This is a genomic window from Arsenophonus nasoniae (assembly GCF_004768525.1).
Lineage (GTDB): Bacteria > Pseudomonadota > Gammaproteobacteria > Enterobacterales > Enterobacteriaceae > Arsenophonus > Arsenophonus nasoniae.
In genome coordinates this window covers 2,704,332-2,762,002 of record NZ_CP038613.1, presented here as the reverse complement: position 1 = coordinate 2,762,002, position 57,671 = coordinate 2,704,332, and the positions used below count along the sequence as shown (strand labels likewise).

General features: G+C 38.3%; 59 protein-coding genes, 1 tRNA gene and 1 other RNA gene (1 of these 61 only partly in view). 44 read left to right on the top strand and 17 right to left on the bottom strand.

Going from position 1 to position 57,671, the window contains the following annotated elements:
• Positions 1 to 822, bottom strand: partial view of an IS21 family transposase gene (istA, locus tag ArsFIN_RS14055; protein ID WP_135677651.1) — the 5' portion only. It extends 219 nt beyond the left edge of the window; the window shows 822 of its 1,041 coding nt (coding positions 1-822); the start codon lies at positions 820 to 822; its stop codon lies off the left edge, out of view.
• A gap of 199 nt (positions 823 to 1,021) precedes the next feature.
• Between istA and ArsFIN_RS14050 the strand changes: the two genes are divergently transcribed.
• The 26 genes from ArsFIN_RS14050 (at position 1,022) to ArsFIN_RS27560 (ending at position 21,937) form a co-directional block, all read left to right on the top strand.
• Positions 1,022 to 1,273, top strand: coding sequence for a hypothetical protein (locus ArsFIN_RS14050; protein ID WP_135677892.1), 252 nt, complete (start codon positions 1,022 to 1,024; stop codon positions 1,271 to 1,273).
• Complete coding sequence (locus tag ArsFIN_RS14045; protein WP_135677890.1) at positions 1,273 to 1,716, top strand: recombination protein NinB; 444 nt, start codon at positions 1,273 to 1,275, stop codon at positions 1,714 to 1,716. Before ArsFIN_RS14050 ends, ArsFIN_RS14045 begins: the two co-directional genes overlap by 1 nt.
• Complete coding sequence (locus tag ArsFIN_RS14040; RefSeq protein ID WP_135677888.1) at positions 1,717 to 2,190, top strand: hypothetical protein; 474 nt, start codon at positions 1,717 to 1,719, stop codon at positions 2,188 to 2,190.
• A gap of 67 nt (positions 2,191 to 2,257) precedes the next feature.
• Complete coding sequence (locus ArsFIN_RS14035; RefSeq protein WP_135677886.1) at positions 2,258 to 2,749, top strand: antiterminator Q family protein; 492 nt, start codon at positions 2,258 to 2,260, stop codon at positions 2,747 to 2,749.
• 141 nt (positions 2,750 to 2,890) lie between these two features.
• Positions 2,891 to 3,157 carry a hypothetical protein gene (locus tag ArsFIN_RS14030; RefSeq protein WP_135677884.1) on the top strand — a complete coding sequence of 89 codons (267 nt, stop codon included), beginning with the start codon at positions 2,891 to 2,893 and terminating at the stop codon, positions 3,155 to 3,157.
• Between the two features lie 265 nt (positions 3,158 to 3,422).
• On the top strand, positions 3,423 to 3,665 hold the full coding sequence (locus tag ArsFIN_RS14025) for a phage holin family protein (protein ID WP_135677882.1): 243 nt from the start codon (positions 3,423 to 3,425) through the stop codon (positions 3,663 to 3,665).
• Entirely contained in the window at positions 3,625 to 4,107 is a 483-nt protein-coding gene (locus ArsFIN_RS14020; RefSeq protein WP_135677879.1) for a lysozyme, read from the top strand. The genes ArsFIN_RS14025 and ArsFIN_RS14020 overlap by 41 nt, the downstream gene beginning before the upstream one ends.
• Entirely contained in the window at positions 4,077 to 4,526 is a 450-nt protein-coding gene (locus ArsFIN_RS14015; RefSeq protein ID WP_135677877.1) for a lysis protein, read from the top strand. Before ArsFIN_RS14020 ends, ArsFIN_RS14015 begins: the two co-directional genes overlap by 31 nt.
• Before the next feature lie 316 nt (positions 4,527 to 4,842).
• Positions 4,843 to 5,376, top strand: a complete 534-nt coding sequence (locus ArsFIN_RS14010; protein WP_135677875.1) for a KilA-N domain-containing protein — start codon at positions 4,843 to 4,845, stop codon at positions 5,374 to 5,376.
• 4 nt (positions 5,377 to 5,380) lie between these two features.
• Positions 5,381 to 5,773, top strand: a complete 393-nt coding sequence (locus tag ArsFIN_RS14005; protein WP_135677872.1) for a hypothetical protein — start codon at positions 5,381 to 5,383, stop codon at positions 5,771 to 5,773.
• Between the two features lie 32 nt (positions 5,774 to 5,805).
• Positions 5,806 to 6,009, top strand: a complete 204-nt coding sequence (locus tag ArsFIN_RS14000; RefSeq protein ID WP_135677870.1) for a hypothetical protein — start codon at positions 5,806 to 5,808, stop codon at positions 6,007 to 6,009.
• A gap of 18 nt (positions 6,010 to 6,027) precedes the next feature.
• Positions 6,028 to 6,252: a DUF2560 family protein gene (locus ArsFIN_RS13995; RefSeq protein ID WP_026823765.1), complete on the top strand. Its 225-nt coding sequence runs from the start codon at positions 6,028 to 6,030 to the stop codon at positions 6,250 to 6,252.
• Between the two features lie 16 nt (positions 6,253 to 6,268).
• On the top strand, positions 6,269 to 6,679 hold the full coding sequence (locus tag ArsFIN_RS13990; RefSeq protein WP_026823764.1) for a DNA-packaging protein: 411 nt from the start codon (positions 6,269 to 6,271) through the stop codon (positions 6,677 to 6,679).
• Positions 6,663 to 8,102 (top strand): PBSX family phage terminase large subunit, encoded by a 1,440-nt coding sequence (locus ArsFIN_RS13985; RefSeq protein ID WP_246067241.1) that lies wholly within the window; start codon positions 6,663 to 6,665, stop codon positions 8,100 to 8,102. Before ArsFIN_RS13990 ends, ArsFIN_RS13985 begins: the two co-directional genes overlap by 17 nt.
• 2 nt (positions 8,103 to 8,104) lie before the next feature.
• Complete coding sequence (locus ArsFIN_RS13980) at positions 8,105 to 10,276, top strand: portal protein (protein WP_026823762.1); 2,172 nt, start codon at positions 8,105 to 8,107, stop codon at positions 10,274 to 10,276.
• A gap of 40 nt (positions 10,277 to 10,316) precedes the next feature.
• On the top strand, positions 10,317 to 11,195 hold the full coding sequence (locus ArsFIN_RS13975) for a phage capsid scaffolding protein (RefSeq protein WP_026823761.1): 879 nt from the start codon (positions 10,317 to 10,319) through the stop codon (positions 11,193 to 11,195).
• Between the two features lie 12 nt (positions 11,196 to 11,207).
• Positions 11,208 to 12,479, top strand: coding sequence for a P22 phage major capsid protein family protein (locus ArsFIN_RS13970; RefSeq protein WP_026823760.1), 1,272 nt, complete (start codon positions 11,208 to 11,210; stop codon positions 12,477 to 12,479).
• 54 nt (positions 12,480 to 12,533) lie between these two features.
• On the top strand, positions 12,534 to 12,716 hold the full coding sequence (locus ArsFIN_RS13965) for a hypothetical protein (RefSeq protein ID WP_026823759.1): 183 nt from the start codon (positions 12,534 to 12,536) through the stop codon (positions 12,714 to 12,716).
• The gene (locus ArsFIN_RS13960; RefSeq protein WP_026823758.1) at positions 12,697 to 13,176 is read left to right on the top strand and encodes a packaged DNA stabilization gp4 family protein; all 480 of its coding nucleotides are present in this window, start codon (positions 12,697 to 12,699) and stop codon (positions 13,174 to 13,176) included. The genes ArsFIN_RS13965 and ArsFIN_RS13960 overlap by 20 nt, the downstream gene beginning before the upstream one ends.
• Positions 13,148 to 14,554 (top strand): packaged DNA stabilization protein, encoded by a 1,407-nt coding sequence (locus ArsFIN_RS13955; protein WP_135677868.1) that lies wholly within the window; start codon positions 13,148 to 13,150, stop codon positions 14,552 to 14,554. Before ArsFIN_RS13960 ends, ArsFIN_RS13955 begins: the two co-directional genes overlap by 29 nt.
• Positions 14,554 to 15,204 carry a phage tail protein gene (locus ArsFIN_RS13950; RefSeq protein WP_135677866.1) on the top strand — a complete coding sequence of 217 codons (651 nt, stop codon included), beginning with the start codon at positions 14,554 to 14,556 and terminating at the stop codon, positions 15,202 to 15,204. Before ArsFIN_RS13955 ends, ArsFIN_RS13950 begins: the two co-directional genes overlap by 1 nt.
• Positions 15,204 to 15,671 carry a DUF2824 family protein gene (locus ArsFIN_RS13945; RefSeq protein ID WP_135677864.1) on the top strand — a complete coding sequence of 156 codons (468 nt, stop codon included), beginning with the start codon at positions 15,204 to 15,206 and terminating at the stop codon, positions 15,669 to 15,671. Before ArsFIN_RS13950 ends, ArsFIN_RS13945 begins: the two co-directional genes overlap by 1 nt.
• Entirely contained in the window at positions 15,649 to 16,257 is a 609-nt protein-coding gene (locus tag ArsFIN_RS13940; RefSeq protein ID WP_135677521.1) for a DNA transfer protein, read from the top strand. The genes ArsFIN_RS13945 and ArsFIN_RS13940 overlap by 23 nt, the downstream gene beginning before the upstream one ends.
• Before the next feature lie 44 nt (positions 16,258 to 16,301).
• A complete protein-coding gene (locus ArsFIN_RS13935; RefSeq protein ID WP_246067240.1) occupies positions 16,302 to 17,576 on the top strand; it encodes a phage DNA ejection protein in 1,275 nt (424 codons plus the stop codon).
• 2 nt (positions 17,577 to 17,578) lie between these two features.
• Positions 17,579 to 19,714 carry a hypothetical protein gene (locus tag ArsFIN_RS13930; RefSeq protein WP_135677860.1) on the top strand — a complete coding sequence of 712 codons (2,136 nt, stop codon included), beginning with the start codon at positions 17,579 to 17,581 and terminating at the stop codon, positions 19,712 to 19,714.
• A gap of 57 nt (positions 19,715 to 19,771) precedes the next feature.
• Positions 19,772 to 21,937, top strand: coding sequence for a phage head-binding domain-containing protein (locus ArsFIN_RS27560; RefSeq protein WP_246067239.1), 2,166 nt, complete (start codon positions 19,772 to 19,774; stop codon positions 21,935 to 21,937).
• A 24-nt stretch (positions 21,938 to 21,961) separates the two neighbouring features.
• Here ArsFIN_RS27560 and ArsFIN_RS13920 read toward each other — a convergent pair whose 3' ends face one another.
• From ArsFIN_RS13920 to ArsFIN_RS13905, 4 genes are all read right to left on the bottom strand, one after another.
• Positions 21,962 to 23,404 (bottom strand): glucosyltransferase domain-containing protein, encoded by a 1,443-nt coding sequence (locus tag ArsFIN_RS13920; RefSeq protein ID WP_135677858.1) that lies wholly within the window; start codon positions 23,402 to 23,404, stop codon positions 21,962 to 21,964.
• The gene (locus ArsFIN_RS13915; RefSeq protein ID WP_135678221.1) at positions 23,394 to 24,320 is read right to left on the bottom strand and encodes a glycosyltransferase family 2 protein; all 927 of its coding nucleotides are present in this window, start codon (positions 24,318 to 24,320) and stop codon (positions 23,394 to 23,396) included. Before ArsFIN_RS13915 ends, ArsFIN_RS13920 begins: the two co-directional genes overlap by 11 nt.
• Positions 24,317 to 24,703, bottom strand: coding sequence for a GtrA family protein (locus ArsFIN_RS13910; RefSeq protein ID WP_135678219.1), 387 nt, complete (start codon positions 24,701 to 24,703; stop codon positions 24,317 to 24,319). Before ArsFIN_RS13910 ends, ArsFIN_RS13915 begins: the two co-directional genes overlap by 4 nt.
• A 248-nt stretch (positions 24,704 to 24,951) precedes the next feature.
• Positions 24,952 to 25,710, bottom strand: coding sequence for a BRO-N domain-containing protein (locus ArsFIN_RS13905; protein WP_051296912.1), 759 nt, complete (start codon positions 25,708 to 25,710; stop codon positions 24,952 to 24,954).
• 311 nt (positions 25,711 to 26,021) lie between these two features.
• Between ArsFIN_RS13905 and ArsFIN_RS13900 the strand changes: the two genes are divergently transcribed.
• A tRNA-Lys gene (locus ArsFIN_RS13900) sits at positions 26,022 to 26,097 on the top strand.
• A 287-nt stretch (positions 26,098 to 26,384) separates the two neighbouring features.
• On the opposite strand, the gene ssrA is transcribed toward ArsFIN_RS13900, so the two are convergent.
• Positions 26,385 to 26,748: a transfer-messenger RNA gene (ssrA, locus tag ArsFIN_RS13895) on the bottom strand.
• 56 nt (positions 26,749 to 26,804) lie between these two features.
• The gene (smpB, locus tag ArsFIN_RS13890) at positions 26,805 to 27,287 is read right to left on the bottom strand and encodes an SsrA-binding protein SmpB (protein WP_026821676.1); all 483 of its coding nucleotides are present in this window, start codon (positions 27,285 to 27,287) and stop codon (positions 26,805 to 26,807) included.
• A gap of 157 nt (positions 27,288 to 27,444) precedes the next feature.
• Here smpB and ArsFIN_RS13885 point away from each other — a divergent pair, with 157 nt between their 5' ends.
• Together ArsFIN_RS13885 and ArsFIN_RS13880 are read left to right on the top strand one after the other, a co-directional pair.
• Complete coding sequence (locus ArsFIN_RS13885; protein WP_026821677.1) at positions 27,445 to 27,879, top strand: type II toxin-antitoxin system RatA family toxin; 435 nt, start codon at positions 27,445 to 27,447, stop codon at positions 27,877 to 27,879.
• Positions 27,872 to 28,162, top strand: coding sequence for an RnfH family protein (locus tag ArsFIN_RS13880; protein ID WP_026821678.1), 291 nt, complete (start codon positions 27,872 to 27,874; stop codon positions 28,160 to 28,162). Before ArsFIN_RS13885 ends, ArsFIN_RS13880 begins: the two co-directional genes overlap by 8 nt.
• Positions 28,163 to 28,264: 102 nt before the next feature.
• Here the strand turns inward: ArsFIN_RS13880 and bamE are convergent, their stop codons facing one another.
• The 3 genes from bamE to nadK form a co-directional block, all read right to left on the bottom strand.
• Positions 28,265 to 28,621: an outer membrane protein assembly factor BamE gene (gene bamE / locus ArsFIN_RS13875; protein ID WP_026821679.1), complete on the bottom strand. Its 357-nt coding sequence runs from the start codon at positions 28,619 to 28,621 to the stop codon at positions 28,265 to 28,267.
• 113 nt (positions 28,622 to 28,734) lie between these two features.
• A complete protein-coding gene (gene recN / locus ArsFIN_RS13870; protein ID WP_026821680.1) occupies positions 28,735 to 30,396 on the bottom strand; it encodes a DNA repair protein RecN in 1,662 nt (553 codons plus the stop codon).
• 86 nt (positions 30,397 to 30,482) lie between these two features.
• Positions 30,483 to 31,382, bottom strand: a complete 900-nt coding sequence (nadK, locus tag ArsFIN_RS13865; RefSeq protein ID WP_026821681.1) for an NAD(+) kinase — start codon at positions 31,380 to 31,382, stop codon at positions 30,483 to 30,485.
• 106 nt (positions 31,383 to 31,488) lie between these two features.
• Here nadK and grpE point away from each other — a divergent pair, with 106 nt between their 5' ends.
• Positions 31,489 to 32,097 (top strand): nucleotide exchange factor GrpE, encoded by a 609-nt coding sequence (grpE, locus tag ArsFIN_RS13860; protein WP_026821682.1) that lies wholly within the window; start codon positions 31,489 to 31,491, stop codon positions 32,095 to 32,097.
• A 43-nt stretch (positions 32,098 to 32,140) separates the two neighbouring features.
• On the opposite strand, the gene ung is transcribed toward grpE, so the two are convergent.
• Positions 32,141 to 32,821, bottom strand: coding sequence for a uracil-DNA glycosylase (gene ung, locus ArsFIN_RS13855; RefSeq protein ID WP_026821683.1), 681 nt, complete (start codon positions 32,819 to 32,821; stop codon positions 32,141 to 32,143).
• Positions 32,822 to 33,155: 334 nt separating this feature from the next.
• Here ung and grcA point away from each other — a divergent pair, with 334 nt between their 5' ends.
• Positions 33,156 to 33,539 (top strand): autonomous glycyl radical cofactor GrcA, encoded by a 384-nt coding sequence (grcA, locus tag ArsFIN_RS13850; RefSeq protein WP_026821684.1) that lies wholly within the window; start codon positions 33,156 to 33,158, stop codon positions 33,537 to 33,539.
• Between the two features lie 112 nt (positions 33,540 to 33,651).
• Here grcA and srmB read toward each other — a convergent pair whose 3' ends face one another.
• On the bottom strand, positions 33,652 to 34,980 hold the full coding sequence (srmB, locus tag ArsFIN_RS13845) for an ATP-dependent RNA helicase SrmB (protein WP_026821685.1): 1,329 nt from the start codon (positions 34,978 to 34,980) through the stop codon (positions 33,652 to 33,654).
• A gap of 173 nt (positions 34,981 to 35,153) precedes the next feature.
• Positions 35,154 to 36,746, bottom strand: a complete 1,593-nt coding sequence (gene nadB, locus ArsFIN_RS13840) for an L-aspartate oxidase (RefSeq protein ID WP_026821686.1) — start codon at positions 36,744 to 36,746, stop codon at positions 35,154 to 35,156.
• 252 nt (positions 36,747 to 36,998) lie between these two features.
• Here nadB and rpoE point away from each other — a divergent pair, with 252 nt between their 5' ends.
• The 11 genes from rpoE to acpS all read left to right on the top strand — a co-directional run bounded on the left by rpoE (position 36,999) and on the right by acpS (position 46,417).
• Positions 36,999 to 37,574 carry an RNA polymerase sigma factor RpoE gene (gene rpoE / locus ArsFIN_RS13835; protein ID WP_026821687.1) on the top strand — a complete coding sequence of 192 codons (576 nt, stop codon included), beginning with the start codon at positions 36,999 to 37,001 and terminating at the stop codon, positions 37,572 to 37,574.
• Positions 37,575 to 37,608: 34 nt separating this feature from the next.
• Entirely contained in the window at positions 37,609 to 38,235 is a 627-nt protein-coding gene (gene rseA, locus ArsFIN_RS13830) for an anti-sigma-E factor RseA (RefSeq protein WP_026821688.1), read from the top strand.
• Positions 38,236 to 38,240: 5 nt separating this feature from the next.
• The gene (gene rseB, locus ArsFIN_RS13825; protein ID WP_026821689.1) at positions 38,241 to 39,200 is read left to right on the top strand and encodes a sigma-E factor regulatory protein RseB; all 960 of its coding nucleotides are present in this window, start codon (positions 38,241 to 38,243) and stop codon (positions 39,198 to 39,200) included.
• The gene (gene rseC / locus ArsFIN_RS13820; protein ID WP_026821690.1) at positions 39,200 to 39,658 is read left to right on the top strand and encodes a SoxR-reducing system protein RseC; all 459 of its coding nucleotides are present in this window, start codon (positions 39,200 to 39,202) and stop codon (positions 39,656 to 39,658) included. Before rseB ends, rseC begins: the two co-directional genes overlap by 1 nt.
• Positions 39,659 to 39,902: 244 nt before the next feature.
• Entirely contained in the window at positions 39,903 to 41,699 is a 1,797-nt protein-coding gene (lepA, locus tag ArsFIN_RS13815; protein WP_026821691.1) for a translation elongation factor 4, read from the top strand.
• Between the two features lie 18 nt (positions 41,700 to 41,717).
• Entirely contained in the window at positions 41,718 to 42,686 is a 969-nt protein-coding gene (gene lepB, locus ArsFIN_RS13810; protein WP_026821692.1) for a signal peptidase I, read from the top strand.
• 199 nt (positions 42,687 to 42,885) lie between these two features.
• The gene (rnc, locus tag ArsFIN_RS13805; RefSeq protein WP_051296913.1) at positions 42,886 to 43,590 is read left to right on the top strand and encodes a ribonuclease III; all 705 of its coding nucleotides are present in this window, start codon (positions 42,886 to 42,888) and stop codon (positions 43,588 to 43,590) included.
• Positions 43,587 to 44,495: a GTPase Era gene (era, locus tag ArsFIN_RS13800; protein ID WP_026821694.1), complete on the top strand. Its 909-nt coding sequence runs from the start codon at positions 43,587 to 43,589 to the stop codon at positions 44,493 to 44,495. The genes rnc and era overlap by 4 nt, the downstream gene beginning before the upstream one ends.
• An 11-nt stretch (positions 44,496 to 44,506) precedes the next feature.
• Complete coding sequence (gene recO / locus ArsFIN_RS13795; protein ID WP_026821695.1) at positions 44,507 to 45,220, top strand: DNA repair protein RecO; 714 nt, start codon at positions 44,507 to 44,509, stop codon at positions 45,218 to 45,220.
• Positions 45,221 to 45,305: 85 nt separating this feature from the next.
• The gene (gene pdxJ / locus ArsFIN_RS13790) at positions 45,306 to 46,037 is read left to right on the top strand and encodes a pyridoxine 5'-phosphate synthase (protein WP_026821696.1); all 732 of its coding nucleotides are present in this window, start codon (positions 45,306 to 45,308) and stop codon (positions 46,035 to 46,037) included.
• A complete protein-coding gene (acpS, locus tag ArsFIN_RS13785) occupies positions 46,037 to 46,417 on the top strand; it encodes a holo-ACP synthase (RefSeq protein ID WP_026821697.1) in 381 nt (126 codons plus the stop codon). Before pdxJ ends, acpS begins: the two co-directional genes overlap by 1 nt.
• Here acpS and ArsFIN_RS13780 read toward each other — a convergent pair.
• From ArsFIN_RS13780 to ArsFIN_RS13770, 3 genes are all read right to left on the bottom strand, one after another.
• Positions 46,414 to 46,674 carry a YfhL family 4Fe-4S dicluster ferredoxin gene (locus ArsFIN_RS13780; protein ID WP_034249191.1) on the bottom strand — a complete coding sequence of 87 codons (261 nt, stop codon included), beginning with the start codon at positions 46,672 to 46,674 and terminating at the stop codon, positions 46,414 to 46,416. The two genes, acpS and ArsFIN_RS13780, sit on opposite strands and share 4 nt — an antisense overlap.
• A 448-nt stretch (positions 46,675 to 47,122) precedes the next feature.
• Complete coding sequence (locus tag ArsFIN_RS13775; RefSeq protein ID WP_246067238.1) at positions 47,123 to 48,364, bottom strand: phosphoethanolamine transferase; 1,242 nt, start codon at positions 48,362 to 48,364, stop codon at positions 47,123 to 47,125.
• 708 nt (positions 48,365 to 49,072) lie between these two features.
• Positions 49,073 to 50,599, bottom strand: coding sequence for a phosphoethanolamine transferase (locus ArsFIN_RS13770; protein ID WP_034249193.1), 1,527 nt, complete (start codon positions 50,597 to 50,599; stop codon positions 49,073 to 49,075).
• A 235-nt stretch (positions 50,600 to 50,834) separates the two neighbouring features.
• Between ArsFIN_RS13770 and tadA the strand changes: the two genes are divergently transcribed.
• Complete coding sequence (gene tadA, locus ArsFIN_RS13765; RefSeq protein WP_051296920.1) at positions 50,835 to 51,299, top strand: tRNA adenosine(34) deaminase TadA; 465 nt, start codon at positions 50,835 to 50,837, stop codon at positions 51,297 to 51,299.
• An 80-nt stretch (positions 51,300 to 51,379) separates the two neighbouring features.
• On the opposite strand, the gene mltF is transcribed toward tadA, so the two are convergent.
• Positions 51,380 to 52,831 carry a membrane-bound lytic murein transglycosylase MltF gene (mltF, locus tag ArsFIN_RS13760; RefSeq protein ID WP_051296914.1) on the bottom strand — a complete coding sequence of 484 codons (1,452 nt, stop codon included), beginning with the start codon at positions 52,829 to 52,831 and terminating at the stop codon, positions 51,380 to 51,382.
• 266 nt (positions 52,832 to 53,097) lie between these two features.
• Here mltF and purL point away from each other — a divergent pair, with 266 nt between their 5' ends.
• Positions 53,098 to 56,988 carry a phosphoribosylformylglycinamidine synthase gene (purL, locus tag ArsFIN_RS13755; protein WP_026821701.1) on the top strand — a complete coding sequence of 1,297 codons (3,891 nt, stop codon included), beginning with the start codon at positions 53,098 to 53,100 and terminating at the stop codon, positions 56,986 to 56,988.
• The last annotated feature ends 683 nt before the right edge of the window (positions 56,989 to 57,671 follow it).

The window sequence follows — 57,671 nt, the reverse complement described above, 5'->3', positions numbered from 1 at the left end:
AACGCGTTGTAACCATGGACCCACTTTTGCATTAGCTATTTCAATATCCAGTTCAAGATTATGAGCACGAAGGTCGGTGTTTAATGGCACGATAAAGCTGTTTTTTAAATAGTGGTTAAAGCGCTCTACTTTCCCTTTCGTTTTTGCCCTGTAGGGCTTGCAAGCCTTCAATTTAAACCCGTAATCTTTCGACATTTGAAGCATTTCGACATGTAATTTATGCTCACCTTCTGCATAAGCATCCCGTTCGATGATGAGGGATTTTGCGTTATCACACAATACTTCCTGTGGTACACCACCAAAGTAGTCGAAAGCTTCTCTTAAACCTTGCTGCCACGATTCTGCTCGTTCATTATCAAAGAACTTTACATAACTCGCACGCGAATAGCCTAGCGTTGCAACAAACGCTTTCAGCGATTTTTTACCTCGCCGGATGCTGGTGAAGTCGATTTGCATTTGTTGACCTGGCTGTGTTTCAAAACGGACGACTACTTCGGGAACAATGCTTGGTTTAAATTGACAAACAAATCGGCGTAATTGAGCAATACCACCTTGATAGCCGTTTTCAACTACCTCATCAAATAAGACTGTTGCAGGGATCCAATCAGGTTTAGCCAGTTCAATTCGCTGAAGCAAATAAGGTTTAAAGGGGGATAATTTAGTCGGTTGTTGACTTCTTTTAGCATAAGTTGGCATTGTCTGTTGTTGTAAATGATGTTTTACGGTGTTACGGGATATACCCAACTCACTGGCAATTTTTCGAAGGCTTTGTCCTTGTGCAAAGCGAACATGAATATCCACAAATATCTCCTTGGTTAACATAAATTATCCGTACAAAAATGTGCGAATAATACCAAGTGGATCAGTTTTAGATGATCGTTAGTGGATCAGTTTTGCATGATCGGTGACAGTCAGCCATTGAATCAGGCATGTCACCTACTCAAGCAGTGCGAGAAGTCAGTAAACGCATAGATATGTTTGCCACCCTAATGACCCCATCTCAACAGATTAGGGGAGACAAATGCAATTGAGAAACTCAAAAGCTATTAGAGAGGTGCGCACAAAAGAAACATTTAAAAACAATAGGTTAATACGATTTGTGCAGTATGTAAATCAACCAATGAAAGCGTTTAAACACATCCTTGTCGATGGTGAATACCGTTATGTTTATGAAGACCATATCCATTTTCTAACAAAAAAACGTCAACGGATAGCAGGTAAACAGTTAACCGGTTATACCGCTAAAGGGGTGGAGATGAGAGAGATTAGCTGATGGAAGACAAACTACTCTTCCACGAATCAACGAAACAATCCGTCTGGCAAACCTTAAAAGCTGTTCTCGCAACAAACCAACCGCATCAACTTATTATCAAGCCTTTCAAGCAGACTCGAAGCCTATCGCAAAATGCACTTTTTCATTTGTGGACATCTGAGATAAGCAAATATCTGTGTGCAAATGATGCTAATTACACTCCAGAGCAGGTCAAAGAGATGCTTAAGCACACTTTTCTTGGCTATGAGGTAGTTGAGCGCATTGATGTAACCACACAGCAGCCAGAGCGCGTCAGAGCGCTCAGGAGGACATCAAAACTTGATACGGGTGAGATGCATGTTTTTATGCAAAAAGTGGAATGCTGGGCGATTGGCATATGTTGTTTCGTGACGATACCGGAGAGTTCGGAGTATATGAAATTAAAACAGGAACAGGAAAATTAAATGGCACTAAAAAGGGATAAATACGATGCCGTTTTCTCTGAATTAGTCCGCGAAAGAACCAACTGGATATGTGATTATTGCGGACGATATTTTCAGCATGAACGCGCTAAGCTGCACTGCTCACACTTCAAATCAAGGCGACACAAAGCCACCCGTTATCACCCCTTAAATAGTTTTTCGCACTGTCAAGGCTGTCATCGTAAGTTAGGCGAAGACCCTTACGAGTTTACCGCGCATGCAGAAATTACCTACGGTGAGATGACCATTGCCAAGATAGCTATGCTAGCGAATACCCCTGTAAGGCTCAAGGTGGGTGAAATGGATGAAATCTACCGTCAAATGAAAAGTGAGCTAAAAAGAATGAAAACCATGCGACTTCAAGGTTTTTCAGGGCGAATTGAGTTTTTCTTACCGGATTGGTATCAGGCAGGTATCACCTTTCGAATGGGCGAAGAAAAAGCCCACACATTTTAAACCACCATAACTATTCAACGCAGGGCATTGAAACCATGCCCCTATTCCTGTTTTTGCCGGAGGAGAGATGAGAGCGGTTAAGTCACTGGAATTAACAAAAGCACAGTATGACTGGGTAAATGGTTGGCTTGAGTTATGGGGGGCTTGGGTAAGCTCAGGAGAGCTTGATAAATGGCAATTTAATATTATCTGGCGATTCATGCAAAAGGCGAAAGGGGAAGGTATACCTTCCAGGCCAATGTGTAACGATGATGAAGGATTGCTCATTTCTCAAGTGGTTGATGCTGTTATGCGTATTGATGAAAAAGCCTACCAGATCCTGTTAAGTTATTACGTTTACGGAAAATCAAAATTAAGCATAGCCACCTATTATCACAATATAGCGAAACCCAGAAGGATGATGACCAGAGCGGGGGGCAGGTGGAAAAAGCCATCACGCATAACATGCAGAAGGGAGATTAATGACATTCTCAATGCCAGCGTGTATTTAATACACAATCGGCTAATAACAGTCATGAAAAATCCAAACACTGTTGATAAAATGATTAATTCTACCTAATTATGGCTTGACTTTAATGAGCAAATGAGCAACAATTTCAAGGTAAGCTGATACAGTTGTATAAAAAAATCATAGAGCCTCGCTTTTTGCGGGGTTTTTTCGTTTTGGTTCTGACTCAAACTGTAAAATGAGGTAATTACTATGTCATTTAGTATACATAATTCTTTTAATTCACCTGAGATTCCTCCAAAAAAGAAAAACATTGAGCAACAATATATATTAATATTGACATCCGGAGATTATGCTTTGGCTAGAGCTATTTTTGATCGGAATGATAGATTTCTTTGGTTTGAGAATTCAAGAGGGATAATTTCTCGAAATAAATACAAAGCTTGGGCAGAATTGAATTCTCTTAGTCGTCGAACGATTTTCGATGAAAATGAGATCCAGAACTATGTAATTGATTAAAAAATATTACAGGCGATACTATCGTTACGGTGCTGAATCTATTTGTGTCAAAAAATAAGTAATTAACCTGAATTTATCCCATTAATCATATCAGGCTGCACGGTGAGGGGCATTACGCTATTTGGGCTATGTTACCCGTCCAAAAAGCTTGAATAAACGTTAAAAATAAGCTACTGCAATACTCAAAAAGGCAGCAACATAAACAAGTAAAGCAGCTGTCTCCCTTTTTTAATTTAAAGCAATGGAACCCTCAGTGGGAGGGTATATGCGCATGTCTGAAAAATACTCAACACCGGCTGCCTATCTGTGGGGCATCATGACGACCATCGGTGGCGTTATAACAACGATTTTTGATTTTTTAACCCTTGACCAGTGGGTTGCGGTGATGGGTATCGGCTGCACGATAGGGACATTTTTTATCAACGTGTACTACCGCAAAAAGGAGTACAAACTCAAAGAACGTCAGTATGAAAATACCGAAAAAAATATTGATGGCAATGGGCGGTAGTGCGTTGTTTTTGGCCTCAAACATGATAACCCATTTCGAAGGATTGAGACTTAAGCCGTATTTTGACGGTGGTGGAGTGCTTTCCGTTTGCTATGGCCATACCGGTAAGGATATTGAGCGTAATCGGACGTACACGCAAAAAGACTGCGATAAATGGCTTGATGACGATTTAAAAGCGGTAAAACGTTACGTTGACCCGCTGGTTAAGGTCAATATCAATACGCTCACACAGGCCGCACTTTACTCATTTGCTTATAACGTGGGTGTGGGCAATTTTGCCAAATCTACATTGCTCAAAAAGCTCAACGCCAATGACCGAACGGGCGCTTGTGATGAGATGAAGGGATGGGTTTATGTGAAAGGTGAAGTCTGGAAAGGGTTAATGACCCGTCGAGAAATAGAGAGTGTAATATGTTATGGCGACCTTACGCATTTGTCGTAGCGATTATTGCTGCATTGGTTTTGTCACTCGTTTTCATCAACGCCCGTTATCAAAACGTCAAGCAAAACTATCAGACGCTAAAACAGCAATATCAAGCGCAAATTGAAACGGTAAAATTTCAACAGCAAAAAATTGATGCTTTACAGCAGCTCGATATTCAACAGACTGAGAAATTAAATAATGCCAAAAAGGAAATTGCTAAGCTGCATGATGCTGTACGTACTGGCATTAAGCGGTTGCGCGTCAACGCTGTGTGTCGTGAAACCAAAACCACTACCACCGAGAGCCGACATGATGAAGCCAGCCCACAACTTAGCGCATCAGCTCGAGAAGATTATTTCCGTCTCAGAGAAATGATAGTTGATAACGAAAAGCAGACGGAGTATTTACAGCAGTACATTAAAACGCAGTGTCAATAAAACCATTTAACTCATTGTTTTTATTGCAAGAGGTCAAATTGACCACCTAGGTCATTTCAGGACTAAGCCCACTTTTATTTACAACCACCGCAGGACAATTTTGTCCCGCGATTAATACTTGAAGAAATTTTTTAAATTATTAGGGACTCCTTAGCGACAAGGAGTCCTCTTATTTCAACGCGCACTCACCGCGCATCCAAATAAACCCGAGACAATTCACAAAATAGACCTCAGAGAACGTCAGTCAATCATGATGCGTTCGGGGTCTGTGCGTTCTGTGTGAGCTGAGGTCTCTTTTTTGAAAGGTTAGCATCATATGAAATACTCGGTTATTGATATCGAAAATATTCATGTTCGCAGCAATGAGCATGGGACTTATAACCTTAATGATTTGCACAAAGCAGCTATTGCAGGTGGTTTAGCCAAAAAATGGCAAGTACCGAGTCAATTCTTACAATCTGATGGAATTAAGGAATTTGTTGAAGAAGTGACCAGAGTGCTAAAAAACACTCTGGAACAAAATCAAATACTTACTGTATTTAATGGTGGAAATGAGAAGGGAACATGGTCTCATGAATTGATTGCATTAAGATATGCTGCCTGGTTGTCTCCTGCATTTGAAGTTAAAGTTTATCAAACATTTCGTGCGGCGATTCTCGGTCATTTAGATAAGTTTGCTCAGGCAAATCGATTAGAACTTCACTATCAAAATAAAAAAAGTAATGTAAGTAGTGCTGCAAAGATTATGAATCAATGGGGTCTTGGTGGAGAAAAGCATAAGCTTGAATCAGAAAGAAAAAGGTTGATCAAAGAAATGCAAATGACCATACCTGGACTGATAGAGGCTTAATTAAATGACTACACATGAATTCTTTTGCTGGCGAGTAGCCGAGGCTTATATGTATTACCTGATGGCAACGAATCGTCGCCCTGTCTACCGCTATGAGACGGGGGATATCGAAGTCAGTCGTCATTTTTTAATGCCTTTGCTTGATGGTTATCTTGGGGACAGAAAACCGCCGGAATGGAGAGCTAAGTTTTATATGAAATTGATGACACCATTCAGCGAAAAAGCAGATCCACGAGCAATAATTTGCGCTGGCAAAGTTCCACAGTTAAATCGTCGTGGTATCAAGTATATGAACGCATTGCTTCATGAATTTAGCAATATGCTCTCGGATATTGGTGTTAAAGATAATAGTGGAATGCTTATTCTTCCACGAGAAAGAGAATGTACAAACCTATAATTTATCTCATTTGAATAACGTAGAGCATTAGCATGACCCCTGAACAATTCATCCAAACCAATGTCAAGGCCGAGTTAATGAAGCTCGGTTTTTCTAACTCTGTCGCCAGCTTAGCCACAAGTGAAGCTATCCGGTACTACCGCAAACAGCCAGTGAGTAGAAGAGGTAAGATGCTAGAAGATTGTCTGAATCAGGCTAAACGATGGGCGAAGAGTGCAACTAAACATAAACATTAATTTGAAACAGGTGAAATGATGAAAGAAATTACCGCAGAACAACAAATGCGGCTTGATATTTTAAGGTTGGTATTACTTGATACAGCAGCAGCACAAATAACTATCGATTTTGTGAAAGACGAGAAGCTTAAATTTGAGATATTTCGGGATTTATGGCATGAGTCCGGTGCGGAAAGTACGCCTGTTGCCCGTGCGCAAAAGTCAATTCAAAAAGGGAAAGAGGCTTTACTCCTTTTCCAGTAAATCTGGCGAGTAACTTATGGTGAGTAAAAAGAAAGTTGGACGTCCAAGTAAATTAGTCGTGAGTCTTAACAAGGCCAAAGACTATTTAATGGGCGAATATAAAACGGTAGGCGATGTGGTACCCAGTGTAGCTGGCCTAGCCTGTTACTTAGGTATTAGCAGGTCTACCGCCCAGGAATATGCTAAAGAAAATCAAGAATTTTCGGGCACGTTAGAGGCCATAAAAACTATCCAAGAAAATAGCCTGATAAATAATGGGCTTAAGGGTGATTTCAATCCAACAATTGTTAAGTTAATGTTATCTAATCACGGCTACGCAGAAAAACAAGAAACCGCCCTTACGGGTAAAGATGGCGGTGCGATTGAGACGGACAACAAAATCAGCATTGAATTTATAGGAATACCTAAAAGTGAAGGTGCAAATTAGCGAAAAGTTTGCCCCGATGTTTAAATCGAAGCGCATAAAAGTTTACTTTGGTGGCCGTGGCGGCATGAAAACGGTTTCTTTTGCTAAGATAGCATTAATAACAGCATCTATTAATAAACGTAGGTTTTTATGCTTACGTGAGTTTATGAATTCAATTGAAGATTCTGTACACGCTGTTTTGCAAGCAGAAATAGAAACGCTGAGGTTACAAAATCGGTTTCGTATTCTTGATAATTGCATTAAAGGCATCAATGATTCTATTTTCAAATATGGACAGCTAGCGCGTAATATTGCTTCTATCAAGTCAAAGCATGATTTTGATGTTGCATGGGTAGAAGAAGCAGAAACAGTATCAGAAAAGAGTCTTGATATACTCATTCCAACAATCCGTAAGCCTGGTTCTGAGCTATGGTTTTCATTTAATCCGGCAGAAGAAGATGGTGCTGTATATAAGCGTTTTGTTAAGCCATACAAGGACATAATTGATGATAAAGGCTATTACGAAGACGATGACTTGTATGTTGGCAAAGTGAGTTATCTAGATAATCCGTGGTTACCAGAGGAACTCAAAAATGATGCAGAGAAAATGAAGCGTGATAACTATAAAAAATGGCTTCATGTTTATGGAGGCGAGTGTGATGCTAATTATGATGATGCGATAATTCAGCCCGAGTGGGTTGATGCGGCTATTGATGCGCACATTAAGTTAGGATTTAAGCCCAAAGGCATTCGTGTTATTACCTTTGATCCCGCTGATTCTGGACAGGATGAAAAGGCGCTATCAAAACGATATGGAGTTCTTGTTGAGGATTGCGTAAGTTGGTCAGAAGGTGATGTGGCAGACGCTACCATAAAGGCATTTGATGAAGCATTTGACTATCGGGCTGATGATTTTATTTATGACAACATTGGCTTAGGTGCTGGCACAGTAAAAACCTATTTAAGATCTAGCAATGACGGTAATAAGATGGTTGTAACTGGATTTGGTGCTGGAGATTCACCTGATTATCCTGATGAAATATATGTTCCTGGCAATGGAGAATATATTCCATCTTTAAATAATGATGACAGAACTAACCGCGATACGTTTAGAAATAAACGAGCTCAATATTGGGTTTATTTAGCAGATAGATTTTATAAAACGTGGTGTGCAGTTGAAAAGAAAGAATATATTGATCCTGAGGAACTGATAAGTCTATCATCAAAAATAGATAAATTATCACAACTTAAATCTGAATTAGTAAAACAACAACGAAAACGCACACCTGGTAATCGATTAATTCAGTTGATTAGTAAAGAGGAAATGAGATCAAAAGGAATAAAATCACCCAATATGGCTGATACACTAATGATGTCATTTGCTAATCCTTTCCGTATAAAAGAAGACACCGAAATAATTGTCCCCTCATCTTCCAGTTGGTAATTATGGCTGAAACATTACAAAAAAAACATGAGCTCATAATGCTCAGGTTCGACCGTGCAGATTCATCGCAGAAATATGTAAGAGAAAAATGTATAGAAGCGACAAGGTTTGCCAGAGTTCCTGGTGGGCAATGGGAAGGCGCTACAGTATCAGGCACAAAAATAAGCGATCATTTCGAGAAGTATCCGAAGTTTGAAATCAACAAAATCGCTACTGAGCTCAATCGGATTATTAGTGAATATCGAAATAATCGGATTACGGTTAAATTCAGGCCTGGCGATAAAGAGGCTAGTGAAGAACTATCAAGCAAATTAAATGGTTTATTTCGCGCTGATTATGAAGAAACCGACGGTGGTGAGGCATGTGATAATGCCTTCGATGATGCAGCGACAGGTGGATTTGGATGTTTTAGGTTAACTACTAGTTTAATTAATGAACTTGATCCAACTGATGAAAGGCAGCGGATATCTATAGAGCCAATTTATGATCCCTCCCGTTCCGTTTGGTTTGATCCAGACGCTAAAAAGTATGATAAGTCTGATGCAACGTGGGCTTTTTGCATGTATTCAATGTCAGTTGATAAATACAAAGCAGAATACAACAAAGATCCTGCCACTTTAGATAACAGAATTGACAGATTATGGAATTATGAGTGGTTTGATAATGATATTGTTTATATTGCTAAATACTATGAAGTAAAAAAAGAATCTATTGAAGTTATCAGCTTTATAAATCCTATCACTAGTGAAATAGTTACATATGATAGTGATCAAATTAAACAAGTTTTTGATGAATTGTTAGAAATTGGTTTTGTTGAAGAAGCAAGAAGAACAATAAAACGTAAACGTGTTTATGTTTCTGTTGTTGACGGTGATGACTTCTTAGAAAAAGAACAGCTAATACCTGGTGAACACATTCCGCTCATTCCTGTTTATGGTAAACGCTGGTTTATTGATGATATTGAGAGAGTAGAAGGTCACATAGCAAAAGCCATGGATGCCCAGCGTCTCTATAACTTACAGGTATCTATGCTTGCAGACTCGGCAGCGCAAGATCAAGCCTCTATTCCGATTGTTGGAATGGAACAAATTAGGGGTTTAGAAAAACACTGGGCAGATAGAAATAAAAAAAGACCAGCTTACTTACCGCTGAGAGAAGTAAAGGATAAGCAAGGTAATGTTATTGCGCCTGCTGTTCCTGCTGGCTATACCCAACCACAGCCTCTTAGTCAATCAATGGCTGCATTATTGCAACAAACTAGTAATGATATTCAAGAAGTCACTGGATCAAGCCAAGCAATGCAGCAGATGCCGAGTAATATAGCAAAAGAAACAGTTAATAATCTGATGAATCGTTCAGATATGTCTTCATTTATCTATTTAGATAACATGGCTAAAAGTCTCAAAAGGGCGGGAGAAGTTTGGTTATCGATGGCAAGAGAAGTTTATGGATCAGATAGACAAGTTAGAATAGTTAATGAAGATGGGACGGACGATATAGCATTAATGTCAGTTGCTATTAGAGATGAGCAGACAGGGAGCATTATAGCGATGAATGATTTATCAGTTGGTCGTTATGATGTCACTGTTGATGTAGGCCCATCTTATACAGCAAGGCGTGATGCTACCGTTTCAGTTTTAACTAATCTACTGAACGGTATGTTGCCTCAAGATCCAATGCGTGGAGTTGTCCAAGGAATTATTCTAGATAATATGGATGGAGAAGGACTTGACGAATTTAAGGAATATAACCGCAAACAGTTATTAACTCAGGGTGTCATTAAGCCCCGCAATACCGAAGAAGAGCAAATTGTTACGCAGGCAATACAGCAATCACAGCAGCCTAACGCTGAACTTGTGGCAGCTCAAGGGGTGTTAATGCAGGGGCAAGCAGAGGTTCAAAAAGCAAAAAACGAAGAACTTGCTATTCAGGTTAAAGCGTTTCAGGCTCAGACTGAAGCTAGAGTAGCAGAAGCTAAAGTTGTCCAGATTCTTGCATCTGCTGACAGCAATAAGAGAGCAGAAATTAGAGAGGCTCTTAAAATGCTTCATCAATTTCAAAAAGAACAAGGTGACGCTTCCAGAGCTGATGCCGAGTTAATGCTAAAAGCAGCTGATACGCAACATAAGCAAAACTTAGATGTTGCTAAAACAATTCAATCACAAAACAGTTAACAGTCTCCTGCGAACTTCTCGCAGAGTTAAGGAATAATAAATGGAAAATGAACTGACTATCGATAATCAGGTTATTACTATGCCTGAAAATAAGGAAACACAACAGCAAAATATAATAGATAAACAAACGCTGGATAGTGACAGCAGTACTATTCAAGAGTCAAATGTTGAAACTAAAAATCAGGAAGTAGATTTAGAATCAGATTATTCTCTACAAATTGGTGATGAAGAAATATCACTAAGTGAAGAAGATGACTCAATAGAAGGAAATTCAGCGCCTAAGTGGGTTAAAGACCTGAGAAAAGGTTTTAAAGAGACACAGAAAGAAAATCGCGACTTGAAGCGTCAGCTTGAGGAATTAGCAACCAAGCATGCTTATCAGCCGCAAGTTAACCATAATGACGTTATTCCTACTAAACCTACGCTGGAATCATGTGATTATGATGAAGAGATATATGAAAAAGCACTTACAGATTGGCATGAGAAAAAAAGCCATGTCGAACAAAAGAAACAAGCGCAACAAAGGCAGCAACAAGAAATTCAGGAACGATTTATTCAACGTTTAAAATCTCATCAACAACGTGCAGCTAAATTACCTGTAAAAGATTATACGGAGATGGAGGAAGTTGTACGTTCAGAAGTTCCAATATTACAGCAGGAAATTTTAATTCATGCTGCTGATGAAGGAACAGAACTTATCGCCTATGCGCTTGGTAAAAACAAAGAATTACGCCAGCAGTTAATAGCTGAGAATGATCCTATACGTGCAGCGTTTCTATTAGGTCAAATTAGTCAGAAAGTAAAACTGGCACCTAAACCTAAAAAAACATCTAAGCCAGAACCTGAGCTAAAAGGTGGAGCAGGAAACGTTAAATCAGATGAGTTTAACAAATTGTGCCCAGGTGCAATTATTGAATAATGGTATAAAAATATGGCAAATAATTTAGATTCCAATGTTAGTCAAATTGTTTTAAAGAAATTTTTACCTGGCTTTATGTCAGATCTTGTTTTGTGTAAAACCGTTGACAGGCAATTATTATCTGGAGAAATAAATTCAAGCACAGGTGATAGTGTTAGTTTTAAACGTCCACATCAATTTAGATCTGAAAGAACAGAGACAGGTGATATCACAGGAAAAGATAAAAATAATCTTATTTCTGGTAAAGCAACAGGTCGTGTAGGTGAATACATTACTGTAGCAGTGGAATGGCTTCAAATTGAAGAGGCATTAAAGTTAAATCAACTTGAGCAAATTTTATCACCGATTCATGAACGTATGGTAACCGATCTTGAGACAGAATTAGCGCATTTTATGATGAATAATGGCGCTTTATCATTAGGTTCACCAAATACACCAATAAATAAGTGGTCTGATGTTGCTCAAACCGCTTCATTTATGAAAGATATTGGCATTAAAACTGGTGAAAATTATGCAGTTATGGATCCGTGGTCTGCACAACGTCTTGCAGATGCGCAATCTGGTTTACATGCTGCAGATCAATTAGTTCGTACAGCATGGGAAAATGCTCAAATATCAGGTAATTTTGGTGGTATTCGGGCGTTAATGTCTAATGGGCTTGCATCAAGAGAACAAGGTGATTTTGGTGGAACAATAACGGTTAAGTCAGATCCTAAAGTTGATTATATTTCAGTTAAGGATTCCTATCAGTTTACGATAACATTGACAGGCGCAACACCTAGCAAGACTGGATTTTTAAAGGCAGGTGATCAACTAAAATTTACCTCCATTAGTTGGTTAAATCAGCAAAGCAAGCAAACTTTATATAATGGATCAACAGCAATTAGTTTTACAGCAACTGTACTTGAGGATGTTGATTCAAATGGCTCAGGAGATGTTACTGTAAAATTGTCTGGCGTTCCGATTTATGACGAAAAAAACGCTCAATACAATGCTGTTGATGTAAAAGTTAAGGCGGGAGATGAGGTCTCCATCATTGGTACATCCAAACAACAAATGAAACCAAATTTGTTTTACAACAAGTTTTTCTGTGGTTTAGGAACAATACCTTTGCCTAAATTGCATAGTCTTGATTCAGCAGTAGCAACATATGAAGGTTTTTCTATTCGTGTTCACAAATATTCCGATGGTGATGCAAATAAACAGATGATGAGATTTGATTTATTACCTTCTTATGTCTGTTTTAATCCGCATATGGGTGGACAATTTTTTGGTAATCCTTAACCATCTTTTTAACAATAAGGGAGCTTTTGCTCCCTTTTTATTTGGAATTCGAAAATGGAAAGAAAGAGTATTTTTTATTGGGCAGACAATGAAATAGGTTATGTACAAGCTGTTATAAAAGCTAGTGATCTATCAGTATTCGAAAAAATGGGTTTTGTTTCATCTGTCGATGAAGTAAAAAAACCAAAGGCATCTAAAAAAGATAAAGGTGCTAAAGATGACGAAACAGTTAACTAAAGGCGATATTGTTTTATTTGCCTTGCGTAAAGCAGCTATTGCTTCCGATGCAACTCAAACAGAAGTAGAACCTCCTTCAATGGAAGATGGTATTAATGATCTTGAAGATTTAATGGCTGAGTTACAAATTAAATTTGGTGATTTTGGTTATCAGTTTTCATTAGATGAAAAACCATCGACAGATGATGAATCAGGTCTTCCAAGCAAATATAAGCATGCTATTGGATATCAATTAATGTTAAGAATGTTATCTGATTACGGTATTGAACCAACTCCAAGGCAAGAAGCATCTGCATATTCATCTTATGATTCGCTTCTAACGGATACATTAAATGTTCCATCGATAGAAAGGCGTGGCGATATGCCTATCGGTCAGGGTAATAAATATACCTCATTAAGCAATGATAGTTATTATGTTGAGAGAAATTTTCATGCCAAAGATACAGATTCCAATTGCTAAAGGTCTTGGCAAAGATTTTAGGACAGCGGATTATATTGATGCATTGCCAGTAAATATGCTGGCAACACCCAAAGAGATACTGAATGCGGCCGGTTATTTAAGATCATTCCCTGGAATAGAAAAAAAACAGGAAGTTAACGGGGTATCCCGTGGTGTACAATTTAATACAAAAAACAACACTGTCTATCGAGTCTGTGGCAATAAACTTTATCTTAATGACAAAGAAATAGCTGATATATCAGGTAAGGGTAGAGTTTCGCTATCACATTCAGGTAATAGTCAGGCGGTTTGTTTTGAAGGGAAATTAAAATTTTATCGCTATGATGGAAAAGAGAAAACATTATCAAACTGGCCAAAGGATAAATACCCGCAATATGATTTAGGCGAAGTGATTGATGTTTGTCGAAATCGGGGGCGTTACATCTGGCTACAAAAAGGCGGTGAACGATTTGGGGTGACTGATCTGGAAGATGAATCTAAACCGGATAGATATCGCCCCTTCTATCGTGCCGAATCTCAGCCAGATGGGATAGTTTCAGTGGCATCATGGCGAGATATGCTTATTTGTTTTGGTTCTTCTACGATAGAATACTTTTCATTAACCGGTTCTTCTGATACTTCACAGCCTATTTATATTGCTCAACCAGCTTATATGATCAAGATAGGTATTGCGGGTCGTGATTGCCAATGCGGATATCAGGATAATTATGCCATTATCAGTCATCATTCTATTGGTCAGCCATCAGTTTATATCATAGGTTCAGGTGAGAAAAACAAAATATCCACCGCCACTATTGATAAAATAATGAGCCATTATTCTGCTGATGAATTATCTACATCAGTCATGGAGTCCATTAAATTTGATAACCATGAGTTATTAATTATTCACCTTCCAAAACATACGCTTTGCTTTGATGTTGCTGCAAATAATCAATGGTCAATACTTAAATCAGGATTTTATGATGACCCCTATCGTGCTATTGATTTTATGTTCTATGGGAATCAAATCACAGTGGGTGATAAGAAAGAAGGCGTTATTGGTCATTTAGTTTTCAATGCATCAAATCAATATGAACAACACGCTGAACATATTCTTTATACACCAATGATAAAAGCTGATAATGCAAGATTATTTGATTTTGAATTGGAAGCCTTAACGGGTGTTGCTCAGATTGCTGACAAGTTATTTCTCTCTGCAACAACAGATGGGATTAATTACGGTAGAGAACAACTAATAGAGCAAAACTCCCCTTTTCAGTATGACAAAAGAATTATCTGGCGACGTATTGGGCGAGTGAGAAAAAATATTGGCTTTAAAATCCGCATTATTACCAAATCACCGGTGACCTTATCCGATCTATCACTAAGGATTGAATGATGGCTAATAAATATTATGCTAACTCTGGTTTAGAAAATCCCATTAGTGTTCAAATTTCATATGTAACTCCAGATATTCTACCTAAAAATTTCAGTGATACTTACCGCAGAATCGTTTTGAGTGGTGCAGAAGATATTGGAAAGATAGTTAATAGAGCTAATGATGCAGGATATGAGGCTTATGCAGCTCAAATTAAAAATGAAGAACAAGATATTGTTCTCGATAATCATGAAGAAAGAATAACAAAAACTGAGGAAAGTTTAGCTAGTCTTGAAGTTAGAGTGCTAAATATCGAAAATGATGTAGATGGACTAAAGATAAAGATACAGGATATTGATGGAAAAGTATCAGAAATACTAGTCGATTATGTATCTTTAAGTAAAAAAGAACAGCAATCTTTATCATCTTCTTTAGATGTAACTTTGTCTTATTCTGTTAATGGCACAAAAGTCATAGGAAATCGAGTTACTGGCTTTACCGCTGCAACTGGAACATCTTTAAAGTCAGATTTCAACGTCGATCAGTCATTCTCAATCGGGGAAGATTACAACCAATCTGAAATTCAAACTCTGGCAAATGCATTAATAGCCACGCGTCAACGCATTAAAGCATTAGAAGATGCTTTACGTTCACATGGATTAATTGATTAATGGAAATCAAAGTTATCGAAAATATTGAACAGTTTTATCGATTTTTTTCTGATAAATCTAAGATTGGTTATGCCATGGAAGATAACGGTGATTATCAATTAAAAAATAATCAACTTTATGTCGGTGTTTATGAAGGATTACTGCTGGTTGGATTTTTTTCAATAGAGTTTATTCGCAATAAGTTAATTGAAGTTCATCCAGTGTTTGATCCTGGTTTCCGTGGCAAATATGCTTTGAAAGCAACCCGATTTTTTTCAAAATGGTTGATGGATAATCTCAATTTTTCAACCGTTATTACTTATGTTCCTGAAAAAACGCCTTGGGGAAAAGTAATTTGCAAGTTAATGAACATGCGAAGAGTTGGTGTGATTGACAATGCATTAACCGCAGGTAATCAACAAATAGATATGACAATGTATCAGGTAACAAAAGAGGAATTAGAAAATGGGTGGAGGCGGTGGAGATAATGGCGCTAAAGAACAAGCCAGAGCATCACGTGAAGCAATAGACCTACAAAGAGAGCAATGGAATCGTGTAATGCAAAATTTGGCACCGTATATGGGGGTTGGAGCACCAGCTTTAAGTCAATTGCAAAATTTAATCTCACCAGAAGGTCAAACACAAGCATTAAATAATTTTTACAACTCTCAACAATTTAATGATTTAGCTAGTCAAGCTAGATATCAAAGCCTAAATGCCGCAGAGGCAACCGGTGGTTTAGGTTCAACAGCAGTAGGAAATCAATTAGCAACAATTGCTCCAGCATTAGGTCAGAATTTTTTATCTAATCAATTACAAAATTACGGTAATCTGGTTGGCATTGGGATGAATGCAGCAACAGGCCAGACTTCTGCTGGTCAAAATTATGCGAACAATGTGGGTCAATTATTACAGAATATCGGTGCAGCAAATGCAGCTTCGGCAAGCAGTCCTTCTGGATGGCAGAAAGCATTAGGAGGTGGCATGGCAGGAGCTGCAACAGGGGCAAGTATTGGTGGCCCATGGGGCGCCGTAATTGGGGGTGGTTTAGGTGCATTGGGTAGTTTATTTTAATTGGAGTTTCTATGGCAACGTTTCAACTTGCTGGTTTACCTAGTATGCAAGTATCTAATCAAACTGCGGGTGGATTAGGCTTGCCAGTAGCACCTCAATATGCGGAAAGCCCTAATACGGGTGTTATGTTGGCACAAGGTATAGGGTCAATTTACGACAATTTGCAAGCAAGAGAAAAAAAGCAGTCAGAAGCGGATTTTATGAAATCATTTGGTCAGGCTTATGCGGTTAATGATCGTGATGCAATGAAACAATTGGCAGCGGCGCATCCTGAACAAATCGAGCGCCTTCAAAAAGGGATGGGTTTTATTGATCAGGATAGAAATCAGATGATTGGTCAGGCAGCAATGGATTTACGTCTTGCTGCGAAAAGCGGTGATCAATCGTTAATGTCATCATTACAAAAAAATGCGCCAATATTAAATCAAATGGGATTATCGCCTGAAGAAGCGTTTTTATCCTTCAAACAAGATCCAAAACAATTTGATCAGATTACTGATTTAATTGGTATGCATGCATTGGGGCCAGAAAAATATTTTGATATTCAAGATAAAATAGAAGGCCGTGATATTGATAGAAATAAGCTTGCAGAAACAGAACGGAGTAATCGTGCAAGTGAAAGTTTAACTCAGCGAGGACAGAACATTTCTGCACAAAATGCTGCTTTAGATAGAGAAATAAAAAGAGCGGAGCTAGCCAGTAAATCTTTAGACAGACAGGCACAAAAAGAAACGGATGATCTTAGAAGACAGGAATTAGAGCAGAAAATAGAAGCGAATAAACAAAAACTAAATGAAGCAAAAGAGAAAAAAAATCAAACACAAACACAGGCTAAATTAGCTTTAGATAATGGCGTTCAACAACTAGATAGATTAGCTCAAGAAGCTAAAGCCATAAGAGATAATCCGAGCTTATGGAGAACGACAGGAGTTCCAGGTAGATTTTATAATTTTCCTGGCAGCGCAGCTGATGATATTGATGCACAACTTGAATCACTAAGATCACAAACGGGTTTTGCTGTTTTGCAGGCAATGCGAGATGCTTCAAAAACAGGAGGAGCTTTAGGTAATGTAAGTAATTTTGAAGTACAACAATTACAGGCTAATCTAGGTAACATTTCAGGAAAGCAATCAACTGAGGCAATGCGTAAAAATCTTAATAAAATAATAAATTATGCTGAAGGTGTTAAGAAAAGAGTTAGCGATGCATTTAAAAGAAATTATCCTGATTTTAAACCAGTAGAAACAACTGAAATTAATAATGTTGATAGTTCAAATATATCAGATGATGAGTTGTTAAATAAATATTTACCGAGGTAATCATGGCCATCAATGATTATTCAGAAGAACAGCTTTTTACTGCTTTAAGAAATGCTGATTCAGCGGGTGACACAAATGGTGCTCAACGAATTGCTGGATTAATTCAACAAAGGCGATCTACTCAAAATCAAGAGCTTAATCCAATTACTGAGGCTGGAAAAGGACTTCTGCAAACAGGTGTCAATGTAGCCAATATCATCCCTGAAATTGCGGATGCTTTCATGTCAGGTGCTTCATGGGCAGGTAATCAGTTAGGTATTGGTGATGGTACTTATACACCTACACAGCGATTAGCATTACCAGATAATTTAAAGCCACAAGATACGTATGCAAAATTGGGTGCTGAAATTGCCCCTTATCTTATTCCTGGTGTTGGAGCAGAAAGAACAGCAGCAGCATTAGGTTCTGTTGCTAACGCAGGAAGACTAGAGCGTGGTGCAACTAAATTAGCGGATATGGTGGCTGAGAATACAGTAGGAGCATTAGCACAGAATAGTCAGCGCGATAACGCCCAAAGTTTAGCGACTGATTTTGGTGTGGGTCTAGCGGGAAGTGGATTAGCCAGAGCTATTACGCCTATATTAGGGAAGGCTTATAATACACTTGTGCAACGTACAGTATCTCCGGCATCAAATGACATTAACACGGCAAATGATATTGTACAGCTAGCAAGATCTAAAGCTGGTCGCCAATCAATTGCAACTCAGGCTGCAAAAATAGATCCGGATATTGCTAAAGCAGCTGATGTTGCAGGTGTTGATATTAACGCTTTAACACCAGGTATGCGTTCAGGTAGTACAGGTATTGCACAAACTGAAGGTGTTCTATCTTCCACACCTGGTATTGCACAAGACGCCCAGATGAAAGCATTTGATGAAATAAAAAGTAAGTTGAATAAAAACTTAGAAGAATTAGGCGCTGAAGCTGGAACTGCATCAGAAAAAAGTGCAACGATTAAAGGAAGAGTTATATCAAATCTGGATGAGATGAGAGATGCAGAGTGGAAAGCATGGAATGATGTTAGATCTACGATGCCAAATCAGAAGATGAAAATGGCTAATGCTAATGCGGTTATTCAAGCAGAAAATTCTGCCGGCGTTCCTTTATCTCCTGAAATGAAGCAATTTGTTTCTGCTTATAAAAAAGGGGGTATTACATTTGATGGAATGAAAGCCTGGAGAGCTAAATTTGCTGATGCGGCAGAAAAATATAGCCGTAGAGGTGAAGCAAATGCGGCTAGACGTGCTGGAGAAGTTAGGCAAGCCATAACGCAAGATATGCAGAAAATGGCACAACAGGGTGGTTTTCTTGAAGACTGGACGAAAGCTAATGAGTTATCTAAAGCAAGAATAACTGCACAAAAAGATGCTGAAGCTATTTTTGGACGAGACTTATCAAATGATGTTCTAATCACAAAAGGTGTTTCTGCGTTACAAAGTTCATCAAAAAAAGGTTTAAAAGATTTTCACAAAATAATGAAATCTGTTCCAAAGGATGAATATGAACCAACGATCGCGTCGATCTTGCAGGATGCAGCATCACAGGGTGTTAGAGGTGGAAAATCAGAAGGGGCAGGGATTTCTCATATAGCAAGCATACTTACACCACAGAATATTAACGTGATTAGACAATATTCACCCGAACTTGGAAAACTAGCAGAATCTTATGGAATATTAGCAAAAGCTGCTTCAAAACCTTTAAAAAGCATTGAACATACGGGTAGATCTGTTCCGGCATTAAAAACCTTAAACGGAGAATTACCTAAAATATTACAGATTGTTTCTGATCCACTTAAAAATAAAGCCGTTGGTGCAATTGCGGGTTATGCAGGTGGAGGATTGGCAGGTTCAATATTAGGATCATTAGCTAGTTCAGTTCTGTATTCTGGACTTGCAAATTTAGCCAGCAAACGTAGTGGTAGATACGCAATTGAGAAAGCCATTCAGGAAGCAACTAAGGCTGTTAATGCCGGAGCAAGTCAAACAGCCATTGAAGCTGCAGAAAGACGTTTTATTAAAAATAAAGCTGTGATGAAAGTACTACGTGACACGTTGAGTAGTGAAGAGTTTCAGCAAATGGCAAGACTTGGATTTGTTGCAACGATAAGCGGCATGACAAAAAGTAACAACCACGAATAAACCTATCTAAATTCCATCATTTAATAAATAAACACCTAATTCCCATCTGGAGAAAAAATGTCAGATATTATACCTAATGTCGTTGTGAGTATGCCAAGTCAATTATTCACATTGAGAAGAAAATTTGCCGCAGTCAGTAATGGTAAGGTTTACATAGGTAAAATCGATATGGATCCAACTCTACCTGAGAATCAGATTCAGGTATATCTTGAAAATGAAGACGGTTCACATGTCCCTGTTGCTCAACCCATCATTATTAATCAAGCTGGTTATCCCGTTTACAATGGTCAAATTGCGAAGTTTGTCACAGTAGAAGGTCATTCTATGGCTGTCTATGATAGCTACGGCGTTCAACAGTTCTATTTTCGAAATATCTTAAAGTATGATCCTGATCAGTTAAGGCAGGAGCTCTTGTCTTATGGGGATAAAATTGTATCCAGCAGTCATGGTGGTACTGTTTATTCGGATTATGACCTTTCTGAATTTATAAAATATGCAGAATTTTTATCAGAAGAACCTACCACAGTTACCTTGCAACGACAGGCTGTAAAACACTCTGATAATATGTGGTACATATGGACAGGTGCTCTTCCGCATAAAATTTCAGAAAGAAGTCCTGCTGATGATAAAAAATGGCGGTGTGTTGGTTTGCTGAATGGATTCCCTGTACGTGATGCTCAAAACTTTGGCTTTACTGACGGGATGGAAGAGGCATCACCTATCATTATCGCAATGATGGAAAGCCCGTTTTTCAATATGACATTTCCTTCCGGCAGCACTATCAATATTGCTCAGACATGGAACCTCCGTTCTGATTTATCTATAAATTTTCAGGGTTCAGTAATTTACTGGAAAGGTGAGCAGATGGAAATATTAGATAAGTCTAAATCTGCTACTATGTGTATTTTTGATACTGAAGACTATGGCGGAGGAACAACTGGCTCATCAAGGAATATTCATCTATCAAATTTAATCATCAATGCCAATGAGTATGCAATTGGTATTGCCATGAGGAATGTAACCAGGTTTTCACTAATCAACATTGAAATTAATAATACACAGAAAACAGGGATAGATATCTCTAACAGTCATTTTGGCGATATTAAAAATATTGCTTTAACTAACTGTGCGCCACTTACATCAAAAGGATTTACATCAGACTCCATTGAAGAACATAGAGGCGATGGAATTATTATTTGGTACGGCAGTACGCATGTGGCTGTTGATAATATAAAAGTACAGAATGCAGACAAATTAAGAAGTGGGCGTTGTGGTATAGTGGTTGATGGCTATGCACCGCCTAATCAGCCTGATACTAGAATAATAAGTATCAATAATGCTTACGCTTTTGGTTATGACAGACCGGTACATACAGAGCTATGCGGCGTTGTCATTATAAGCAACAGTGTATTTGAGTATAGTTCAAATTATGATAATCATAAAAAATTTAAATGTGTCGCTATTGTTTGGAATACGCTGGAGGTAACTGAGTTTATTAACTGCGTATTCCGCTCTGATTTTAATTTTCTCAAGCCGTCAGGTGGAAAAGCAATATTTAATGGATGTAATATTACCCTATCCCATGAAGGGGAGTTTTTCACTGCTGGTAACGCTGCCGGATTTGGAGGGAAAATTGAATTTAATAACTGTACTTTATCACAAAGATCTGGCAATGGTGGGATGTATGGGGCTGACTTTACCTTTAATCACTGTATTCTAAATAGTGATAATGATGATAAAAAACCATCTGTGTTTACTATTGGCTCTGAGTCAAATGTTCATGCTGTCAGATTTAATAAAGTAAGTTTTAACAATATAGTATTGATTGCACCTTGGATTAAGCGTTATTCATCAATAGAAATATCAGAATGCAGTTTCATAGGAAGCATCTCTGCTGATGGTAATAATGTGGAAAATGTGCCAAGAGGTGTATTGAAATTATTAAATAATGACATGAATGGCGGAGTTGATTTTTCTGGTGAAACGCTAAGAATATGCGGCACTGTTCCTCGCTTAAACATTAAGCCATCAAGCTATGATGTGAGCATTAATGGGGATTGGGCTTTCGGCAGAGTCCCTAAAGGAGGCCGTCCTGATAATGGCCTTGATTGGAGAGCGGGAGATAGAGTTATAACACTAAGCCCCGTAGCTGGTGGTGACATTGGTTGGATTTGCGTTGAGAGTGGCAACCCAGGAAAATGGTTGTCTATCGGAAAGCTTTGATAGACGAATAGCGCCGTAATGGCGCTATTTGAATGTGATGTAAGCTGTATTATTGCCTCCAAAACAAATGTCGTAGTAGTATCTTGATTTTTTGGATGAGCATTCTTTAAAACCATCACGTGAATCTGAATTTGTGTACCTTATATCTGGCAATCCAAGTCTGTTAAGCACAAACTGACCAACGTCATACTTATAGTAAAAAGCTCGTGGTAACATGCTATTTATCAATGGATATGTTACTACTGCTACTTTGGCGCTTTCGTTGTGCTGAAGCTCACCATCAACATTTATATATTTAATTTCATTTCCATTACTATTGTTTTCAATATCATTGATTATACGAATTGCAACATTTTCTATGTGGGCGTTTTCTAATTTCATGGCATTGTTTGCGGCGTATGAAAAACCAATCATATAGATATAACTAATTAATATTAGATAACGTATGTATTTAAATGAAACCCAGCAGACAGGGATTAACATAGCTGCGATAAATCCGCCAAATCCAACATAACCGCGTGCCATAAACAGTGGGTTTTCACTAAATACCGTGACGCCGGGAATAAAAAAAATAGACAACAATAGTGTGATTACCCATGAAAGCAGTAAAAATGGCACATTAATAATTTTGTGATTTCTGAAAATTATATCGATCAGTGATAATACATAAACAAGAATGATTGACAAAATGAATATTTTGAAACCGAAGTTTTGATTTTCATATAATAATGAAAATGAAGATGATAAGTTTTCAGCTAATTTTGATCCACCGTCCTTATCAAAGCTAATGATTCTGCTATATTCGGAAAAGTATGCATTAACAGATGTGAGACCAATAATTATCTTCGAATAGAAAATATACCCAACAATAAGGCCTCCCATTCTATTGACTGTCATCACTACCGAACCCTTGATATCTCCTCGAGTAGCGCCATGCAATAACTCAATAAGTGAAAATGTAATAAAAATATTTATTGATACTTGATAGCTTGACAAGGATAAAGTAATAAATAAACATGAAAGGAAAAATGAAATTATTTTATTCTTTGATAAAACACAGAAAGGCAATAATGCAAATGCTATAGATAACACCATGAATGATGAATCATATCTGAAATGCAGATTAGCATTGAAGAGTGGGTTTAGTATCAAAGAGCATATACAGAGTGCAAACAGAATGCTTTTCCTATTCCCGAATTTTTCTGATAGTAAAGAGAATACAAAGCATAAAAATACAATCGATAGTATTAGGGGAGCAGGAAACAGATCAGGAAGCATATGGCTACGTAAAGTTAATATGCGATAAAAAAACTGAGAAAACGGTCGCCCATCACCATCCCAACCAGTAAACCCCCATACTACCCGATATAAATCATCCAGATAATAGATATTTGAAATAAGCAGTGGGAATACTGTGAGTCCGATTATGCCTAAGCTGACCAGAAAGCACTTTCTATCATAAATCATCTTTTCTCCCTTTAAGTAAGTATTTTGGTCTTTGTTTGCTTTCGGTATATATACGGCCTATATACTCACCTAAAACGCCAATTCCTATAAGCTGAACACCACCAAGAAATAGTATTGATACTAATAGTGACGGATAGCCTGGCACGGGATTATCCCATATCAGCTTATCAATGATCATCCACCCACCGTACACAAATGAAAGCGTGGCAACAAATAAGCCGATATATGTCCACATACGGAGTGGGAAGGTAGAGAAGCTGGTTATACCTTCAAGTGCAAGATTCCACAATTTCCAGCCGTTAAATTTTGATTTACCAGCAACACGTTCAGAGCGCGTATATTCCACTATATCTACATTGCCCCCAACCCAAGAAAGCAAACCTTTCATAAATAAATTTCGCTCGGGTAAAAGTTTAATATTTTCGACGCTAGCACGAGACATCAAACGAAAGTCGCCCACGTTTTCTTCAATCTTTGGCGTGCTGATTTTGTTGTGTAATTTATAAAACCATTGGGCAGTTTTGCGCTTTAACACGCCGTCAGTAGAGCGATCTATTCTTTTTGCAAGCACTACATCAGCACCGTTTTGCCATTTTTCTATTAACAAGGGGATAACTTCTATTGGGTCTTGTAAGTCCACATCGATGGGGATTACTGCATCGCCTGTCGCGTAATCGATACCAGCAAAAAGGGCGGGCTCTTTTCCAAAATTACGAGTAAATGACAATGGTATGACGAGAGGGTCGGAAACAGCAAGCGCGTTGATAATTGATTCTGTTGCGTCCTTGCTTCCATCGTTGATGAAGACTATCTCAACTTCATGCTGTTTTAATTCGTTGAATTCACGAACCGCTTTATAAAAAATAGGTACAGCTTCCTCTTCATTAAATACCGGAACAATTAGTGAAATTTTCAACATTCAATGTCCTTGAATACAACAAATTTTGAATATAAAAACCCTAAAACAAAACTAATAGCCGAAAAAATAATTAATGTAAAAATAGGGTCATAATTGAATCTGTCAGCAATAAAACCGATAAAATAACTTATAATTCCCATAAATATGACAAAAGAAATATATCTTTTTCTCGTCGCTTTTTTGCGGAAAGTAAATCTTGCATTAGCGAAGAAAGAGAACGTGACAGCAAAACTGAAAGCAAAAAAATTGCAGGATGCCTGCTGAAAGTTCAAAAAGTGAATCAGAAAAACAAAAACAAGCCAATGGATTAAAGTGTTTATCACTCCAACAGAAAAATACTTAACCAGTAATTCAATAAATTTGTTGTTTCTGTTAATCATTTTTTTCACTATGCTTAATGACTCAGACTAAATCGGTATTTGCTACGTTTTTACAGCACCTCGCCTATCTCTTTCGATTTTTTCTCAGCCTCGAAAAATCCGTGGACGATTTCACCGTCTGGGAATCGCCACGCGTCCCCTGTTCCATTTACGAGTCTTGCCATCCAGACTTCGCCGTTTTTGTTGCTTCAATTTTCTGTAACCATTATTGACCCGTAAACAAACAGCCCTATCACAGGGGCATCATATTAGCAGCGTTGGAGGAAGTGGGTCAATTCCGCTTTATGCCAGTTTGATAGCGCACCATTTAACATTAGCTGGTTATCCTGTGTAGTCTGAGATAACAAAGTTTCAATCTCAGCGATAACTCTATCTGCATTCTCACGTTTGCGAATAATGCGCTTAATCGCTGTTTTTTCAGCATCGGCTATTACATCTTGAAGCGCTTCCGTGACATGCCAGATACGCTCACATTCAGAAGCGATAGAAGGGACTAGCCGGACTTCCATAGGATAAGGTGAGGGAATGCCGGTGACTTCTCTCAATGCATACCAGATAGCATTATTCCATGCATCTCTGAAACGAAAGTTTTGCGTCATTAATGCAATGATACGAGCGAGATTTTGGTTATCTTTATTGCTGAACTTTTCATGAGCTTCGGGTGTGGGCTGAGGATTACCAGCTTCCTTGTCTAATATATCCAGCACCCATTTCCTGAATTCTTTTGCTACTGGAGTACGCGCAAACATGGCAACAAGGTGAGCACCACGTAGGGAGAACATGCGGGTATTGAGTTCGCGCAAACTATTGTTTATTCCGTTGGTACTCGTTTTGAGTACCAATGACATAGCTTCTGTAAATTCATCATAATGCTTGTTATAAATCATCGTAACAGCTTTAGGATTGGCATATTCCAAGGCTTTGGCCAATTGTGACGATGTAAACCAAATGTGCCCTTTATAAGTTATAGTTTCAAGCTTGGTGCTACGGAAAATAAGAGTCGTCATAATGATCGACCTCCAATGGTAATCTGAAATTATTCACCACTTAGAGACGCGAACCTCATGGGTGGTGGACGGAACGGAGTTCGCATTACCGGGATTACCATCCGGCCAGCTTTTCAGCTGCACCATCCAGTCCACCGTTGAAAGGTGTAGCTAGATTACGACATTAAAAAACACGCTCGCAGCGTGTACATGTCGCGGTAATCACGGCAGGATGCGAATCCCGACACCTGATTTATCAGGTGCAAGTAAACTATAGCGCATGATTTCTTCTTTCGTCAATGGGTATTTTGTGGTTATAATTGCGTGGTAATGGCTTATTAGCTCAGTTGGTAGAGCAGTGGACTCTTAATCCATCGGTCGCAGGTTCGAGCCCTGCATAGCCCACCACTAGTTGTTATTCACACTAGTTAGCTTGTTGCTGCTTCCATTTCGGCAACAAGAATTTCCTCAAATTTTCTAATCGTTTTATCATTGTATCGAAATGTTTCAACCTGCTTGTTACTGTAGAGCGATTTATCGAGATAGGTATCGCTATACTCTTTAATTTTTAGTAACTAACTTTCACGTGCATTTAAAGTGCACTTTCAAGTCCAATTGTTGTCATATCGATGTCAACTTAATTTTTATAACTTCCTGTTTTTAAAACTATTGTCCTACTGCTGACCATGTAAATTTGGTGGAGCTGGCGGGAGTTGAACCCGCGTCCGAAATTTCTACATCCTCGGTACTACATGCTTAGTCTAGTCTTTACATTCGCCAGCTAGCTGTGGACAGACACACTACTAACAGACTAGCCTGATTAAGTTTAACGCTTCAACCCCAAGCTAGGCATCCACGCGATCTCTTTTAGGTTTGACCTCTCTTGATCCCCGTCCTAAGAGCGGAGGCTAGGGAGAGAGGGCTCTGCGCAGGTTATTAAGCTGCTAGAGCGTAGTTATCGTCGTTTGCGACTATTTTTTTGCGGCTTTTTACGAGGCCAACCGCCCCTCGGCATGCACCTTGGGTTTCGCAAATCCCGTCGAATCCAGAATCAGCCCCAAGTTGATTAATCAATTATATCAGAAAAAAACTTAATAATGCTAGCACTTAGCTCATTAACGGCCAGCATTTTTCATAATTCTTGCTTTGTCTAACTTCCATTCGCGCTCTTTAATGTCTGAACGCTTGTCATGCTCTTTTTTACCCTTGGCGACACCAATTTTGACTTTACACCAGGCATTTTTCCAGTAAAGGGATAATGCTACCGCTGTGTGTCCTTCGCGATTGATTTTACCAAACAGGGAATCAAGTTCACGCTGATTTAACAATAACTTTCGGGTACGCATTGGATCACACACCACATGGGAAGAAGCTACATTTAGTGGGGTAATTGTTGCGCCAAAAAGATATGCCTCACCCTCTTTCAGTAAAACATAACTGTCACTAATATTGGCTTTGCCTGCACGTAGTGCTTTAACTTCCCAACCTTGCAAAGCTAAGCCCGCCTCGATTTCTTCATTGATGAAGTATTCATGGCGCGCTCTTGTATTTAGCGTAATCGTTGCCGAACCAGGCTTATGTGCTTTTTTCTTTGTCATAATTGGCGATTATACTGTATGTATCAATAAATGGCACGGTAAGGATCCATTATTTGGTGTTAAGTGAGCATTTATTAGGCTAAGTTGTCGGCCATAATTTTTATTTAAGTGTATTTCGATGTTATTATTGTTTTTGATTTATTTGGTGAGAATGGTTATGCCGCAAATTAGTCGTTCTGCATTAGTGCCATATAGTGCGGAGAAAATGTACAATTTAGTCAATGATGTAGATTCATATCCGCAATTTTTGCCGGGTTGTGTGGGGAGTCGGGTGTTGAATTATGCTAATAATGAAATGACCGCGTCAGTTGAGGTTGCTAAAGCAGGTATTAGTAAAACTTTTGTTACGCATAATATATTAAAAGATAATAAGAGTATAAAAATACAGTTGGTAAAAGGGCCATTTCGTAAGTTAATGGGTAATTGGTTATTTACACCATTAAATGAAAATGCCTGTAAGGTTGAGTTATACCTTGATTTTGAATTTACTAATAAACTGATCGAATTGGCTTTTGGTCGCATTTTTAAAGAGCTGGCTGGAAATATGGTGCAAGCTTTTACTCAACGTGCGCACGAGGTTTATCGTGGCTGATATAAATATTGAAGTGGTTTTTGCATTGCCAGATAGGCAGTTTCTGTTGCACGTCAAGCTAGCGGAAGGCGCAACTGTTGAAGAGGCGATTGTGCAATCAGGTATTTTGTCGCTTCGTGATGACATTGATTTAAGTAAAAATAAAGTGGGTATTTATAGTCGACCCGCTAAATTATCCGATATTTTATCTGATGGTGATCGGGTTGAAATTTATCGTCCGTTACTGGCTGATCCGAAAGAGATACGCCGTAAGCGGGCAGAAAAAGCCAAACAAAAATCTTAATAACGTATTTGTAATCAACTAGAGTGACCGCCAATTGAGTTGTTGCCTCATTGGCGGTCTATTGATAGTTTTTAAATAAATATCAATAGCGTTGGGTAGATGCTACATGAGCGTTGATGCTTTTTGGGCTGCTAAGCTATCGTTATTTTTGATATCGACTAAAATACCATTTTGATCAAAAGTGAGGGTTAATGTTTGCTGTTTAACCTCTTCATGCCCTGGTTGTTGACGGAAAATATAATACCAAACTTGCTGGCCAAACGGATCCTTTAGCATGGGTGTGCCTAATGTATAGGCGACTTGCTGTTGAGTCATTCCTTTCTGGATTTTTGCAACATCACTGGTAGAAAGATAGTTGCCTTGATTAATGTCAGGACGGTAAACAAGCCGTTCTGCCATAGAACAACCCGCTGTTAAAACAACAGACAACGCAGCAGCAATTAACAGTTTACAACGCATGGTCATATATTCCTTTGAGAGTCAGAATATCGATAATAATCGACATTGATGAAATTGAAAACCTTTCCTCATTTTTCTATGAGCCATAATATACAATAAAGTTGAGGATGTTTTTAAGCAGCAAGTAGATCTTTTGCGCTAGCTAGGATGTTTTTAGTGACTTCACTACCACCCAGTAAACGGGCAATTTCTTGTAAGCGGTTTTTTTTATCTAATAATTGCATTTGCGTTTCTGTTTCACAACCATTAGTTTGTTTGCTCACATAAAAATGGTGATGACCACACGCTGCAACTTGAGGTAAATGGGTAACGCACATAACCTGAGTTGAATTGCCTAATTCACGTAAGAGTTTTCCAACCACCGCTGCGGTGGGGCCACTAATACCCACATCAACTTCATCGAAAATAAGGGCAGGCGTATCCATTTTTTTGGCTGTTATCACTTGTATGGCCAGTGCGATACGTGAAAGTTCACCACCTGAGGCAACTTTTATTAATGCTTGATGAGGTTGTCCCGGATTGGTTGTAACGTTGAACTCTACTTGGCTTGCACCATCAATTTGTAAATGTTCAGGATTAAAATTGACATCAACCGTAAAATAGCCATGCGGCATTGAAAGTTGATGCATACTGTTGGTGATTAATTGACTTAATTCACTGGCATATTGTTGCCGTATTTGATGGAGTTTGCCGGCTATTTCTAATGCGTATTGATGTTGAGCTTCGACCTGAGTCGTTAAGTGGTCACAATCATCTTGTTGCTGATTAAGTTTTTCTTGTTCTGTCAGCAGTTGTTGATGTAATTCAAACAGTAATTCAGGGGCAACACGATGTTTGCGGGCTAAATTGACATATTTTGCGATGCGTTGTTCTAATTCAAATAGTTGGCTAGGATCTAGCTCAGTCCGGTCACCATAATGACGTAATTCATTACTCACTTCATGAATTTGGATCGATGCTTCTTCAAGCATATCAAGTAAATGACTGAATTGATTACTTACCGAAGTAAGTTCATTAATCTCTTGCTTTACATGATTTAGCATACTGATAATATTTTGTTCTTCGTTGTCATTGAGAATTTGTAATGCATTTTGACTTAAGGAAAGAAATTGTTCACGATTGGCCAATTGCTTATATTCTTGTTCGAGTTTTTGATATTCATCCGCTTGCGGTTTCAGTTCATCTAATTCTTTAAGATGATATTCAATAAGTTGTTGGCGTGATAGGCGTTCAGTGGCTTGCTGTTGAAATTTTGTTAATTCTTGACAGCTTTGATGCCAATTTTTCCAGGCCAGTTTCATTTCAGCTAAGGTAGCCGTTTGGTTGGCGTAAGTATCCAACAGATATTTTTGATGCTGATTATCTAATAGTAATTGGTGAGCGTGTTGGCCATGTATTTGAATAAGTAACGTCCCCAGTTCACGTAATTGGGATAAGGGAACTGCGGTGCCGTTAATAAAACCGCGTGATCGTCCATCAGCCGTGATAGTTCTGCGCAACAAACATTCATTATGGTTATCTAATTGGTAATTTTTTAGCCAGTCTTGCGCTGAGGGAGTGTCAGTAAGGGAAAAATGGGCACAAATATCGGTACGAGAAGCACCAGGACGAACGATATTGGTATCAGCTCGGTTGCCTAAACATAAACCCAATGCATCGATTGCGATTGATTTGCCAGCGCCTGTTTCGCCGGTAATGGTAGTCATACCGGGATAAAAATCAATTTCCAGTTTGCGGACAATGGCAAAATTATTGATGGTTAATTGAATAAGCATGTGCTTCTCCTGTATGTAAAAACACAACTGTTAATAAATACAGTATAAACTGGTTTTTTATACAGTAAAGTAGTAATTAAAAAAAATCAAAAGGTTTTCTTTGACCAGCCTAATTTTGAACTTAATGTATTGAAATAATTATAATCTTTTGGGTGGATGAGATTGAGTTTTTTATTACTTCGTTTGATTAAAACTTCATCATCATCTTGGATAGGTAAAATAATTTGGCTGTCACAGCTGATTTCATAATTGATGTTTTTTTGTCTAAATTTTAATTTAATACTACTGTCACTGCTGATGACGAGTGGGCGCGATGAAAGGGTATGCGGAAACATTGGAACTAACGCGATAGCTTCAAGGTCAGGGGTGAGTATTGGGCCACCGGCTGACAGTGAATAAGCGGTTGAGCCAGTCGGTGTAGTAATAATCAGTCCATCGGAACGTTGAGAAAAGGCAAAGCGGTCATCGATATAAACTTCAAATTCGATCATATGAGCTACTTTTCCTGGGTGTAAAATGACTTCATTAATTGCCGTACTCATGCGTGGTTTGTGATTTTTTTTGCTGATCTGGGTTTCCAATAAGAAGCGTTGCTCTTCATAGTAATGGCCAGCTAATACTTCTGTTAACTGTTGTAGCGCGTTATCTGGCCCAAGATCGGTTAAAAAACCAAGATTACCGCGATTGATGCCAATAACTTTATTTTCATAGCGGGATAGGACGCGAGCAGCGCCTAACATGTTACCGTCACCACCAACAACGATAATTAAATCAGCAGTTTTACCAATGTCTGTTAATCTACCGATGGTGGCATTTTTTAACTTAAGCTGTTGGGCAATTTGTTGTTCAACAATAACTTTATATTTTTGCGCTCGTAGCCAGTTATAAAGTTGTTCATGAGTTGCCAAGGCCTCTGGATGTCTAGGGTGACCGACAATGCCAATATATTTAAATAATGCCTTTTTTGCTGCTTTTCCGGTCAGCATGGTTTATTTCCTCTTACAAGTTGGCGTGCTCTCTTGAATCCCAAACTTTTATCCCCATAATAAGCTAATAATCTGGATTAATGCTAAAAAGAATGTGGAGATACTCATGAGTAGTAAAGATCATAAAGTGCATGATGAGCAAGCCTCTAAACAAAAAGAATCAAAAAAATCACTAAAAAGTGAGGCAAAAGAGCCAGCAATTGAGACCGAGCAACCAGTGAGTTCTACGGAAGAAGTATTAATTGATCCACGGATTACTGAATTAGAGCAGCAGTTGCTTGAAGCGCAAAAACGTGAGCGTGAAGCTTTGTTGCGCGCCAAAGCTGAAGTGGAAAATATTCGTCGCCGTACTGAGCAAGATGTTGAAAAAGCGCATAAGTTTGCTCTAGAGCGGTTTGCTAATGAATTGCTACCTGTGATTGATAATCTGGAAAGAGCCATCGAACTTGTTGATAAGGAACAAGCAGAATTGATACCAATGCTAGAAGGACTTGAATTAACGTTAAAATCTTTTTTAGCTACCGTTGGCAAATATGGTATTAAAGTGGTAGCGGAGAAGAATGTTCCTTTCAATCCAGAACTGCATCAAGCGATGACCATGATCGATTCCAAAGAGCATGAACCTAACCAAGTTATTGATGTTATGCAGAAAGGCTATACCTTAAATGGTCGTTTATTGCGTCCGGCGATGGTGATTGTATCAAAAGCAAAATAAGCTGAAATAATGCCACCCATATAATGGGGTGGCATTCAGTTTATTATTCAGGAATGATCGGCGTCCAGTCAATGGGGCTTAATCCCTGTCTTATGAGTATTTCATTCGTTTTAGAAAAATGTTGGCAACCGAAAAAACCTCTATGGGCAGAAAGGGGAGATGGATGAGGCGCTTTAAGGACAAAATGTTTTTGATTATCAATAAATTGGCCTTTTTTCTGCGCATGGGCTCCCCACAGTAAAAAAACGACACCAGTACGATGTTGATTAATTGCCGCAATCACCTTATCGGTAAAGGTTTCCCAACCAAGATGCGCGTGAGAATGCGCTTTACCTTGTTCAACTGTTAAAACCGTGTTTAATAATAATACTCCTTGCTGTGCCCAACTGACGAGATAACCGTGATTGGGATATTGAAAATCCGGAATATCTTTTGCAAGTTCTTTATACATATTGACCAGTGAAGGCGGTGCGGGAACCCCTGGTCGCACGGAAAAAGAGAGACCGTGTGCTTGATTAGGACCATGGTAAGGATCTTGTCCCAGTATCACGACTTTTACTTCACTCAGTTCGGTATAGCGGAAAGCATTGAAGACATCTTTTTGCGGAGGGTAAATTGTTATACCTTGTTGGCGAGCTTTAGCTACATAAGCCAGAGTGTGACAGAAGTAATCTTGTTCTTTTTCTGAACCGATGACATCGTGCCAGGTGGGCAAAGCGGACATAACCATTCCTTTAGATTTTGATTAATATAAGGTTTAACTTAACATTTACGTTATGTGAGGTAAATTTTAAAACGGAAATCGCTTGTTTTTCATTATAATTTTCGGATTAAAAATTTTTTCTAAAAAATATAAATTTTTTTTAAACAAAAAATTGATTTAAAACAGAAAGTTGTCGATCTGATTATTAATTACACGGCGAAATTATTGATTTATATCAATGAATTACCGATATTTAATTGTTATATAGTTTATAGAAATAATGGTTATAGCAAATAGCTAATTTGAAAATAATTTCAAATTGTTATTTCAATCTTGTTCGAATTTGGAGGTCGACATGGTTATTGGTATTCAGATTACTCAGGCAGATAATGCAGCATTATTAAATTCTTTTTGGTTATTGGATGACGAAAAAAATGAAGCTCGCTGTATTTGCGCTAAAACTGATTTTAATGAAGGACAAATTGTTGCCAAGGAGATGTTAGGTTCATTTGAATATCGTGAAATCCCCCTTGAAGTTAAACCACAAATAGCGGTAGAAGGAGGACAACATCTTAATGTTAATGTTCTGTCTCGTGAAACTTTAGAAGATGCGATTGAAAATCCGGAAAAATATCCACAATTAACCATTCGGGTTTCAGGTTATGCGGTGCGTTTTAATTCCTTAACCCCTGAACAGCAACGCGATGTTATTACGCGTACTTTTACGCAAAGTTTATAATCAAATAGTACTTAATTAATTGATAAATAATAATTAACAGCTTGATAAAGGTACCAGGCTGTTAATTTTTTGTTAGTTAAGCAGAAAAATTATAGAGTAGTGAGTAGCGTCATTAGCTGTTATCACTTTGCTTTACTGAGGGTTTACGACGTTTGCCAATATTTTTACTGTCGCGATGGCGCTGTTTGGTTTTTTTCTTTTGTTGCTGGTCAATTTTTTTCTTTTCTTGTCGTTTTAGCCGAATTTTTTTCGACGGTTTGGTTTTACGTAGCGAACTTTCAGACGGTGCTTTTGTAGTTGGCCGTAGGCTATCGATGACGCGTATTTTTAATGGTTCATTAAGATAACGATTGATTTTACCTAATAGTGGCTGATCATGGGCTTCTACTAAGCTAATTGCGATTCCTTTTCGCCCTGCGCGTGCGGTTCTACCAATACGGTGCAAATAGACATCAGCAGTACGCGGTAAGTCGAAATTGAACACATGACTAATATCGTCAATATCTAGGCCACGTGAGGCTACATCGGTTGCCACTAAGACATTAATTTGTCCGCTATTTAGACGTTTAACCGCTTCAGTCCGCTTTGCTTGAACCATTTCCCCTTCAAGTAACCAGGTTTTTATATTGGCCTGTTGTAACCATTGAACCAACTCATGCGCTCTTTCACGTTTACGGACAAAGATAATCGATTTGCTGGCATCGGGTTGTTTTAATAGATGGCAAAGTAGTGCGGTTTTATGTTCGAGGTTATCCGCGCGATAATAGTATTGTTGGATCTTTTTTCGTTCACGTCTTGAAGGATCAGCATCAATTTCATGAGGATTATTCAGTAACCGCTCAGCAAAATCGTGAATGGCTTCACCTGCGAGTGTTGCTGAAAATAACATGGTCTGTTTGCGCCAGCGTGTTTCACCGGCAATGGTTTCAATGTCGTTGGCAAATCCCATATCAAGCATTCGATCGGCTTCATCTAGAATTAAGGTTTCGATTGCCCGGCAATCAAAATTTTCTTCTTTAATATACTGCAATAAGCGCCCTGTGGTGGCGACGACAATATCTTGGTTTTCACTAAAAATTTCAGCGTGGTTAACATAGGACACTCCGCCGGTAATGGTTGCGATATCAAGATGAGTGTATTTGGCTAACGCTTTTGCCTGTTCTGCCACTTGCATTGCCAGTTCACGGGTTGGCGTTAGAATTAGAATACGGGGTGGTCCAGAACGTTTACGCGGAAAATCAAGTAAATGTTGGATCACCGGTAGTAAATAAGCGGCGGTTTTTCCTGTTCCTGTAGGCGATGAACCTAGAATATCGCGTCCTTCCATAGCAGCAGGGATAGTTGCAAGCTGAATGGCTGTCGGGCGCTCATAGCCTTTATCATCCAGTGCATTGAGCAGACTTTGATCTAACTCAAGTTCAGAAAATGTGGTTGCAGTCATTGTATACCTCTGGTTAGGCAATGGATTATAAACAGAACGCCCAAATTGTTCATCTATTAAAATGGTTTATTGAGTGATGATATAAATAATTATTAACAATCAATGACAAATCGGGTAGCAGCTTTGTCCAGTATATATAAAAGAGGGGTAATCATATTCCCCTCTTTAGTCATTTAATTGAAAGGGGTTAAAATAGTCGGTTTAGCATCCGGTTGTTGTTGCGGATAATCTAATGTGTAATGCAAACCACGACTCTCTTTACGCTTAAGTGCACAAAGAATCATCAATTCAGCCACTTGAACGAGATTACGCAGTTCCAATAAATTACTTGATATACAGAAATTTGAATAGTATTCAGCTATTTCTTGTTGGAGTAAATGGATGCGGCGTAATGCGCGTTTCAGTCGTTTAGTTGTTCTAACAATGCCCATATAATCCCACATAAACAATCTTAATTCATGCCAGTTATGTTGGATAACAACTTGTTCATCTAAATTATGACATTGATTTTCATCCCATTTTGTGGATATTGATGGCTTATCAATTTGTTCGATTTGTTGTTTAATCTGTTTTGCCGCAGACCATCCATAGACGAGACACTCTAATAATGAATTTGATGCTAGTCGGTTGGCGCCATGTAACCCAGTATAACTAACTTCACCAATAGCATAGAGATGTCGAAGATCGGTTTGACCATACTGATCCACCATAACACCACCGCAAGTATAATGGGCAGCCGGTACAATTGGAATTGGCTCATTAGTCATGTCAATACCTAATGTGGCTAATTTCTGATAGATAGTTGGGAAATGTTGTTTTATCGCGCTTTCGGGCTGATGGCTAATATCAAGAAACATACAATCTGCACCTAAGCGTTTCATTTCATGATCAATGGCACGGGCAACGATATCACGAGGGGCGAGTTCTGCTCTTTTATCAAAATCAGGCATAAAACGGCTTCCATCAGGTCGTTTAAGATAGGCACCTTCACCTCGTAAAGCTTCAGTTAGTAGAAAATTGCGTGCTTGTGGATGATAAAGACAAGTCGGATGAAATTGATTAAATTCAAGATTAGCCACCCGACAACCGGCTCGCCAGGCCATTGCAATTCCATCACCTGATGAAATATCGGGATTAGTGGTATATTGATATACTTTTGCGGCTCCCCCGGTTGCTAAAACAGTCACTTTTGCCTGACAAATAACAATCTGTTGGTGGTCGAGATCCCAAATGTAAGCACCAATAATTGTCGCTGGATCTTTATCTGAACGGATCAAATCGATAGCATTATGTTGCTCCTTAATTGTGATATTTGGATGCTGGATGGCTTTTTCAACCAAGGTTGTTTCTACCTGTTTACCTGTTGCGTCGGCATAATGAAGAATACGCCGATGGCTATGGCCACCTTCTTTTGTCAGATGATATTGTTCATTACCTGCTTGATTAATCTCTTTATCAAATAAAACACCTTGCTCAATCAGCCACTGGATACAGTGGTGAGCATTGCAGGTGACAAATTCAGCGATTTTTTTATCACATAGCCCGGCACCGGCAATTAAAGTATCTTTAATATGGGCTTCTATACTATCAGTTTGATCAAAAACCGCTGCAATTCCACCTTGGGCATAGTAAGATGCGCCTTCAGTTGAAATGTTTTTACTAAGTATGGTTATTTGGTATTGTGCCGCTAATCGAAGCGCTAACGATAGACCGGCGATGCCACTACCAATGATTAAAATATCCGTATAATGTTGTGTTGATGGCATAATATTTTATTACTAAGGTTTGGGAATAGAGTAAATTACCATGTTAGCCTATTCTTTTATTTAGAGTAAATATGGTGACCTCGAAAGAACTTTTCTTATGGTTTAGCTTAAATTAAATATAAAATAATTTAAATTGACTGGAACTTTGCAAGTTTTTGTCACTCAAAAAAATGCTTGCTTACAAATGAGAGAAAACATGGCGGGTTCAAAAAAGGAAAATATGAGGCTTATTTTCGGGAGAAGTGATCTCGGATGAGCGAGCAGTTGACAGACCAGGTGCTGGTTGAACGGGTACAAAAAGGGGATAAAAAAGCTTTTAATTTACTGGTTATTCGATACCAGAATAAAGTTGTGAGCCTTGTTTCTCGTTATGTACCGCAGGGAGATGTACCGGATGTAGCCCAAGAGTCCTTTATTAAAGCTTATCGCGCTATCGGTTCATTTCGTGGAGAAAGCGCATTTTATACTTGGCTTTACCGAATCTCAGTAAATACAGCTAAAAATTATCTTATATCCCAAGGACGTCGACCGCCATCGAATGATCTAGATGTAGTTAATGCAGAGAATTTTGAAGCTTCTAATGCATTAAAAGAAATTTCGAACCCTGAGAATTTAATGTTGTCAGAAGAATTGAAAAAAGTAGTTTTCCGGACCATTGAGTCACTTCCTGAAGATTTACGCCTGGCAATTACGCTGAGGGAGTTAGATGGACTGAGTTATGAGGAGATAGCGCTTATTATGGATTGCCCTGTTGGTACAGTTCGTTCGCGCATTTTTCGGGCAAGGGAAGCTATTGATAATAAAGTGCAACCACTAATACGAAATTAAAGGTGGTTCACATTTTACTGAAGGGTACTTTGGCATGCATAGAGAGAGACTTTCCGCTTTAATGGATGGAGAGATCTTTGATTCAGAATTGATCCATACCATTTTACAAGATGTTTCGTTACAGAAACGATGGGAGAGCTACCATCTTATCCGCGACAGTCTGAGAGGTGATATCAACGAAGTTATCCATCTTGATATTACAGGTAAAGTAGAGCAGGCGCTGGCAAGTGAGCCTATCCAAATTGCGCCTGATGCAATACCGGAGTCACAACCTGAGCCAGCTACCTGGCGTTTAATGCCTTTTTGGCGTAAGCTTCGCCCTTGGGCTAATCAGATAACACAAGTTGGTGTAGCAGCTAGCGTTGCCGTAGCTGTTATTGCTGGTGTTCAGAATTATAATACGTCTAATATAGAAACGGATGGCAAATCTGACTCACCCATATTTAATACAGTACCTATCATGGGTGCTGCGTCGCCTGTGAGTTTAAATGTTTCTAATGATCAATTGTTTGCTCAACCGCAAACCGAGCAGTTAGAACAACGTAATCGCCGACTTGGTTTGATGTTACAGCAATATGAGCTTGAGCGTCGTTCAACGCTGAATCAAAGTGTAACATCGTCTTCAGCAATCGTAGAAAAACCTCACTCAGGAGCAAAATAGCAGTAATGAAGCATTGGTTATCCGCCCTCATTTTTTTGTTGGGCGGTTTATTGTTGCCTTTACATTCCTATGCCAAAGGATTATCGGCTGAAATTTTATTAACTGATATGGGTAATGCGGTAAAATCTTTACCTTACGAATTGTCATTTATTATTGTCAATCCTCAAGGCATAACGCCGATTAGATATCGTCATGTCATTATTAACAATAAGCCCATCGCTCAAATAATGCAGATGGATAGTTCTCGTCGTGAAATTATTCAAAAAGGTAATCAAATTAGCTATTTTGAACCCGGCTTTGATTCTTTTAGCTTAGAGGGCACTTATATCGTTGATTATTTGCCATCAGTCGTTTTTGCTAATTTTACTAAACTGCTATCCTATTACAATTTTATTAAGCTCGGCAGAACGCATATTGGTGATATAAGCTGTCAAGTTATTCGGGTTATACCAAAAGATAGTTCACGCTTTAGTTATATCTTATTAATTGATGAAAAAACCAAGTTACCAATGCGCATTGATCTATTAGATAGTAAAAATGAAATATTGGAACAATTTAGAGTTATTTCTGTGGTTTTTAATAGTCAAGCGTTGCTGAAATCGATGCATGTGATTGCATCGTTGAATATGCCTCCTTTATTACTTATTCCCCAATCAATTACTAAGCAATTTAACTGGCAAGTAAACCAACTTCCGTTGGGATTTGAAGAAATATCTCGTCGCTGTAAAGAGATAGCCACGAATGAATCTTTAGAGACCATGATATTTAGTGACGGGTTATTTAGTTTTTCTATTAATGTCACTAAGGCAGGCGATCATAAACTTCTTGAACAGCCCTTTCGTAAAGGTGGTTTAACCATTTACACGCTAATAAAGGGACAATACGAAATTACAGTTATTGGTCAATTACCATTGCTAACTGCTAGCCAGATTGCAGCTAATGTTAGTTTTAAAGAGGCAAACTAATGGTTAAAGAGTGGGCAACGGTAGTGCGTTGGCATAATGGTCGTGCTGTTTTGCGCTATGGTTCTAATTCCGGTTGTGGTAGTTGCGCTGCTCGTTCAACCTGCGGATCTTATATTCTCAATAAAATAGGACCGAAAACTGAGTATCAATTAGAACTTGAGGTCAGTCAGCCTCTGGTTGTTGGTCAGAAAGTTGAAGTAGGGATCCCAGAAGGTAGTCTATTACGTTCCGCGATGCTTGTTTACCTTACCCCACTAGTTGGCCTTTTTATCGGCAGTGGGGTTATGCAATTTCTCTTTTTAAATCAATTTATTATTTTTTTAGGTGCTGTTATTGGCGCAAGTGTTGGTTTTTTCCTAGCAAAAAAAATTGCGCGTTATTGGGAAAAAGAGACTCTATATCAACCTACCATTTTGCAAATCGGTTTACCGCCTGATGAATTAAAAGAGCAAGTTTGAATGACATAGTAAGTCTGAATGCCTATCGTTAGTAATAACAAATTGTCACTAATCTATGCGCATGAACGTCTTATTTATAAAAACGACTTTTCATTATTAATGATTCTTTGAGTTGTTTGTCGCTTATATGTAAAATGCATTCCCAAGATTGTTATAACAGCTTTTATTAGTTTTAGCTTTGTAGGCTAAACTATCGCTAAAACTGATTTTATAAGGCCATTTAGAAGAAGATATAACCTTGAAAATCAAACATATAAGAAATTTTTCCATCATCGCTCATATTGATCATGGTAAATCAACGCTGTCAGATCGTATTATTCAGATTTGCGGCGGCCTTTCTGATCGTGAAATGGCCGCCCAGGTATTAGACTCGATGGATTTGGAGCGGGAACGAGGGATCACGATAAAAGCGCAGAGTGTTACCCTTGATTATAAAGCCAGTGACGGCGAAACTTATCAGCTTAATTTTATTGATACACCTGGCCATGTAGACTTCTCTTATGAAGTATCCCGTTCATTAGCTGCTTGCGAAGGTGCATTACTCGTTGTTGATGCCGGGCAAGGTGTCGAAGCGCAAACCCTTGCTAATTGTTATACTGCGATTGAGATGGATTTAGAAGTTGTTCCTGTGCTAAATAAAATCGATTTACCTGCGGCTGAGCCTGATCGGGTAGCTGAAGAAATTGAAGATATTGTTGGCATAGATGCCCATGACGCGGTTCGTTGTTCGGCAAAAACTGGGTTAGGAGTACAGGAAGTAATTGAACGTCTGGTTAAAGAGATCCCTCCGCCAGAGGGTGATCCGGCCGCCCCTTTGCAGGCATTGATTATCGATTCGTGGTTTGATAATTACTTAGGTGTTGTTTCGCTGGTACGGATTAAAAATGGTACGCTTAGCAAAGGCGATAAAATTAAAGTGATGAGCTCTGGTCAGCTCTACAATGTTGATCGCTTAGGTATTTTCACACCCAAACGAATTGATCGCCAGCAGCTAAATTGTGGCGAAGTAGGATGGTTGGTTTGTGCTATAAAAGATATTCACGGCGCGCCGGTTGGCGATACATTGACCGGTGCTCGTCATCCGGCTGAACAGGCGTTGCCTGGCTTTAAAAAAGTAAAACCACAGGTTTACGCTGGTTTATTCCCCATTAGTTCTGATGATTATGAAGCATTTCGTGACGCTTTAGCTAAATTAAGTTTGAATGATGCTTCGTTATTTTATGAACCAGAGAGTTCGACTGCATTAGGTTTTGGATTTCGTTGTGGTTTTCTTGGTTTACTTCATATGGAGATTATTCAGGAGCGTTTGGAACGTGAATATGATCTGGATCTTATAACAACTGCACCTACCGTTATTTATGAAGTTGAGTTAACAAATGGTGATGTCATCTATGTCGATAGTCCTTCTAAGTTACCAGCGCTTAATAACATAAATGAATTACGCGAACCGATTGCAGAATGTAACATGTTAATGCCTAAGGAATATCTTGGTAATGTCATTACGTTATGCGTAGAAAAACGCGGCGTGCAGACGAATATGGTCTATCATGGTAATCAGGTCGCATTAACCTATGAAATTCCTATGGCTGAGGTCGTGTTAGATTTCTTTGATCGTTTGAAATCGACTTCACGGGGATATGCTTCATTGGATTATGGTTTTGTCCGTTTCCAAGCGGCAGATATGGTGCGTGTAGATGTGTTAATTAATGGCGAAAGAGTGGATGCCTTAGCATTGATTACGCACCGTGCGAATGCGCCATACCGTGGTCGTGAGTTGGTAGATAAAATGAAAGATCTGATCCCGCGCCAGCAGTTTGATATAGCAATTCAGGCTGCTATTGGTACCCATATTATAGCGCGTTCAACGGTGAAACAATTACGTAAAAATGTATTAGCTAAATGTTATGGTGGTGATGTTAGCCGTAAGAAAAAATTACTACAGAAACAGAAAGAAGGTAAGAAACGAATGAAGCAGGTTGGTAATGTTGAACTACCGCAGGAAGCATTTCTTGCAATCCTTCATGTAGGTAAGGATAACTAACCGTTATAAGGAGTCATAATGGCTAACACTTTTTCTTTGATTTTAACGCTGGCGACTTTAATCACAGGGATTATCTGGCTTATTGATCGTTTTAAATTAGCACCTGCTCGTAAGAAAAAAATGGCGCAGCAGCAAAAGGTTATTGAGGGAAGCATAGAGCAGTCGCATTTAGCAGAAAGCATACATAAACCATCATGGGTTGATACTTGTTCATCTATTTTTCCGATATTAGCGATTGTATTAGTAATACGCTCATTTATTTATGAGCCGTTTCAAATCCCATCAGGTTCAATGATGCCTACTTTGTTGGTCGGTGATTTTATACTAGTAGAAAAGTTTGCTTATGGATTAAAAGATCCTGTTACACAAACAACATTATTGGAAACAGGAAAACCTAAACGTGGTGATATTGCGGTATTTAAATATCCTAAAGATCCTAGTGTAGATTTTGTTAAGCGTGTTATTGGTCTACCTGGTGATAAAATTGTTTATGATCCAGAACAAAAAGAGTTACGTATATACCCGAATTGTTCAATTTCAAACTGTGCGCGAGCGTTACCAATTATCTATTCTTCATTAAAAGAGAGTGAATGGGCGCTATTTTTTAATATTGATTCTATGGTAGAAAGCCAAAAAGGGAGTTATCAAATTCCGTTGGGTGAACCAGTTCCAACTAATGCATTACGTCAAGCGGAAAGAATCGAAAAATTAGATGAAACTAGCCATGAAATCTTAGTGATCCCACAAGTGTATACCCAGTCACGTTATCAACAGCCTGGTTTACCAGACAATGAATGGATAGTTCCGCCTAAACACTATTTTATGATGGGAGATAATCGGGATAATAGTGCAGATAGCCGTATGTGGGGTTTTGTCCCAGAAGAAAATTTAGTTGGTCGTGCCGTTATTATCTGGTTTAGCCTTGATAAACACGAGGGTGAATGGCCAACAGGGGTACGTTTAAGTCGTATTGGTGCAATTAATTAAGAAAATAATAAGATAAACTAATCATTGATGCTAAATTGATTTATATAGCAATCGATATAGAATATAGCGAGATAACCAAAAATGATGGTTTCTTGAACGATATCAGGAAACCTGCCAACGCAACAGCTTTGTAAAAATTAATTTTACAGATCTGTTGCGTATGCTTTTTGTAATTTGATAATAAAATAATTGGTAGCACATGAATTCTTCTTTAATTGAGTGGTCAGAGCGGCAAGAAATTAAACAGCTACAGCGTAAGCTTGGCTATGCTTTTAAACAAATTGAATTATTGAAGCAAGCATTAACTCATCGTAGTGCTAGCAGTGGTCACAATGAGAGATTGGAGTTTTTAGGCGATTCAATCCTTAGTTTTGTGATTGCTAATGATCTTTACCATCGTTTTCCTAAAGTTGATGAAGGCGATATGAGTCGTATGCGAGCAACATTGGTCAGAGGTAATACCCTGGCTGAGCTTGCACGAGAATTTGATTTGGGCGAATGTTTGCGTTTAGGGCCAGGTGAATTAAAAAGTGGTGGTTTTCGTCGAGAATCAATATTGGCAGATACTATCGAAGCTTTAATTGGCAGTATTTTTTTAGATAGTGATATTCAAACCACTGAACGAATTGTTTTGGCTTGGTATGACACTCGATTAATAGAAATTAGCCCCGGTGATAAGCAAAAAGATCCTAAAACACGTTTACAAGAGTATTTACAGGGACGCCATCTACCTTTACCTAGTTATTTGGTAGTTCGAGTTCGCGGTGAAGCGCACGATCAGGAATTTACTATTCATTGTCAGGTTAGTGGTATAAAGGAACCTGTTGAAGGCGTGGGTTCAAGTCGTCGTAAGGCTGAACAAGCAGCCGCTGAGCAGGCATTAAAAATATTGGAGCTTGAATGAGCAAACCAAAAACTTATTGTGGATTTGTCGCTATTGTAGGGCGTCCAAATGTGGGTAAATCAACATTACTGAACCAATTACTCGGGCAAAAGGTTTCTATTACTTCTCGTAAACCACAGACAACCCGTCATCGCATCATGGGAATTGAGACAGAAAATAATTATCAAACGATTTATGTCGATACACCCGGATTGCATGTAGAAGAAAAGCGCGCAATAAATCGTTTAATGAATCGGGCAGCAAGTAGTTCAATTGGTGATGTGGAACTCATTATTTTTGTTGTTGAAGGTACACATTGGACAACTGATGATGAAATGGTGATAAATAAACTGCGTCATTTGCCTTGTCCGGTATTATTAGTGATCAATAAAATTGATAATGTGGTGAATAAAACTCACTTACTACCTCATATTGAATTTCTTAGCAAGCAAATGAATTTTCTGGATATTGTGCCGATTAGTGCGGAAAAAGGTACCGGTATCGATATTATTACTAAAATTGTCCGTCAACATATGCCAGAAGCAGCACATCATTTTCCAGCAGACTATATTACCGATCGTTCACAACGCTTTATGGCTTCTGAAATTATTCGTGAAAAGTTAATGCGTTTTCTTGGCGATGAACTACCCTATTCAGTCACAGTTGAAATTGAGCAATTCGTGGTAAATGAACGTGGTGGCTATAATATTCATGGCCTGATTTTGGTTAAAAGAGATGGCCAGAAAAAAATGGTTATTGGCAATAAAGGTAGCAAAATTAAGAAAATTGGCATCGAAGCTCGGATGGATATGGAAAAACTTTTTTCGACTAAAGTTCATCTTGAACTTTGGGTGAAAGTTAAAGCTGGATGGGCCGATGATGAACGTGCACTGCGTAGTTTAGGCTACATGGATGATCTTCATTAAGGTGGATTTCCGTGGACGGTTGGCAACGTGCATTTGTACTTCATACTCGCCCTTATAGTGAAACGAGTTTATTATTAGATTTTTTCACCGAAAATGAGGGGCGAATTCGACTATTGGCTAAAGGTGCTCGTAGCCGTCGTTCTAATTTAAAAGGCTGTTTACAACCTTTTACGCCCTTGCTGATCCGTTGGGGAGGCAAGGGAGAAATGAAAACGTTGCGTAGTGCAGAACCGATTTCTTTAGCGCTTCCATTTACCGGTACTGTGCTGTACAGCGGTCTATATGTTAATGAATTGCTTGCACGAGTTTTAGCCCAAAATATTCCCTATCAAAGCCTATTTTTTGAATACCTTACCTGTTTGCAAATATTAGCTGGCAGTGAATCTACGCCGGAACATGCATTACGCCGTTTTGAATTATCATTGTTATCGCATTTAGGTTATGGTGTTGATTTTTTACATTGTTCCGGTAGTGGTGAACCGGTAATAAATGGCATGACTTACCGTTATCGGGAAGAGAAAGGTTTTATTGCCAGTTTGGTTATTGATCATTTGAGTTTTACCGGCAAGCAACTTAAGGCATTTGCCTGTCGTGAGTTTCCTGATGTTGATACACTAAAAGCAGCCAAGCGTTTTACGCGTATTGCGCTGAAACCTTATTTGGGGGGAACTCCATTAAAAAGCCGCGAGCTTTTTTACCAGCTCATATTGCCTAAAACGCGTTGAAGCTGGGACATAAACCTATTTGAAGATATTATGATTGCATGGATAAATGAAATTCAAACTATGAGATGGATAACAGGAGTTTAATATGGCAGAGTTATTATTAGGCGTTAATATTGATCATGTTGCCACAGTGCGCAATGCACGGGGAACCCAATATCCGGATCCGGTACATGCTGCATTTCTTGCTGAACAAGCTGGTGCAGATGGGATCACGGTTCATTTGCGCGAAGATCGCCGCCATATTACTGATCGTGATGTTCAGTTACTTCGCCAGACTTTACAAACCCGAATGAATCTGGAGATGGCAATAACGGATGAGATGGTCAATTTTGCCTGTCTGATAAAACCTCAATTTTGCTGCCTGGTACCAGAGCGACGTGAAGAAGTTACGACGGAAGGTGGGCTTGACGTTTTTGGGCAACAAGCGTTAGTCGCAACGGCGGTAAAACAACTAGCTAAAGCAGGTATCACGGTTTCGTTGTTCATTGATCCTAACGATAAACAAATTGATGCAGCAGTGGAAATTGGAGCGCCCTTTATTGAAATTCATACCGGTGCCTATGCCAACGCTAAGAGCCAGTTAAAGCAGGAAGAAGAGTTTAAACGTATTAAGCAAGCCGTAAGCCATGCCACTGCGAAAAACCTTAAGGTCAATGCGGGTCATGGGCTAACTTACCATAATGTTCAACCTATTGCCCAGTTGCCAGATATCTATGAACTTAATATTGGTCATGCAATTATTGGGCGAGCCCTTTTTAGTGGCATGGCGGCGGCAGTGAGTGATATGAAGAAAATTCTTCGTGAGGCACGTAGTTAATGGCGATTATTGGATTGGGTACAGACCTGGTTGAAATTGTACGGATTGAGCAAATTATTGAGCGTCTAGAGGAGCGTCTGGCAAAGCGTATATTGTCCGCTCAAGAATGGTGGCAATATCAAAATCACTCTCAGCCAGTCCGTTTTTTGGCTAAGCGCTTTGCTGTTAAAGAAGCAGCCGCAAAAGCTTTAGGAACGGGGATCCGAAATGGTTTAGCACTTAATCAATTTGAAGTTTTTAATGATGAGTTAGGAAAGCCTGGGCTGAATTTGTTAGGGCAAGCAAAAATATTGGCTGGTTCATTAGGCGTGCAACATATTCATGTATCATTATCTGATGAACAAAATTATGCTTGTGCCACGGTGATTATGGAAAGTTAAATTTTATCGGCATGATGTAATAAGACAAATTTATCCCATAATTGTTCTTCTGTTTCAGGATTATCAGGATCTTTGACAATGGTATTGCTGATCGGACAAACGGATTGGCAAGTTGGCTTATCATAGTGGCCAATACATTCAGTACAAAGATTGGGATTGATCTGGTAAAACGCTTCTCCCATTGAAATTGCTTCATTAGGACATTCTGGTTCACACATATCACAGTTGATACAGCGTTTTGTTATTAATAAGGACATATCAATATATTATAAGTAATTTGGATAAATATCAGTAAGTTATGTATGAAAAACATTAGTTAATTTTATCTATAATTGATAATTTCGTACAGTCTATTTTGAAAAAAACAATTCAGTAATACAATAGTAGCCAAACATATCGCTTTTACTATCTTAACTATGTAAAGGGATATGAGCATTAAATTTATTGTTTTTGTGCTAAAAACAAATTCAATGCTAGTCAGAATAATACAAAGACAAAAAACTGATTCTGATGAATATTGAGATGTTTTAGAGCGCTGAAAGTTTCGTGTAAATCCTTTACATAAACTCATACATGAAATCTATTATTGCAGCAGCTAAGCCTATTTTAAACATTTAGCTAAATCGTGTCGATCTAAATAGCAAAAAATATAATCTAAGGCTGGATTTCAAATTGAAATCCAGCAATATATTTACTGGGTAATTGTTATTCCATTAATGAGAATGGTAAAATATTTTCATTGGCTGTTAATATTCTATCATATTCCCTTTCGTTTCTAAGAATATTTTTATCAATTTCATAGCCAAGAAGTTCTGATAAGATATATTTATTCATCAAACCACTCAAATATCCGTCTTTATTACGAAAAGATTCAATAAAATCACAATTGAAACGATTATTGGTTGATTTATACATAAAGGGGATCAAATATTGTTCTCTTCCCTTTTCTAATCCATGACCCACATTAACAATCTCACCATGATCGGCGGTATAAATTAAATTAAAATCTATTTTCTTTTCATTAATGACTTTAAAAATATCATTAATGATTCGGTCAGTATGATGAATGGTAAGATCATAATTTTCTGCGTTTGGTAATGCTTTTTTATCTATTTCATCATAGTTGTTATAGGGTAAATGATTACCATAAAGATGAATAATAATAAATCGCTTTTGGGCATTATCAGACAACACTTTTACTAACAGGTTAGCTAATTTATTATCATTATAATCGGTTAATTTTAAATCATTGCTTTTTTGAGCGATAAAACCATATTTAGAACCATGCAGCCCTTGTATTTCTTGCGAACCTAACCAATATGTTTTATATCCATTGGCTTTTGCCATTTCAATAATAGATTTATTGTTGAACAGGTTATCTTCATTTTCAGGCGTATGGAAAGCTAGTGTCATTGACAAGGAATCACGGGTTATCGGTGAACTAGAATGGGCATTATTCACGATGCAACTATTTGAGGTAGAAAATAGTTTTGTCATATGGGGTGTGGTATCAAAATGATAACCATAAGCACTATAACGTGAGTATAGTGAAGCTTCACCCATGATTAATATAATGTTTTTGTTATCATTGTCTTTTTTTGCCACTATTGCATGATTAAATTTTTCAATCTCTGCTATATTTGCATATTTATTATTATCATATGATGAAATTAATAAATAAACCGCATCACCAAATATTAAAGGGACTTTATCATGAAAAAAAATCCCAAGTTGTTTTTTATCTTCTTTGATATCAGAAATTAATCTGTTTTCATCTTTTATATCTATAATAACTAAGATAATAGAAAGTGTTGTAAACGATAGTACTGAGTACAATAATAGAGACGTATTCGCTAAATTTTTCTTAATTATGGTTATCAGATAAAATAAAAAAGCAGTAAATATCAATGAAGGTAAAATTAATTTTAAAAATAAACTGCCTAACATAAATAGCGCTTCATTTATGTTTGTTTCAAGAATGGAATGAAGAACGGAAATTGTTATATTTCCGTTAAAATTTAACGAATATATAACTTTTATGTTGATAAGAAATAGAAAAGTTAACCCTATTAATTTTCGTAAATTATTATTACTCAGTATTAAAAAGAGAGTTATTAAGAGAATAGTAAAAGTAGATATATGCGGTAACCTTGCATCAACTTTAAAAATAAAAATATTTAATAAAAGCGAAAATATAAATAATAATAATAAGATTATATAGTTAATGTATTTTTTCATATGGTTAAGCTAACTATGTAACAAAAAAAGAATTTTTTCTGTTAATTACGTAGAAAATATTTTAATGTGCTTCAATAGCAGGTTAGTGCCTCCATGCATGCTTAGTATTTTTGTATTACTAAGATCAAATGAGATTACTAACAATTAATGCTAATTCAAAAACTAAAAGATAATATAAGACTATAAGTTTATTATTTTATTCTTTATCACACTCTATAATATATTTGGAGTAATTAATAGTGACATTTAAAGTTTTATTTAAAATATTAGTTAGATCATCAAATTAGTAAAAAGCTGCATTTATTTTTAGCTTTGTAGCGAAAATAAACACAACTTATTTTATATTGTACACAATAAATTATCAGACTAAAACAATAATATTATACCCTATTAGTTGTTTTGGTATTTTGCATTCTGTTATGGCGCCATATCGGCCGGTAATTTTCTATAGTCAATGCGTTTATTACTAAAGTCAATGACACTATTTTGTTGTGAACAAATATCGTTTGAAATCATATGACAGGAGTGGTCAATACTGGGATCGTCAATACCTGACCATTCAGAAAATAGACTTAAAAAGTTAATTCCACTTCTGCCAGCGTTGATGTACTGCCGGTTGATAGAATTATGAGAGCTAATAAATAGTGGTACTTCATAATCTTGACGATATTGGTCATTATGGGTGAGTTTAAGGTCACTCGGATTGTTTTTATTGACGAAACCCAAACCATGATCAGAAAAGTATATCATGCTCCATTTTGAGTGGCTGTCAGTTAAATATTGATGAATAGTTGCCAGTAGCTGATCCGTATTTTTTATGCTCTGGATATAACATGAGATCTCTTTACTTTTATAAAAAATATCATAATGATTATCAGTTCTGGCGCAGGCGCGAGGATGACTACCCATTAAATGAACAATAATCAATTTTTTGGCCTGAGGGGCTTTGATTGCTGCTGCAATTTGCGGTAGTAATTCATCATCATTGCTCTCTTTGCTATTATTATAACTTCCTCTTTTAAGGAAAAATGGCTGGTCGGCTTTTTTCCCCAGCGAGGCAATCGGTGTGTCATAGATACCAACCGCTCCCTGATTTGACAGCCAATAAGTAGTAAATCCCCACTTTTTAGTGAGCGCAATAACGCTATTAGCTAATTTAGGAGGCTGAGTTAGCGAATGAGTTAATGATGGTACGGTTGTTGAGGCGGCTGAAATATAATGATTGAATATAATACCATTAGCAGCATCCATAAATGGGGTATCATTAATTGGAAAGCCATAAACATGCATAAAGTCGCGTCTAGCGCTTTCACCAATCACCATAACATAGGTATCATAGGGTGTGGCAGCATTGTTTGGCTGGAAATCATCTTTTTGTGCAATTAAGCTAAAAAGCTTTTCCGTCTCGCCTTTCGCCTCATAGGTATCTTTGATAAATTTAATTTCTGGATAACCACTATTTAAAATATCAAATTCACCTATTTCTTTATAATCTTTTATTGGGCCATAGAAAAGAAACAGCAGAAAAGTAATAAAAGCCCAAACCTTTATTTTTTTTGCGCTATTAAGCTTGAATTTTGCACAGAAAAAACCGAACAGTAAAATAAATAATGATCCAATATAAAGATAATATGGAATATTAGTAATAAATTCTATTGCTTCATGTAAATTGGTGTAAGTAACTGATGTTGCTATGGTGAGTGAGGGCGCACCATATAGAAACCTGGCCGGAAAATATAGCGCTGCAATAATTGTAAATATGATAATAAATCCACAATATATTATCCGTAATGGACTGATAACGATGAGTAATGCAACGATACCCGCTGTATAGTTTAGCCTTGGTGGATAACCTAAAGCGTAATGAATTAAGCTAAATAATATAGTAAGTAGCAATATTTTTAGCAAAAAATACTGATTGTTATTTATTAATTTTTTTATCATTTAATATACACGTGTTAATTAGGTTACTATCTTTAATGAAAGATGAGCAGGGTCGAATAGACTAAATTTATGTAATAGCATAGCTTATGTTACAGATGATTTAGCAAGGTAATCTATTATCTGTTCCAGTGTTATTAAACCATAGATTGATATTATGTTATAACAACTTTTACCCTATAAGTTAATTTTTTGAGGTTTTTTATTCGTGGAACAAGCCAAAAAAGATGTTTATTGGATGCGAAAAGCTATTTTACTCGCAGAAAAGGCGCAAGCAAAAGGTGAAATTCCGGTAGGTGCGGTATTGGTTCATGAAGATAAATTGATTGCAGAAGGTTGGAATCAGCCTATTTCGGATCATGATCCATGTGCTCATGCAGAAATTATAGCTTTGCGGGCAGGTGGCCAATATTTACAAAATTATCGCTTACTTAACACTACTCTTTATGTGACCTTAGAACCATGTATTATGTGTGCTGGGGCCATGATCCATGCGCGCATCAGTCGCTTAGTTTATGGTGCCTGTGATCAAAAAACCGGTGCTGCGGGCTCAATAATTGATGTTTTTAATCATCCTGATATGAATCATCGTATTCTGGTATTGGGAGGGATTTTGTCTGATGAATGTTCGGCGATGTTAAGTCGTTTTTTTAAACAGCGGCGAGCAGAAAAAAAATTGGGCAACAAAGTGCCGCGCTGTTAAATTAAATCTGCCTAAGCAGCTTAGTGAGGCTACTTAGGCAGAAGTAAAGGCTAATACTATTTTAGTAATGATTGGCAAAATTAATCACTACTTTCTTTTTTACTGCTGGCTCTAGAGAATAAAAGCGGATCCCTGGCGGCAAGCTGCATATTTTGATTCATTTCCTTATTCTGTAGGTAACCCACCAAGCTTTGGTGATAACGGCGAATATTTTCCACATAACGATAGGCTTCATAGCCACGTGCATAACCGTAGGTTAATTTAGCAAAATATTTTTTCTTACTGAGTAAGGGAAGTCTAGCTTTTACATCTAACCAACTGTCTGGATCACCACCTTGTAGGAGTGTCAGTTTCCTGGCATCAAGCATATGACCCAATCCCATATTATAAGCTGATAATGCAAACCAAATACGATCATCAGGCGCAATAGTGGTTGGTAAGCGTGACATCAGATATTGTAAATAAGCAGCGCCACCTTTAATACTTTCCTCTGGATCCAGCCTATCTGACACACCCATAGTTTGTGCGGTAGGTACGGTAAGCATCATTAAACCACGAACACCCGTTGGTGATGTGGCAAGTGGATCCCAGTGGGATTCTTGCCAGGAAATTGCTGCGAGTAGCCGCCAATCCATATCTTCTGCATATTTTTTGAACAGATGTTTATAGGTTGGCAAAGTTTTATTAATCGCAGTAATAAATGAAAGCGTATCAAAATAATCAAAGCTAGCAACATGGCCAAAATATTTTTCATCTAAGCGGGTTAAAAGTTCTTCTTCTTTGCTTTTATTGAAGAAGTCTAACATTGCTGCATTTAGACTATTATCTTTTGAGCGTTTCATATACCAATTAAGGCTATGATCGTCGCTAACATTAAAAGCAACTGCAATGTTTGGATGAATGCGTTGCTGCATGGCGACGACAATAGAGTTTTCTAAGGTATAATCAATTTTTCCTTCAGCTAGCAGTTGTAATAACTCAGTCGCATTATAATGACTGGTTTCTTCCCACTGGAGATTAGGGTATTTTTGCTTCAACCGTTGCAGTGTACTAGCGTGTACTGAATCTGTGGCAACGACAAACTTCCCTTTTATATCATTCAAAGAGCGTGGACGATTTATCCCTTTGCGATAAATCAGTTGTTGTGAAACGGTATAGTAGGCAGGTCCCGGCTGTGCTCTATCGAGGCGCTTCTCATTGTAGAGAAGTCCTGCAGTAATGAAGTCACTATTACCGTTTTCTAGATCATTAAAAAGCTGATTGATATTTGAACGTACATTGATACGTAGCTTTACGCCAAGGTAATCGGCAAAGCGTTTGGTCAGTTCGTAATCAAATCCGCTTGCTTCTTGCTTATCGTTAAAGGACATAAGTGGTGAATTAATGGTACTTACACGTAGTTCACCACGAGAAATAATTCTCTTTACCTGGTCTTGCTGCTGGTTGGGCCACTCAATATTAAGTGCAATGACACCAACAGAAATTATAGAGACAATAACGATAACAAGATAATTAATTCTAATATTAATCAAATGGTTATATCTCGTTAGTTAAACAGATTATCTTAATTAAAATGACCAAATTATGGCCAATTTTTTAAGAGCCCGATATTTTGCTTAACAAAAAAATGATTTGCAACGTAATTTAATCTATTTTACATATCTTTAACATTCCCTAGTGAGTGATAAATGTTCACGCAAACGGTTTCGTAATGGCTCATGATGCTTTATAATAGTCGGCCAGTTTTCCTGATACCTATGCTTCAGGCCAGCTTTATAAGTTAAGAGAAACTATTACTATGGAAATCCTGCGTGGCTCACCCGCTTTATCGACATTTCGCATTACTAAGCTTCTATCTTTATGCCAACAGCAACAACTGCCGGTTATTGACATTTATGCTGAATATGTACACTTTGCTGAACTTGGTGCGCCATTAAATCAGGATGACCGACAAAAACTGAGTAAGTTGCTTCATTATGGCCCTTCATTAACTGAGCAACAGCCTACAGGCCAGTTACTCTTGGTTACTCCACGGCCAGGCACTATTTCACCTTGGTCTTCAAAGGCAACGGATATTGCTCATAACTGTGGATTACAGCAGGTGATCCGGCTTGAGCGTGGGATTGCTTATTATATTATTTATTCTGCACCACTGGATATATCACAATTGGATGATTTATCTGTCATTTTGCATGATCGAATGGTTGAAGCGGTTTGGACTTCTTTTGAGCAGGTAGAATCACTCTTTGTGCATCATAAGCCAGCGCCGATGGTAACAATAGAAATATTAAAAAATGGTCGTCGCGCACTTGAATTGGCAAATACTGAATTAGGGTTAGCGCTAGCCACAGATGAAATTGATTATTTGATGCATGCCTTCCAAACATTAGGGCGGAATCCAACCGATGTTGAGCTCTATATGTTTGCGCAAGCTAATTCAGAACATTGTCGGCATAAAATATTTAATGCCAGTTGGATTATTGATGGTAAAAAACAACCTAATTCTTTGTTTAGTATGATAAAAAATACTTATCAACAAACGCCAGATTATATTTTATCTGCTTATAAAGATAACGCTGCCGTGATGGAAGGATCGAATATTGGGCGTTTTTTTCCTGATCCGGTAAGCGGTAAGTATGATTATCATCATGAAAATACCCATATTTTGATGAAAGTAGAAACCCATAACCACCCGACAGCTATTTCTCCTTGGCCAGGCGCTGCAACTGGCTCGGGTGGAGAAATACGCGATGAAGGCGCCACAGGACGTGGTGCAAAGCCTAAAGCAGGCTTAGTCGGATTTGCTGTTTCTAACTTACGCATTCCAGGTTTTAAACAACCTTGGGAACAAGATTTTGGTAAACCGCAGCGTATTGTTAGTGCGCTTGATATTATGCTGGATGGGCCATTAGGAGGCGCGGCTTTTAATAATGAATTTGGCCGACCCGCTTTGTTAGGTTATTTTCGTACTTATGAAGAACAAGTGAATAGTCATAATGGCGCAGAATTACGCGGCTATCACAAACCAATTATGTTAGCAGGTGGTATAGGTAATATTCGGGCAGAACATATTCAAAAGGGCAATATTCCGGTTGGCGCTAAATTAATTGTACTAGGTGGCCCGTCAATGAATATTGGGCTGGGAGGCGGCGCAGTTTCATCGATGACTTCAGGGCAATCTGATATTGATCTTGATTTCGCCTCAGTGCAACGTGACAACCCTGAAATGGAGCGTCGTTGCCAAGAGGTTATTGATCGCTGTTGGCAGTTAGGTGACGATAATCCGATTCTATTTATTCATGATGTTGGTGCGGGAGGGCTTTCTAATGCCATGCCTGAGCTAGTAAATGATGCGGGTCGAGGGGGGATATTTGAACTACGCCAAATATTGAATGATGAACCAGGCATGGATCCACGTGAGATTTGGTGTAATGAATCTCAAGAGCGTTATGTATTGGCTGTGTTACCTGAACAACTTCCTTTATTTGAGTCTATTTGTCGTCGAGAACGCGCACCCTATGCCGTTATTGGTGAAGCAACGGAAAATCGGGATTTGCTACTTAATGATAGTTATTTTACTAACCAGCCTATTTGCATGCCACTGGATGTTTTGTTAGGTAAAACACCCAAAATGCGACGTGATGTTAGTTCTCAACATGCAGCTGGTAAGCCGATTAATCGAAAGACGATAACCTTAACAGAAGCGGTTAAACGGGTATTACATTTACCCGCAGTGGCAGAGAAAACTTTTCTGATTACTATTGGCGATCGTAGTGTTACCGGAATGGTAGCGCGAGATCAAATGGTTGGTCCTTGGCAGATCCCGGTTGCTGATTGTGCGGTCACGACAGCGAGTTTAGACAGTTATTATGGCGAAGCTATGTCTATCGGTGAGCGCTCACCAATAGCACTATTGAATTATGCAGCATCCAGCCGGATGGCAGTTGGAGAAGCATTGACCAATATCGCTTCTGCTTATGTTCAGGATCTAAAACGGGTGAAACTTTCCGCTAATTGGATGGTAGCCGCCGGACATCCTGGTGAAGATGCAGGTTTGTATCAAGCTGTAAAGGCGATTGGTGAGGAGCTATGTCCAGCATTAGGTCTAACCATCCCGGTTGGTAAAGATTCTATGTCAATGAAAACCACCTGGCATGAAGGCGAACAGGTTTGTGAAATGACCGCGCCACTTTCTGTTGTGATTACTGCTTTTTCACGGGTTGAAGATGTTCGTTTAACGGTTACACCTGAGCTGAAAAGTGATCAAGATAATGCATTATTATTAATAGATCTCGGGCAGGGTCATAATGCGTTGGGTGGTTCAGCATTGGCGCAGGTATACCGGCAATTAGGTGATTATCCACCCGATGTCCGTGATGCTAAATTATTAACCGGTTTCTTTAATGGGATTCAGGCACTTATTAAAGAACAAAAATTATTAGCTTATCATGATCGTTCTGATGGTGGCCTATTTGTGACATTAACCGAAATGGCATTTGCCGGTCACTGTGGGTTGAATATTGATATTGGTCATTATGATAAAGATATTCTTGCGGCTTTATTCAGTGAAGAATTAGGTGCAGTTATCCAAATCAAACAAGCAGATAGGGAAAAGGTGGAAGCTTGTTTAGCTGAGCATGGTTTGTCTGAGTGTGTACACTATATTGGTATGGCAATTAAAGACGATATTGTTGCTATCAACAGTGTCGGCAAAGAAATTTATCGTGAAAAGCGTAGCCAATTGCGTTTATGGTGGGCTGAGACCAGCTGGCAAATGCAACGTTTACGTGATAATCCTGAGTGTGCTGATCAAGAACATCAGGCTAAACAAGATCTGACAGATCCGGGTTTAAATGTAAAATTAAACTTTGATCCAGCAGATGACATTGCGGCGCCCTATATTATGACAAACCGCGCACCGAAAGTGGCTGTTTTACGTGAACAGGGGGTCAATTCCCATGTTGAAATGGCGGCTGCATTTCACCGTGCAGGTTTTACTGCCATCGATGTGCATATGAGTGATTTGTTAGCAGACAGAGTAACACTCGCAAATTTTCAGCTATTAGTTGCCTGTGGTGGTTTTTCTTATGGTGATGTATTGGGTGCGGGAGAAGGCTGGGCAAAATCAATTTTATTCAATTCACGAGTACATGACCAATTCGCTGGCTTTTTTACTCGCGCAGATACTTTATCTTTAGGCATATGTAATGGTTGTCAAATGATGTCTAATCTCAATCAATTAATTCCAGGTGCTGAACATTGGCCACGATTTGTTCGTAATCGTTCAGAACGCTTTGAAGCGCGTTTTAGCTTGGTAAAAGTGATGGAAAGTCCTTCGCTATTTTTACAAGATATGGCCGGTTGCCAACTACCAATAGCGGTTTCTCATGGTGAGGGACAAGTCGAGATGCGAAACATGGCTCATCTTGACCTGTTGGAAAAAAATCATTTAGTCGCGCTACGCTTTGTTGATAATTATGGTCAGGTTACTCAACAGTATCCAGCAAATCCAAATGGATCGATTAACGGTATTACTGCGGTAACGAGCTTAGATGGGCGGGCGACTATCATGATGCCGCATCCGGAGCGCGTATTTCGTACGGTTAGTCATTCCTGGCATCCGCAAGAGTGGGGCGAAGATAGCCCCTGGATGCGTATTTTCCGTAATGCTCGTCGGCAGCTGGGTTGATTAGATATTTTCTCCTATAGCTAATTAAAGTGATAAAACTTGGTTAGTAATAGCAGATAAAATGTAGCTTTAATCTTTTGATTGAAAACAAGTAAAAAATGAATTTGATTATGAGCTAAATTTAGCTGAAATTTAATATTAATTATTATTAAAATTATCTATTAGATTACATAACTGTCGCTAATTAGCAAAGTAAGTAAAATAAATTGTCTCTAAATGGAGACATTTAATTATATGATTTTTTATTAGTATCTAATTTACTTGATGAAATGTCGCTAATAGGCGACATTTTTACTAAAATTAAGGCATTAAATTTAATCAAAAACCATTTTAAAGCCTTATAAAATTTATTTTTTATTATATTTCAATTGATTATAATTAATTTGAAAAAGATAGCATATAAAATGCATATCATATTAGGTAGTTGCTCATTCAACTTTTTATGTCGGATCCTATAGCGATGGATGCATACCACATAAGCCAGGAATGATGCCAAAAGTAAGGTGCCTATCGTCCAACAGCATGATATAGCTTAAATTAATCTGCTTTATCAAACATCGGGCGACACGTGGAGTGAGGCACCATCTATAAAAATTCGCTGCTCTCCTCGCCGATATGGGCGGGGTGCAGGCAGTGGGTTATTCGATAAAATATTTATTGTTGCTTAGATGCAATATTATTTA

What these genes read in the sequence shown, in the direction of transcription:
- rnc (WP_051296913.1), top strand. Translation starts at nt 42,886, where the DNA reads ATGAATTCTTCTTTAATTGAGTGGTCAGAGCGGCAAGAAATTAAACAG.
- grpE (WP_026821682.1), top strand. Translation starts at nt 31,489, where the DNA reads ATGAGTAGTAAAGATCATAAAGTGCATGATGAGCAAGCCTCTAAACAA.
- smpB (WP_026821676.1), bottom strand. Translation starts at nt 27,287, where the DNA reads ATGACAAAGAAAAAAGCACATAAGCCTGGTTCGGCAACGATTACGCTA.
- nadK (WP_026821681.1), bottom strand. Translation starts at nt 31,382, where the DNA reads ATGCTGACCGGAAAAGCAGCAAAAAAGGCATTATTTAAATATATTGGC.
- purL (WP_026821701.1), top strand. Translation starts at nt 53,098, where the DNA reads ATGGAAATCCTGCGTGGCTCACCCGCTTTATCGACATTTCGCATTACT.
- lepB (WP_026821692.1), top strand. Translation starts at nt 41,718, where the DNA reads ATGGCTAACACTTTTTCTTTGATTTTAACGCTGGCGACTTTAATCACA.
- rseB (WP_026821689.1), top strand. Translation starts at nt 38,241, where the DNA reads ATGAAGCATTGGTTATCCGCCCTCATTTTTTTGTTGGGCGGTTTATTG.
- ArsFIN_RS14050 (WP_135677892.1), top strand. Translation starts at nt 1,022, where the DNA reads ATGCAATTGAGAAACTCAAAAGCTATTAGAGAGGTGCGCACAAAAGAA.
- ArsFIN_RS14000 (WP_135677870.1), top strand. Translation starts at nt 5,806, where the DNA reads ATGACCCCTGAACAATTCATCCAAACCAATGTCAAGGCCGAGTTAATG.
- ArsFIN_RS14030 (WP_135677884.1), top strand. Translation starts at nt 2,891, where the DNA reads ATGTCATTTAGTATACATAATTCTTTTAATTCACCTGAGATTCCTCCA.
- ArsFIN_RS13965 (WP_026823759.1), top strand. Translation starts at nt 12,534, where the DNA reads ATGGAAAGAAAGAGTATTTTTTATTGGGCAGACAATGAAATAGGTTAT.
- ArsFIN_RS14040 (WP_135677888.1), top strand. Translation starts at nt 1,717, where the DNA reads ATGGCACTAAAAAGGGATAAATACGATGCCGTTTTCTCTGAATTAGTC.
- ArsFIN_RS13975 (WP_026823761.1), top strand. Translation starts at nt 10,317, where the DNA reads ATGGAAAATGAACTGACTATCGATAATCAGGTTATTACTATGCCTGAA.
- ArsFIN_RS13770 (WP_034249193.1), bottom strand. Translation starts at nt 50,599, where the DNA reads ATGATAAAAAAATTAATAAATAACAATCAGTATTTTTTGCTAAAAATA.
- acpS (WP_026821697.1), top strand. Translation starts at nt 46,037, where the DNA reads ATGGCGATTATTGGATTGGGTACAGACCTGGTTGAAATTGTACGGATT.
- recN (WP_026821680.1), bottom strand. Translation starts at nt 30,396, where the DNA reads ATGCTTATTCAATTAACCATCAATAATTTTGCCATTGTCCGCAAACTG.
- ArsFIN_RS13980 (WP_026823762.1), top strand. Translation starts at nt 8,105, where the DNA reads ATGGCTGAAACATTACAAAAAAAACATGAGCTCATAATGCTCAGGTTC.
- ArsFIN_RS13960 (WP_026823758.1), top strand. Translation starts at nt 12,697, where the DNA reads ATGACGAAACAGTTAACTAAAGGCGATATTGTTTTATTTGCCTTGCGT.
- ArsFIN_RS14025 (WP_135677882.1), top strand. Translation starts at nt 3,423, where the DNA reads ATGCGCATGTCTGAAAAATACTCAACACCGGCTGCCTATCTGTGGGGC.
- ArsFIN_RS13935 (WP_246067240.1), top strand. Translation starts at nt 16,302, where the DNA reads ATGCAAGTATCTAATCAAACTGCGGGTGGATTAGGCTTGCCAGTAGCA.
- ArsFIN_RS13905 (WP_051296912.1), bottom strand. Translation starts at nt 25,710, where the DNA reads ATGACGACTCTTATTTTCCGTAGCACCAAGCTTGAAACTATAACTTAT.
- ArsFIN_RS14045 (WP_135677890.1), top strand. Translation starts at nt 1,273, where the DNA reads ATGGAAGACAAACTACTCTTCCACGAATCAACGAAACAATCCGTCTGG.
- ArsFIN_RS13945 (WP_135677864.1), top strand. Translation starts at nt 15,204, where the DNA reads ATGGAAATCAAAGTTATCGAAAATATTGAACAGTTTTATCGATTTTTT.
- ArsFIN_RS13885 (WP_026821677.1), top strand. Translation starts at nt 27,445, where the DNA reads ATGCCGCAAATTAGTCGTTCTGCATTAGTGCCATATAGTGCGGAGAAA.
- ArsFIN_RS13970 (WP_026823760.1), top strand. Translation starts at nt 11,208, where the DNA reads ATGGCAAATAATTTAGATTCCAATGTTAGTCAAATTGTTTTAAAGAAA.
- ArsFIN_RS13950 (WP_135677866.1), top strand. Translation starts at nt 14,554, where the DNA reads ATGGCTAATAAATATTATGCTAACTCTGGTTTAGAAAATCCCATTAGT.
- tadA (WP_051296920.1), top strand. Translation starts at nt 50,835, where the DNA reads ATGCGAAAAGCTATTTTACTCGCAGAAAAGGCGCAAGCAAAAGGTGAA.
- ArsFIN_RS13920 (WP_135677858.1), bottom strand. Translation starts at nt 23,404, where the DNA reads ATGATTTATGATAGAAAGTGCTTTCTGGTCAGCTTAGGCATAATCGGA.
- ArsFIN_RS14035 (WP_135677886.1), top strand. Translation starts at nt 2,258, where the DNA reads ATGAGAGCGGTTAAGTCACTGGAATTAACAAAAGCACAGTATGACTGG.
- ArsFIN_RS13930 (WP_135677860.1), top strand. Translation starts at nt 17,579, where the DNA reads ATGGCCATCAATGATTATTCAGAAGAACAGCTTTTTACTGCTTTAAGA.
- ArsFIN_RS13990 (WP_026823764.1), top strand. Translation starts at nt 6,269, where the DNA reads ATGGTGAGTAAAAAGAAAGTTGGACGTCCAAGTAAATTAGTCGTGAGT.
- ArsFIN_RS13995 (WP_026823765.1), top strand. Translation starts at nt 6,028, where the DNA reads ATGAAAGAAATTACCGCAGAACAACAAATGCGGCTTGATATTTTAAGG.
- rseC (WP_026821690.1), top strand. Translation starts at nt 39,200, where the DNA reads ATGGTTAAAGAGTGGGCAACGGTAGTGCGTTGGCATAATGGTCGTGCT.
- ArsFIN_RS14005 (WP_135677872.1), top strand. Translation starts at nt 5,381, where the DNA reads ATGACTACACATGAATTCTTTTGCTGGCGAGTAGCCGAGGCTTATATG.
- ArsFIN_RS13910 (WP_135678219.1), bottom strand. Translation starts at nt 24,703, where the DNA reads ATGATTAACAGAAACAACAAATTTATTGAATTACTGGTTAAGTATTTT.
- rseA (WP_026821688.1), top strand. Translation starts at nt 37,609, where the DNA reads ATGCATAGAGAGAGACTTTCCGCTTTAATGGATGGAGAGATCTTTGAT.
- ArsFIN_RS27560 (WP_246067239.1), top strand. Translation starts at nt 19,772, where the DNA reads ATGTCAGATATTATACCTAATGTCGTTGTGAGTATGCCAAGTCAATTA.
- ArsFIN_RS14010 (WP_135677875.1), top strand. Translation starts at nt 4,843, where the DNA reads ATGAAATACTCGGTTATTGATATCGAAAATATTCATGTTCGCAGCAAT.
- rpoE (WP_026821687.1), top strand. Translation starts at nt 36,999, where the DNA reads ATGAGCGAGCAGTTGACAGACCAGGTGCTGGTTGAACGGGTACAAAAA.
- pdxJ (WP_026821696.1), top strand. Translation starts at nt 45,306, where the DNA reads ATGGCAGAGTTATTATTAGGCGTTAATATTGATCATGTTGCCACAGTG.
- nadB (WP_026821686.1), bottom strand. Translation starts at nt 36,746, where the DNA reads ATGCCATCAACACAACATTATACGGATATTTTAATCATTGGTAGTGGC.
- ArsFIN_RS13775 (WP_246067238.1), bottom strand. Translation starts at nt 48,364, where the DNA reads ATGTTAGGCAGTTTATTTTTAAAATTAATTTTACCTTCATTGATATTT.
- grcA (WP_026821684.1), top strand. Translation starts at nt 33,156, where the DNA reads ATGGTTATTGGTATTCAGATTACTCAGGCAGATAATGCAGCATTATTA.
- ArsFIN_RS14020 (WP_135677879.1), top strand. Translation starts at nt 3,625, where the DNA reads ATGAAAATACCGAAAAAAATATTGATGGCAATGGGCGGTAGTGCGTTG.
- srmB (WP_026821685.1), bottom strand. Translation starts at nt 34,980, where the DNA reads ATGACTGCAACCACATTTTCTGAACTTGAGTTAGATCAAAGTCTGCTC.
- era (WP_026821694.1), top strand. Translation starts at nt 43,587, where the DNA reads ATGAGCAAACCAAAAACTTATTGTGGATTTGTCGCTATTGTAGGGCGT.
- ArsFIN_RS14015 (WP_135677877.1), top strand. Translation starts at nt 4,077, where the DNA reads ATGTTATGGCGACCTTACGCATTTGTCGTAGCGATTATTGCTGCATTG.
- ArsFIN_RS13780 (WP_034249191.1), bottom strand. Translation starts at nt 46,674, where the DNA reads ATGTCCTTATTAATAACAAAACGCTGTATCAACTGTGATATGTGTGAA.
- bamE (WP_026821679.1), bottom strand. Translation starts at nt 28,621, where the DNA reads ATGCGTTGTAAACTGTTAATTGCTGCTGCGTTGTCTGTTGTTTTAACA.
- ArsFIN_RS13940 (WP_135677521.1), top strand. Translation starts at nt 15,649, where the DNA reads ATGGGTGGAGGCGGTGGAGATAATGGCGCTAAAGAACAAGCCAGAGCA.
- ung (WP_026821683.1), bottom strand. Translation starts at nt 32,821, where the DNA reads ATGTCCGCTTTGCCCACCTGGCACGATGTCATCGGTTCAGAAAAAGAA.
- ArsFIN_RS13955 (WP_135677868.1), top strand. Translation starts at nt 13,148, where the DNA reads ATGCCAAAGATACAGATTCCAATTGCTAAAGGTCTTGGCAAAGATTTT.